A 53736-nucleotide genomic window follows, 5' to 3' on the forward strand; every position below is an offset into this window, starting at 1 on the left:
ATTGTAAAAAAAGCTGAAAAACCACCAGAAAAAAACATTTTTTCAACAGATAATTTTATCAATCAAACAAAATTAAGCATATAAACAAAGGGATACAGAAGTTTTTTTTCTATTTTTGAAAAACTTTCGGATAGTAGTGAAATTGAATATTTAAAATCTTACATCAACCCAGCTCTCTTCAATAAAGCCTCCACTTTCGGTTCCTGACCTCTGAATTTTTTATACAATTCCATTGGTAATTCGGTACCGCCTTTTGAAAGTACGTTGTCTTTGAATTTGGTTGCTACTTCTTTATTGAAAATCCCTTTTTCTTGGAAATACGCAAACGCATCGGCATCTAAAACTTCTGCCCATTTGTAGCTGTAATATCCCGAAGAATAACCGCCTTGGAAAATATGCGAAAATGAAGTACTCATGCAATTTTCTGCTACATCTGGATATAATGATGCAATCTCCATAGCTTGTTTTTCAAAAGCTTTTACATCAGCAATAGTTTGCGATTTGCTATGATAAGCCATGTCTAAAATCCCGAAACTCAATTGACGTAATGTCGCCATTCCTTCTAAGAAACTCGCACTTTCTTTGATTTTTTCTACATAGTCTTGCGGAATAATTTCACCCGTTTCGTAATGTTTAGCAAACAAAGCTAATGCTTCGGGTTCGTAACACCAGTTTTCCATCACTTGACTTGGTAATTCCACAAAATCCCAATACACCGAAGTTCCTGATAAACTTGGATAAGTTGTATTAGCTAACATGCCATGTAACGCGTGCCCAAATTCGTGAAATAAGGTCGTTACTTCATTAAAAGTAAGCAAAGAAGGTTTTGTTTCGGTTGGCGGAGTGAAATTACAAACGATAGAAACATGTGGTCTTTCGTTGATTCCGTCCTTTATATATTGTGGTTTGTATGATGTCATCCATGCGCCGTTTCGTTTTCCTTTTCTTGGAAAGAAATCCGAATAGAAAACAGCGACTAATTGTCCTTCGAAATCCAATACTTCAAAAGTTTGAACGTCTTCGTGGTATTTGTCAATATCAAAAACTTCTTTGAAAGTAATTCCGAATAACTTTTCAGCAATCGTGAAAGCACCATTCAATACATTTTCCAATTTGAAATACGGTTTCAACAATTCATCATCCAAACTGAATAATTTTTGTTTCAATTTTTCCGAATAATACGCGCCATCCCATTTTTCTAATTGGTCAATTCCGTCTAATTCTTTTACGAAAGTGGTTAATTCAGCAAATTCTTTTTGAGCCGCTGGTTTTGCTTTTTCCAATAAATCATTCAAAAACGATTGTACCTTTTCTGGATTTTGCGCCATTCGTTCTTCCAAAACAAAATGCGAATGCGATTGATAACCTAATAAATTAGCACGTTTGTGACGTAATTCAACAATACGTTTTACATTTTCTTGATTGTCGAATTCGTTATTCTGAAATGCTTTTTTCCCAGCAGCGATTGCAATTTCTTTTCGTAGTTCACGATTTTCGACATAAGTGACAAAAGGCAAATAACTTGGAAAATCTAAAGTAAAAACCCAACCTTCTAAATTCTTAGATTTTGCCAAACTAGCCGCCATTTCTTTAGCGCCATCAGGTAAACCTTTTAAATAGGATTCATTAGTAATATGCAATTGATAATTATTCGTTTCTGCCAAAACATTTTCTCCGAAAGTCAACTTTAATTTCGCTAATTCGGTATCAATTTCGCGTAGTTTTAATTTATCTTCTTCTGAAAGTAACGCACCATTTCTAGAAAAACCTTTGAATTTTTTGTCTAATAAAGTCGCTTGTTCAGTTGTTAAATTCAAAGTGTCTTTTTGATCATAAACGGCTTTTACTCGTTTGAATAAGTCTTCATTCAAAGCAATATCATTACTAAATGCTGTAAGTAAAGGCGAAACTTCTTGCGCAATTTTTTGCATTTCATCACAAGTTTCTGCTGAATTCAAATTGAAGAAAATATTTGATAAACGATCTAATTGCTCTCCAGAATAATCCAAAGCTTCAATTGTATTCGAAAAAGTAGGTGCTTCTGTATTATTTACGATGCTATCGATTTCAGTACGAGCGAGTTCGATAGTTTTTTCGAAAGCTTCCTTATAGTCTGAAAGATTAATCTTACTAAAAGGTGCCGTATTGTACTTTGTTGTAAATTTTTTTAAAAAAAGTGTCATAAAAATTTGTTTTTATCGATAAAGTGTATAATTTTGTCGATGAAATGATGTAGGAACATCCTTTTTGCCCCAAACAGAGAGAGAGTAGAATTTTTTTATAGTTGTCACTTAATTGTGAGTAGAAATCCCGAATTAGTAATAACTCGGGGTTTTCTGTTTTTATTTCAATCCTTCCGAAGCTTTTAATACCGCTTGTTTCAAACCTTCTTTGTAGGTGATGATTTTATCCAATACACATTTATCAGAACTTCCGATAATTTGTGCGGCTAAGATTCCAGCATTTTTTGCTCCATTTAATGCTACAGTTGCAACAGGAACTCCTCCTGGCATTTGTAAAATTGATAGAACTGAATCCCACCCATCAATAGAATTGCTCGATTTTACAGGAACTCCAATAACAGGAAGTGGCGACATTGAAGCAACCATTCCAGGTAAATGAGCCGCGCCACCAGCACCAGCAATAATTACCGAAATACCTCTTTCGTGTGCATTTTTACTGAAATCAAATAATTTTTCAGGTGTTCTGTGTGCCGAAACAATATCTACTTCAGTTTCGATATCAAAACCTTTTAATACGTCGATGGCTTCTTGCATTACCGGCATGTCCGAAATGCTTCCCATTATTATTGCTACTTTACTCATTTGTTTTAATTGTTTAACACGAATTCCACTAATTTACACCAATTAAATTAGTGATAATTCGTGAAATTGGTGTTTATTTTACTTCGCTAATAACTCTAATGCTATTCTTTACTTCTTCTGCAATTTTTCTCGCTTCCGTCATATCTTCATTTACGATGGTAACGTGTCCCATTTTTCGGAAAGGTCTTGTTTCTCTTTTTCCGTATATATGTGGAGTTACACCAACGATGGCCATGATTTTTTCTATGTTTTCATAAACTACTTGTCCAGAATATCCTTCTTCACCTACCAAATTAACCATAATTCCGGCAACTTTGCTATCGGTGTTCCCTAAAGGTAAGTTTAAAATCGCACGCAAATGGTTTTCGAATTGCGAAGTATAACTCGCTTCAATTGAATAATGTCCAGAATTATGTGGGCGAGGAGCGACTTCGTTTACCAAAATTTCATCATCAGCAGTTTGGAACATTTCCACTGCTAATAATCCAACATGATGGAAAGCTTCTGAAACTTTTAAAGCAACTTCGGTAGCTTTTTGTGCCACTTTTTTATCAATTCTAGCTGGACAAATTACATATTCTACTTGATTCGCTTCAGGATGAAATTCCATTTCTACTACGGGATACGTTTTCACTTCTCCAGAAACAGAACGTGCTACAATTACCGCCAATTCATTCTTAAACGGAACCATTTCTTCTGCAATGCATTCCACATCAGGAAGTTTTACCAAGTCTAATGCAGATCGACAAATTTTAACGCCATTTCCATCGTATCCAAATTGCGCACATTTCCATACAAATGGAAATTCTAATTCGTCTTTTGCTAACGTATTTCTCAAATCGTTCAAATCAACAAATCGTTGGTGAGGCGAAGTAGGAATATCGTTTGAAACGTAATAATCTTTTTGTTTTCCTTTGTTTTGAATCAAACGTAAGGTTTTTGGCGAAGGGTAAATCGGTAATCCTTCTTCTTCCAATTTATCTAAAGCGTCTAGGTTTACATTTTCAATTTCGATGGTTAACAAATCGACCATTTGACCAAATTGGTAAACGGTGTCAAAATCCATTAAACTGCCTTTGTAAAATCCGTTGCAACTGTATCGTGCTGGAGCTTCTTCACTTGGTTCTAAAACTAAAGATTGGATATCGAATTTTCGAGTTTCGGTCAAAAGCATTTTTCCTAATTGACCTCCTCCTAAAATTCCTAATTTAAAATCAGAAGAAAAATAATTCATCGTGTGTTGTTGTTTGTGTCGCAAAGATAAGAGTAAGAATTTAGAATTCAGAATTTAGAATTCAGAAAATACTACTTGTTGAGTTTTTTTAAAAGATTTCGTGTTGCCGCTTGGTAAGCTGCACTGTGATTGGAATAATCTTGTGAAATAATGGTTTTTAATTCCTCGTGAACCCAATCATATTTCTTGCCCAAGACAAAAAGGGCTTTCATAGCATACACTTTTGCTGCTACTTTTTCGTCTTGAATCAATCGGTCAATTAAGGCTTCAATTAAATTGTGTTCTTGCTCTTGTGTAAGAGAAATTCCGTTTTTTCTGTGATTGCTTTTCACTAAAAAGAAAGCAATTTTAGTCGCTGGTCGTAACGCTGAATCGTCTTTTATTTTGGGAAGAATGGTACAGAAATCTTCAATATAAGGAACAAATTGTTTGAGTTTCTTTTCGCAAACCAAATCCAAACTCCAAAAGGCTTTTACATGTAATTCATGATGGATATCAAAAGCTAATTCAATCATTTCGCTAAGATTTTTTTCATCTTTCATGGCAAAATTACTAACCATTTTCCGGCTGGCAACATGGCAAGTGCTTACTTCGATTTTCTGATACATTTGACTTTTCATTCGGTAAATATATCAAATTTGCAAAAAAGTTGAAATACTTTGGAGCTATTCGGTTGACTTTCTTAAATTTGTTGTTTATTTCTAAAACTAACCAAAAATGATACAACTACACGATAAAAAATTTGAAGTTTTTATTTCGGGAGAAGAGATTAACTTTGCAATTGAGAATATGGCGCGCCAAATTGAAGATGATTTTTGCGATGATGTTCCAGTATTTGTAGGTGTTTTAAACGGTTCTTTTATGGTTGTGGCCGATTTGCTTAAAAAATACAGTCATGACTGTGAAGTTTCGTTTGTAAAAATGGCTTCTTATGAAGGAACTCAAACTACAAATGAGGTAAAACAATTGATTGGTTTGAACCAAAATTTAGAAGGTCGTTCAGTTATTATTGTAGAAGATATTGTAGATACCGGAAATACGATTGAGGAATTAAAAGCTATTATGAAACATCACAATGTGAAACATTTCAAAATTGCTACTTTATTCTTAAAACCAGAAGCCTACACAAAAGATATTAAATTAGATTATGTAGGGATTCGAATTCCAAATAAATTTATAGTAGGATATGGTTTAGACTACGATGGTTTAGGAAGAAATTTAAAAGACGTATATCAATTATCAGAATAACTAACTATTACAACTTAACATAACAAAGCAATGATCAATATCGTATTATTTGGTAAACCAGGAGCAGGAAAAGGAACTCAAGCCGATTTTTTAAAGCACAAATACAATTTAGTACATTTATCTACAGGAGATATTTTTAGATTCAACATTAAAAATGACACGGAATTAGGAAGATTAGCTAAAACTTTCATGGATAAAGGTGATTTGGTTCCAGATGAAGTAACCATTAAAATGTTGCAAAGCGAAGTAGATAAAAACCCGCAAGCAGCTGGATTTTTATTTGATGGTTTTCCAAGAACAATTGCACAAGCTGAAGCTTTAGATAAATTTTTAGAAGGTAAAAATCAAGAAATTACTGCAACTGTAGCTTTGGAAGCGAACGATGAAATCTTAGTTCAACGTTTGTTAGAAAGAGGAAAAACTTCAGGAAGACCTGACGATCAAGACGAAGAAAAAATCAGAAATCGTTACCAAGAATACAACGAGAAAACTGCGCCATTAATGGATTATTATAAAGCGCAACACAAATTTTATGCAGTCGACGGTATTGGAACAATTGAAGAAGTTACCGAAAGATTAAGTTTAGTTTTAGATACATTTCAATAAGAAAATAAGGCCCGAGAGATAAATTTCGGGCTTTCATTTTTTTTTTCGATATTTGCAAACGGAAAAGAGCGATTTCTTAAAACGGAATATTGCTCTTTTTTTGTAATTTTAACTATGGAAATTTTAATTATTCTTTTTCTTATTGTCTTGAATGGCGTTTTTTCAATGTCGGAAATCGCATTGATTTCGGCTAGAAAGAATCGACTAGAAACTGCGGCTAAAAAAGGAAATAAAAATGCTAAAGCCGCTTTAGATTTAGCCAATTCACCAAACGAATTTTTGTCAACCGTTCAAATTGGAATTACCTTAATTGGAATTTTAACGGGTATTTATTCAGGAGATAAAATCACGACTGATGTTCAGAATTTTGTTTCAGGGTTTGAAGCATTAAAACCGTATTCGGAATCAATTGCTGTTGGAATTGTAGTTGTAGTGTTAACCTTTTTCTCTCTAGTTTTAGGAGAATTATTACCAAAAAGAATCGGTTTGAATTATCCTGAAGGAATTGCAAAAGCAGTTGCTGTTCCAATGAAATTGGTTTCAACAGTTACGATGCCTTTTATTTGGTTGCTTACTACATCAACAGAGTTTTTATTGAAAATTTTTCAAATAAAACCAACAGCTGATGGAAAAGTTACGGAAGAAGAAATCAAAGCTATTATTAAAGAAGGGACAGAAGTAGGTGAGGTTCAAGAAATTGAACAAGATATAGTAGAGCGAGTTTTCCATATTGGCGATAGAAAAGTAAATTCGTTAATGACGCATCGAAAATCGATTGTTTATTTGTCATACGAAGATACAATTGAAGAAATCAAAGCAAAAGTTTTAGACGAGTTACACTCGGTTTATCCCGTTTGTGAAGATAATTTAGATGATGTAGAAGGAGTGGTTTCTTTAAAAGATTTGTTTGCTAGTTTTGAGCAAGGCAATTTCGATTTAAAGAAAATTACACAAGAACCTGTTTATTTTATTGAACATACTTCGGCTTACAAAGCATTAGAAAATTTCAAAAAAACGAAAGTGCATTACGCATTAGTTACCGATGAGCACGGAGTTTTTCAGGGAATTATCACTTTGAATGATATTTTAGAAGCTTTAGTAGGAGATGCAGCTGATTTCTATGAAGACGAATTTAAAATTGTAGCAAGAGAAGATGGTTCGTGGTTAGTTGACGGACATTATTCGCTTCACGATTTCTTAACTTATTTTGATATGGATGAGTTAATAGGCGATTACGAAGTAACAACAGTAAGTGGATTAATCATAACAGAATTAGGAGTAATCCCAAAACAAGGACAAAAGTTAATTTGGAACAAATTAGAGTTCGAAGTTATCGATATGGACGGTGTTAAAATTGATAAAGTTTTAATCACCAATTTAAAAGAATAATAATTAAGTATTCAGTGTTCAGTATTTAGTAATCAGTTCTAAATAGTGTACATTGAGAATAACAAATTGTTATCAGAAAAGAGGTTTTGTAGGTTGAAAAATCACTGAAAACTCAACACTGATAACTGAATACTATGAAAAGATGACAGAAGGGAATTTTGTAGACTACGTAAAAATATATGTTTCTTCTGGAAAGGGAGGAAAAGGGTCGTCGCATTTACACAGAGAAAAATTTATTGAAAAAGGTGGGCCTGATGGAGGAGATGGTGGTCGCGGTGGGCACGTATATATTAAAGGAAATAAAAATCTTTGGACCTTATTTCATTTGAAATTTCTAAAACACATGCGTGCAGGCCACGGAGGTGATGGAGGGAGTTCAAGAAGTACAGGTCATGATGGAGAAGATAAATACATCGAAGTACCATTAGGAACGGTTGTAAAAGATCAAGAAACAGGAGATGTTTTGTTCGAAATTACAGAACACGATGAAGTTAAAATCTTAGCAGAAGGAGGAAAAGGTGGTTTAGGAAACTGGCATTTTAGAAGTTCAACCAATCAAACGCCTCGTTATGCTCAGCCAGGTATGCCGGTAAAAGAAGTGGATGTTACTTTAGAATTAAAAGTATTAGCAGATGTAGGTTTAGTAGGTTTCCCAAATGCAGGAAAATCAACTTTGTTGTCAGTTTTAACTTCGGCAAAGCCAAAAATTGCCGATTATCCATTTACAACTTTAAAACCTAATTTAGGAATTGTAGCGTACAGAGATTTTCAGTCGTTTGTAATGGCCGATATTCCAGGAATTATTGAAGGTGCTGCAGAAGGAAAAGGATTAGGACATTACTTCTTACGTCATATTGAGCGTAATTCAACTTTGTTGTTTTTAGTTCCTGCTGATGCGGATGATATTAAGAAAGAGTACGAAATTTTGTTAGACGAATTACGTCGTTACAATCCTGAAATGTTAGATAAAGATCGTTTGATTGTGATTTCAAAATGCGATATGTTAGATGATGAATTAAAAGCAGAATTGAAAAAACAATTGGATAAGGAATTTAAAGGAACACCTTATATGTTTATTTCATCTGTTGCACAACAAGGTTTACAAGAGTTGAAAGACAAATTGTGGCAAATGTTGAATGCTGAAGAAAAATAAAAAAAGTTAAAATAAACGTAAGAAAAAGCATCTTTTATTTGAAGGTGCTTTTTTGTTTTTAATGCAGTTATTATAATAAAAAGTTAAAATTGCTTCAATCTAACTTGATTTTGAAATGATAATTTTATCGAAATCGTATTTTTAAGTATATTCGCCACACAAATCAAAAGAACACAGATTTATTATGAAAAAATTAGTATTATTTGTCGTTTCTGCTATTATGCTTGTGCCAGCTTCGGTAAAAGCAGATGAAGGAATGTGGTTTTTAATGTTCATTGAGCGTTTAAATCACCGCGACATGCAAAAAATGGGCTTACAATTAACAGCCGAAGAAATCTACAGTATCAACAATCACAGTTTAAAAGATGCTATCGTTCAATTTAACGGTGGATGTACTGCTGAATTAATTTCAAAAGACGGATTAGTTTTAACTAATCACCACTGTGGATATGATGCAATTGCAGAATTATCTTCAGCAGAAAAAAACTATTTAAAAAATGGGTATTGGGCAAAAAACAGAGCAGAAGAATTAAAACCATCTAGTTTATATGTACGTTTCTTTGTTCGTATGGACGATTGTACAAAAAGAATCTTATCTGTTGTAAATCCTTCAATGAGCGAAGCTGATAGAGAAAAAGCTATCAATGCGGAAATCGCTAAAATTGAGAAAGAAAACAACGAAGGAGGAAAATTTACTGTTTCTGTTCGTCCGTTTTTTCAAGGAAATGAATATTACTATTTCGTTTACCAAGATTATAAAGACGTTCGTTTAGTAGGGACTCCACCAGAAAGTTTAGGAAAATTTGGTGGAGATACTGACAACTGGGAATGGCCTCGTCATACGGCAGATTTCTCTATGTTTAGAGTGTATGCTGATGCAAACGGAAATCCAGCTGAATATTCTACAAACAATGTTCCTTTAAAACCAAAACATTATTTACCAGTAAATATTGGTGGTGTTAAAGAAAATGACTTCGCTATGATTTTAGGTTATCCAGGTAGAACTAACCGTTGGATGCCAGCAGGTGGAATTGAGCAAAACGTAAAATTTGCTTATCCAGCATGGGTTGAAGGTTCAAAAGTAGGTATGGACAACATGAAAAAATACATGGTTCAGTCGGATGCTTTAAACCTTATCTATGCTTCTAAATTTGCAGGAATAGCCAACTACTGGAAAAACCGTCAAGGAATGATTGATGCATTATCAAAATTTGGTACAGCTAAAACAAAAGCAGCTCAAGAAGCTAAATTCCATAAATGGGCAAATAAACCAGAGAATAAAGCTAAATATGGTAATGTAGTTCCTACAATCAATAAATATTATGCAATGACGAATGAGAAATCGCGTCATGATAATTATATGATGCAATTGTTTAGAACTTCTGCATTCGGTACAGTAAGTAGAGGTTTAGGAAAACAGTTAGAAAACTATGCTAAAGCAGATGCTACAAAAAGAGCGCAAATGGCTCCAGCAATTATAGAAATGGCTGAAGGAATGCATAGTGAATTACATATTCCAGCTGAAAAAGATATTTTAGCAGCTCAATTAAATTTATATGCTAAAAAAGCGGGTTATACTTTAGCTCCAATGGTTGAAAAACTGGCTAAAGAAAACAATGGCGATTTTACTAAATATGTAAACGCAGCATTCGATTTAAGTATTTTTACTTCTGTTGATAGAGTAAAAGCTTTCTTAGATTTACCATCTGAAGAATTACTTAAAAACGATCCGCTTTATGTGTTAACAAATGACTTATTGACTCATTACAGCTTTAGAAGTGAAGAATTAATCAAATCTCAAAATGATTTTGGTGCTTCTTTCCGTTTATTAGTGGAAGGTTTAAGAGAATCTAAAATTGGAGAAATTAAATATCCAGATGCCAATTCAACTTTACGTTTAACTTATGGTAAAGTACGTTCTTTACCAGCAGACAAACGTAATGATGCTAAAATTAATAACTACACTACATTAGCTGGTCAAGTTAAAAAATACAAAAAAGGTGATTTAGAATTTGATTTGCCAGAAAGAGTATTACAAATGAACGCAGCTAAAGATTTCGGTCGTTACGCAGATAAAGATGGTTCATTACATGTAAATTTCTTAACTGATAATGATATTACAGGAGGAAATTCAGGTTCGCCAGTATTAAATGGAAAAGGTGAATTAATCGGTTTAGCATTCGACGGGAACATCGAAGCTATGGCAGGTGACGTAATCTTTGACAAAAAATTACAAAGAACAATCAACGTAGATATTCGTTATGTATTGTGGGTAATTGAGAATTTCTCAGGTGCTAAACACATTGTAGACGAAATGACTATTGTGAAGTAATTTTTAATTACAATATAAATAGAAACGTCCCGATTATTCGGGACGTTTTTTTTATGGTTTACTTTTGAATTTTTAATTTGGTATTGGTTGAGTGACTCGAGAATTCTGGAGCATACATGCTTTGAAAAGTTGCAATACCATCATTAAAAGAACCTGAATTGTTTACACGAACTTCATATTCTAAAACATAGGTTCCGGTTTTAATCTTGTCAAAAAAGAAATGAGTGGCCACATCTTTCGTACTTCTGTAAAAACTGATGCCGTCTTTCCAATCGTACTTAGAAATTACATCTACAGGCTCAAAACAAGATGCTCTTAAGTCTTTTAAATGAACAAACTCTAAATCATTATCCGTTTTAATGATTAGTCGAATGGTAATTAAATCACCAACTTTTACATTTTCATAATTTATATCGATAAGTTTATCTCCTTCTGAAGTTTTTACTTTTTTATAAAGGTTTTTTGTAATTGAAAGTGCTGAGGTGCTATCTGATTTTACAGCATTTAAATCTTCAAAATATTGCCAATATAAACCACCAAATCCAGCTACATCTGATTTGTTTTCAACTGAAATTTGTCCCAATTCTTTTGAAATTTCATCAGAATTCCAATTCATTTTTATATATCCAGTACTTGCATCTTTATTTTTTTCTGATATTTTTTTAGACAATACTTTTTCGTTTCCGATTTTAAATTTGGTATTATCTTTTATACTTGTCCAGTCGGTTCCTTGTAATAAAAGCGCATAAATGGCTTCTGTTGTGGCTTTTGTTGTAGGCCAATGTTTTAATTGTTTTTGTTTTAACAGCCAAACCTTCATTTCATCTACAAACTTTTTGTCTTTTTCAATTTCGGAAAAGGCTTCAATTAATAATGCTTGTGTTTCTATAGCCGATTGGTACCAATAATATCCATTTTTATTTTCAATCCAATACATACCAAAATCATCATCTCGAGCTACTGTTTCTTTTAAATTTGTGATGATTTTCTCTGCGAATTTTTTATCACCAAATCGATTCATCGTTAAAGCTAATAATCCTTTTTGGTATAAAGAATAATTTAACCAATTAGCTTTAAACTCCACTTTTTGAATGTTTACAATGGAATCTATTTTTTTTGAAATAGGATATTCTTCTAAATAAAAACTTCGGGCATATAAATAATGTAAGTTGGAATAAGCGTAATAATTTATTCGGTCATTTTTAAGCGTACTTTGAGTAATATATTTACTATCCAAATAAGGTATTGCTTTTGAAGTTATATTTTTAAATTCCGATTTTTTTTCTGGGAATAATTTGCTTAAATGCCCAAAGCCTGAAAAAATATGTTGGGTAATAAAAATATTTTCTTCTCCACCATCAAACCATGCAAACCCACCAGAGGCTAATTGTTTTTCTTCTATTTTTTTGATGGTAGATTTTTGAGATTCTTTCATGGTATTTAAATCCATTAACAGCGCCAAACGTTTGTTTTTTAGTTCTTCATTTTCGGCATCTAATAACCATGGTGTTTCATTTAAAACAATAGACTTTAATTCTTCGTTTTGTGTAAATTTTGAAACTGCTTTTGGGTTATTTTTCCAAGATTCAAACAAAGAAGCAATTTTTGGATTACTTGAAATAATTTCGGTAGCGATAAAGTTTCCATAATACCTTGAAAAAGTTTGCTCTGCACATTCGTGTTGATATTCCATCAAATAAGGTAATGATTGAAGAGCAAGCCATGTTGGGTTTGAAGTATATTCTAATGTAAATAAATGGTTTTTTAAAGTTTTAGATTCATTGTTAGTAAGGTTATCAAATACATATTCTTTTTTAGAATTTCCTTTTACCCAAATCGGAATGCTTTCGGTTAGTAAGACTTTATTACTCATAACGGGTAAAATATTTTCTTCACCATCAGAAAAATTTCCTGATTTGGCTACAATTTTATATTGTAATCCTTGAACTCCTTCAGGGATTGAAATTGTCCAACTTACAGGAACACTTTCTTTTGATTTGCAATTAAATGCTTTTAAATTAGAATTATTTTTTGCAATTGCATCAATCGGTTGCATAGTGGTTGCATCAAAAAGCAATAACATAGCATTTCCTGATTTGATTTCATTAGTTAGATTTACCACTTTTGCTGTTAAGGTAATTTCGTCTTTTTCACGAACAAAACGAGGCATATTCGTTTGAATCATAACATCTTTTTGTGAAATAATACTCGATTCAAAATAACCCGATTCTAAATTTTTATTGTGACCAAATAGACGTAATTTCCATTTAGTTAAGGATTCGGGTGTAGTAAATAGGAAAGAAAATTTACCATTATTATCCGTTTTAATATGAGGATAAAAGAAAGCCGTTTCATTAAAATTACTTCTTGTTTTAGCTTGAGTTAATTCCTTTAAAGCATTTTTAGTGGTAATTATGATTACTCCGTTTTTGCCTCTAATTCCGTACAAAGCAGATGCTATAGAATCTTTTAAAACCGAAATAGACTCAATATTATCTGGATTAAAAGAAATTGCATTAGAATTTGTGTTGTCATAGTTTGAACTATCATAAACAATTCCATCTATTACATATAAAGTTTGATTTTCTTCTGTGATTGTCGAAGTTCCTCTTAATACAATTCGAGTACTTGATCCAACGCCTCCAGAAGAATTAGTAACTTGAACACCAGTTATTTTACCTGAAAGAGCATTAACTAAGTCAGATTCTTCATGCTCTAAAAATATGTTTGAATTTGTACTTTGAGCTGCATATGTTACAACTTTTTCTTGCTTTTTGATGCCTAAAGCTGTAACAACAACTTCTTTACCATTAATCAAATCATCTGGTAAATTTATTTCCATTTCTAGGTTTTTGTTTTGGTCTACAGATATTGTTATTGTTTTTTTACCTGTATAAGAGATAACTAACACCTCTCCTTTAGCAGCTTCAATAGAAAATTCGCCATCAAAATCGGTTGTAGTACCCCTGTTGGTTCCTTTGATGTATACATTTGCTCCTGCAATTGGTCCCAATTCATCATGTACAACTCCAAAAATTAATTTAGAATTTTTAGGAATTTCAATAGTTTTGTTAATTCTTCTCTGATACTTTTTATAAGTATAGTTGTTTTTTGGGTCATTAAAATCAAAACCAAACCAATATAGTTCAGGTTCTCTTTTAAAAGAAGCAAAATAATTTCTTGGAGTTCTAAAATTGTTTACATAAAGATTAATGGTAGTATCATAATTTATAATATAAGGTATTCTTGGGTAGGAATAATTTTCTTGGAAATGAAAGCTGTTCCAACGATCTTTTGCAAATTGGTCTAAAGAACTATCATACATACTGGCTAAAATTTCGGCTTGTTGTTTTGGATCTGTAATTTTAAAGGACCAATTTTCTGTACTTCCAGGTTCAATTTTATTGCGTAAACTTTCAATTTCAATTAAGAACTTTTCATCTGATTCTTCTCTTTTTATTTGGTGTGTTTTTGTATAACCTTCATTTTCCCATATGGTTGAGAAATGAAATGTTAAATGGTTCAAATATTTTACTTCCTTGTTAAAATTAAATACAGCTTTTCCATTTTTTAATTGAATTGTCTTCACTTCCTGTATTAGATCTTCGTTTGCATAAAAACGAGAAGTTATATATAAATCAGGAATAATCGATTGAATTTCAATAGTATAAAACTTAGTGTTAGGTGTTGTTATGTCTTTGAATGTAAAAAGTTCATCTTCAGAATAAGGATATTCTTTAGATTTTACATTAATTTCTCTTTGTCTTGTTATTAGATTGTTTTTCAAATCATAAGCTTCTGCAACTATTTTGAATTTAGAATTTCTGTAATTTTTTAAAAATTCTAAAGCAATTTCTTTGCTAGTTTTTGTGTCAAAAGGAATAGTTTTTATGAGAATTTCTTCTGTTTTTTCATCGGTGTTATCGTAAGGCTCATGAGGAAATAATTTTTTAAATTCTTCTCGTTTAATTGTTTGTATTTCAGGAATTGAGAAAAGCCTTCTTTTTAAAAATGCGTTACTTTTTATTTCATAAATTTTTACAACACCCTTTGCTTCAATGGGATAATTGTTTAGCGTTTTTGTGGAAATATACAAGATGTTATTTTCTTCAGAAATTAATTCAGGTTTGATGCTTAAATTAATATTTAACATTTCTCTTCCTACTGAAATAGTTTGTGAGGCAGTTCTTGTTTCTCCTTGAATATCAGTAACTTTAAAATCAATTGTAAAATTTATTGTTTCAATTTCATTGTTTGGAACAGTAGGTTCATTAGCCATGAATTGTATTGAAAAATTTCCATTTTCATCAGTTGTAGTTTCTGAAATAATATAATCTTCATCAAACGGAATACTATTAGTTTTACTATGGACACTTTTTGAAATGGAATATTCAATTTTGGCATTGGTAAGATTATTTCCAGCTAATGCTTTTGCATTTCCTTTAATATTTATAGAATCGCCAATAGTGTAATTTTCTGTAATTTCATCAAAAACTATCTCAAATGTTGGGCGCTTGTATTCCTCAACTTTAAAATTAAATTCGGTGTGACTTTCAAAATCAACATTGTCCCAAAATTGATGTTCATCATCTTTTTTGTTATAGTATTTTGAATCTTGTTCGTAGTTGTTTGGTTCATCAATTTCTATAGTAAATTCGCCTGTTAGAACATTTTTAGGAATTTCAAATTCACCCGAAAAACTTCCAAATTCATTAGTTTGAACGTCAAATTCTTTCAAGGTTGTCTGATTAACATCGTAAATACTTACATGTGCAGTTAAAAATGGAACAACACTTTTGTTGTTGTCTTTCTTTTGAATAATCACGCCTTTGTAATATAACTTTTGCCCAGGTCTGTAAATTGCACGATCAAAAAATACTAAAGCTTTAGCTTCCCAGTTGATAAAATCGTCTTCATATTGATTATTCTGTTCGTTTTTATATGAAAAGCCACGATTGTATTTTGTTGTAAGCGAATCATCTTTAAAGGTTACTAAAATTTCATTTTTGTATGTTTTTTCTTTAATTCTATCTCTGTGTTTAAAATATGCATTCCCGTTTTTATTTGTTTTTATTGCTTCATCTTCATTTCTAATAATTACATTTTCTAAAGGTCTTCCAGTTTTTCTATCATACAAATAAAATACATCTTCCTTATCTTCTATTAAATAAAGGTTAGTAACTGAAATTTTATTGTAAGCGAAAGCTTTTGTATTCAGATTGTTATTGGTTTCTACATAAATTAAATACTTTCCAGTATCTAATTTTTCTAGTAAAACTTCTGTATTATACTCAAAATAATCTTTTTTGTTAGGTAAAACAATTGTTTGCTCTTTTAATGGCGTGTTTTTAGCTATTATTAATTTAACAATAGAGTCTGTGTTGATGTTTTTATTTCGGGTATAATCATAGTTATTATCTAAAAGAGCACTAATTTTTTCATTTAGCCTAAAGTAAGAAATGGAAATTGTGTCTACATTTTTGAAGTTTACAAAGGCTCTATTGTTTTGTAATGGGTAAATTATTTTTGGTAATTTAATGTTCAAACTTTTATTCGTAATTTCTATTTTTATTTTTTCAGCTTCAGCTAGTGCATTAACGTTGATTTTTGCATTCAGTATTGTGTCAATTAAAGATAAAGTATTTTTGTAGGAATTGATTTTTCCGTTTTTGTATGTTTTAGATTGATAATATTGAGCTCTGTCAACTCTTAAAAATTGTTTTAAAAATAAACCTTGAGTCGTTTTCTCTAATGAAGAAATTTTTTCCAAATATATTTCCTCATTCCAAAACGTTTCCTTGATGAATTTTAACCTTTCATAATAAGCAAAATCAACTTTGTCGAAATTTTTCTTATCTAAATAATATTTTTCATTTTTCTGAAAAATCGAAATTAACTTTCTTAGATTTTCATCTTCTAGTTTTTTAGAATCAAAATTTACAAAGGAATTAGGATTAGTATAAAATATTTTGATATCATTTTCAAAATCAGTTGATTTTTTTAGTCTCCATGAAACAATTCTTGATTTGTAATAGTTACAACTTTTCTGAGAAAGGAATTCATAGATTGAATAATTTTTATCGTCTACACTTGGTGAAATATCAAAAATATCTTTGAATTTATCAAGATTTACTGATCTTAAATCATTTTCGTTAAGTAACAGTTGGTTGTAATTTTTCTCTATTTGAGCTTTAAAATCATCTTCTGTCCAAGTTAAAAAATCAGTGTTTTTTTGATTTTCTAAGTTAGTTCTTTTTTTTATTGTATAACGATTTCTATTATAATATTCTTCTATAATATTAATGTATATGTAGTGCAGAAGTGCTTTTGAAACAGGGTTTGCTTCATTGATTTCTTTTTGAATATTATGAATAATCGTAGTTTGAGCTTTTTCATCAAAAACTTGTTCAAATTTTGATAAATAGAAAAAACATTTTATAATTTGAACCTCCTCTTTTTTACGTTTTGCTTTTTTGTAAATTTCTTCTACTTCTTCTTGTGCGGATTTGATTTTTCCGTCCAATTCATATTTGTAAACTTCTTTCCATTTGTCATCATATTGTGCAAATGAATTAAGAGTGCTAACGAATAGCAATAAGAATAAAATTTTTTGCATGATTGTCTGTTTCTTATTAATGAGTGGTAAAAGTTTAAAAAGGTTGGGACGAATTAAAAATTAAATTATTTGTAAGTAAAATTAACTAAAATCATTTCACTATTTTTGAAAAATGAAAATTATCCAAATCTTTTTTTTATTGCTTTCGTTTTCTGCCTTTTCACAATCAACGTTTGAAAAGGCCGAGAAATTGTATGCAAAAAAAAAATATAACGAAGCTGAAAAACTATTTTCCGAATATTTGAAATCGCAACCCTATCACGTCAAAACCATTGAATATCTTGGCGATATTGCTGGACATCAAAAAGATTGGGATGCGGCGATTACCAACTATAAGAAACTAAAAAATAGTTATCCTAAAAACGCTAATTATTGGTACAAATATGGTGGCGCATTGGGAATGAAAGCTAAAAATTCTAATAAATTCAAAGCTTTAGGAATGATTGATGAAGTAGAAGAATCATTTTTAACCGCTGCGAAATTAGACTCTAAACATATCGAAACGCGTTGGGCATTGGTAATGTTATACATCGAATTACCAGGAATTATTGGTGGAAGCGAAAAAAAAGCTCAAAAATATGCTGATGAATTAATGGCACTTTCAAAAGTCGATGGTTATTTGGCAAAAGGTTACATCGATGTGTATTTTAGTCGTTATTCAAAAGCAGAAATAAATTATAAAAAAGCACACGAAATTGGCAATTCAAAAACCACTTTCGAAAAATTATATGACTTATATTTGAATAAGCTAAAAGATAAAGCGAAAGCAAATAAGTTAAAAGAACAATTTGAAAAATAGGTTAAAAGGTTTGGGTTTAATAGTTTAAAAGACAATGTGTCCAAACTCATAAACTCATAAACTTTTCAACTCATAAACTATAAAAATGAGAACACATTTCATAGCCATCGGAGGAGCAGCGATGCACAATTTAGCATTAGCCTTACACAACAAAGGATATCATGTATCGGGTAGCGATGACGCTATTTTCGAACCTTCAAAATCTCGTTTGGAGAAAAAAGGATTATTGCCAGCAGAAGAAGGTTGGTTTCCTGATAAAATTACATCAGATATCGAAGCAATTATTTTAGGAATGCACGCTAAAGCCGATAATCCTGAATTATTGAAAGCACAAGAATTAGGGTTGAAAATATATTCGTATCCTGAATTTTTATACGAGCAATCGAAAAACAAAACCCGAGTAGTTATTGGTGGTTCGCACGGAAAAACGACGATTACTTCGATGATTTTACACGTGATGCATTATCACAATATTGAGGTGGATTATATGGTGGGAGCCCAGTTGGAAGGTTTCGATACGATGGTGCATTTAACCGAAGATAACGATTTTATAGTTTTAGAAGGTGATGAATATTTGACTTCTCCAATCGATTTACGACCAAAATTCCATTTGTACCAACCGAATATTGCGTTGTTATCTGGAATTGCTTGGGATCATATCAATGTGTTTCCAACGTTTGATAATTATGTAGAACAATTCAGAATTTTCGTGAACCAAATCACGCGTGGCGGAATTTTAGTCTATAACGAAGAAGACGAAGCAGTAAAAGAAGTAGCTGAAGGAACCGAAAATCCAATCCGAAAAATTGCCTACCAAACACCAAGTTACACAGTAGAAAACGGTACCACTTTATTAGATACACCAGAAGGTCCAATGCCAATTGAAGTTTTCGGTGCCCACAATTTAAGTAATTTAGCTGGAGCGAAATGGATTTGTCAATGCATGGGTGTAGACGAAGCCGAATTTTACGAAGCCATCGCTAGTTTTAAAGGCGCATCCAAACGATTAGAAAAAATTGCTGAAAGTTCGAATAAAGTCGCGTATAAAGATTTTGCGCATTCGCCAAGTAAAGTTTCAGCTACCACAAAAGCAGTAAAAGCTCAATATCCAGATAGAAAAGTAGTCGCTTGTTTAGAATTGCACACCTACAGTAGTTTAAATGCCGAGTTCTTAAAAGAATACCAAGGTGCTTTAGACGCTGCAGATGTTGCAGTAGTTTTCTACTCACCCGATGCAGTAAAAATCAAACGTTTGGAGGAAGTTACTTATGACCAAATTGCACAATCGTTCCAAAGAAAAGATTTAATTATTTACACCAATCCAACTGAGTTCAAAGACTTTTTATTCAGTCAAAATTTAGAAAATTCTGCTTTACTATTAATGAGCTCAGGAAATTACGGCGGATTGAATTTTGATGAGGTGAAAGGGTTGATAAATTAATTTGAGAATTTGAAGATTTGAAAATTTATTTATTTTTCAAATCTTCAAATGAAATATTTTTTTACCTTTAACTTTTTAAACGCCAAAATAAATTCTTATGTACACGCCAATCAATCAATGGGCCGAAGACGATCGCCCACGTGAAAAATTTCTTCTAAAAGGTAAATCCACCTTATCTGACTCCGAATTACTTGCTATTTTAATTGGTTCCGGTTCTCGAAATGAGAGCGCGGTGCAGTTGTGCCAACGCATTTTAGCTTCCTCAGAAAACAATTTGAATACGTTAGGAAAAATGTCGGTTTCCCAACTTATGCAATTTAAAGGAATTGGTGAAGCCAAAGCCATCTCCATAGCCGCTGCATTAGAATTAGGAAGAAGACGCAGAGCAGAAGATGCCATCGAACTCAAAAAAATCACTTCTAGTAAAGCAGTTTTCGATATCATGCAACCCATTATTGGCGAATTGCCTCACGAAGAATTTTGGGTTCTATATCTTAATAATTCCAATAAAGTCATTTACAAAGCTCAGCTTTCAAAAGGAGGAATCACTGGAACTGTTGTAGATATTCGAATAATCTTCAAAATGGCATTTGAACAAAATGCAACGGGATTAATTCTTTCTCATAATCATCCCTCAGGAAAATTAATCGCCAGTGAAGCCGATTTAAAAATCACAAAACGAATCAAAGAAGCTGGTCAAACCTTAGAAATTCAGGTTTTAGATCATCTCATTATCACCGAAAATGGTTATTTGAGTTTTCAGGATGAAGGAATTTTTTGATTTTTTTTAAACACATAGATTTTTGTTGTAAATCAACACAGAATCTATGTGTTTCAAAAATAAACTAAACATATATTCGCATAGTTTTTATTGATTTTTCCATTGCGAACTTTGCGAAAAACTTTTGCGTTCTTTGCGTATAAACCAAGAATTATAGAAATTTTAAGAATTCTTAATTTTTTATCTAATCAATAAGCCGTATTTTTATCAAAAAATAAAATATCATGAAGAACATAAAACTTTTAGTTGCAACACTTTTAGTAACTCTTACTGCTTCGGCGCAGTTTACACAAAAAGCATTACCTTACGCTTATAATGCTTTGGAGCCTTTTGTAGACGCACAAACTATGGAAATTCATTACAGCAAACATCACGCAGCTTATGTTAAAAATCTAAATACTGCTTTAGCTGGAACTGCAGATGAAAAATTAAGCTTAAATGAAATTTTTGCAAAGATTTCTACTATGCCAGCAGCAGTTCGTAATAATGGTGGCGGACATTACAATCACGAGTTGTTTTGGTCGGTTTTAACACCTGAGAAAAACACTAAAATGTCTGCTGAATTAGAAAAAGCAGTAATAGAAACTTTCGGGAGTTTAGACGGATTGAAAGAAAAATTAAATGCTGCTGGAGCAAGTCGTTTTGGTTCAGGTTGGGCTTGGTTAGTTGTGACGAAAGAAGGAAAATTAGTAGTAACTTCAACTTCAAATCAAGACAATCCATTAATGGATATTGCTGAAGTAATAGGAACACCAATCTTTGGAATCGACGTTTGGGAACATGCGTATTACTTAAAATATCAAAACAAAAGAGGCGATTATTTATCTGCTTTATGGAATGTAGTTAACTGGACAGAAGTAAGCAAAAGATACAAAGCAGTGATGCCAAAACCAGATACATTTGCTTCTTGGCCAGAAATCAAAACCTTTCACAAAGTAATGTCGCAAACTTTCCATCCAAGTGAGGAAGGAAATTTACAACCTATCAAAGAAAGAAGTGCTGAAATGGCTGAAAAAGCAAATGCTTTAAAAATGGCAAAAATTCCAGCTCAATTCAATAAGAAAGAAATTGTGGCTGCCGTTAATAAATTAGCTAAAGACAGTAAAGCATTAGATAAATTAGTAAAATCAAAAGCTTCTGACGAGAAAATCACTAAAGCATTAAATGGTTTACACGACACTTTTCATACGATTGTAGGATTGTGTACGCATGATGAAGAATAATATTTAAGATTAAAATATAAATGCCTTGTGATGAAAGTAAATCACAAGGTTTTTTATTAGAAATTATTTAAGAAATTTTTCTATCCAATTTCTTATCTTGCAACACTAAAATTAATGTTCGTTGAACTATGATTAGCACCAAAAACATCACTTTTTCCTACTCAAAAGACCAACTCTTTCACATGCCCGATTTGTATTGTGAAGCAGGAAGCACTTTGTTGATTACAGGTGATTCTGGAAAAGGAAAAACTACCTATTTACATATTTTAGCAGGTTTACTAAAACCAAAATCAGGAACAATCGAAATCGATAAAACCGATATTGTTTCCCTATCTGAAAAAGCAACCGATAAATTTCGTGGAAAACACATTGGAGTGGTTTTTCAAAAATCGCATTTTATTGGTGCTTTGACCGTTTTGGAAAATTTGGAAATGGCAAGTTGGTTAGCAACGGGTAAAAAACATACCAAACGTGCAAAGAAATTATTAGAACAATTGGGAATCGAAAACCAAGCGTCTAAATTACCATCGCAATTAAGTATTGGTCAACAGCAACGTGTTTCAATTGCCCGAGCGTTGATAAATGAACCAAAAGTGTTGTTAGCTGACGAACCTACATCAAGTTTAGATGATAAAAATGCGGAGAAAGTAATCGAATTACTAACTTCTTTATCAAAAGAGTATAAAGCGGCTTTATTAATCGTTACGCACGACAACCGAATTAAAGAAAGATTTATCAATAAAATTACCTTGATATGATAGCAAAATTAGCATGGAAAAATATATGGTTCAAACCATTAAATACCATCTTGAGTGTTATTTTGCTAACCTCAAGTGTCGCGATTATTACGACTTTAGTTTTGGTCGAAAAACAGTTTGAAGAAAAATTTTCAAGCAATATTGATGGAGTTGATTTAGTAATGGGCGCACAAGGAAGTCCATTACAATTGATTTTATCTTCGGTGTACCAAGTAGATTCTCCAACGGGAAATATTAGCTACGATTCGGCAAAAGTTTGGATGCAACATCCGTTTGTTCAAAAAGCGATTCCATTAGCATTTGGAGATAATTACCGAGGTTATAAAATATTAGGAACAACTCCTGATTATTTAGAAAAATATGGAGCAACAATTTCCGAAGGAAAACTTTTTGAGAAGATTTTCGAAGTTGTAATCGGAAGTGATATCGCTCAAAAATTAAGTTTAAAAATTGGTGACGAGTTTTTCGGTTCGCATGGCGATGCAGCTGAAGGAGAAGTTCATGACCATTATGCCTACAAAGTTGTCGGAATTGCAAAACCAACAGGAAAAGTAGTTGATAATTTGATTTTATGTACGATTCCAAGTGTTTGGCAAATGCATGGAAGTCATGGTGAAGAAGTAAATCCCGCTCACGGCGAAGAAGGTCACGTTCATGTTGAAGGTGAAGAGCATCACGAAGAAGTTGATATGACTTTAGATGAACCCGGAATGGAAATCACAGCCGTTTTACTAAAATTCCGCAACAAAATGGGAATTGTAACTTGGCCAAGAATCATCGCACAAAATACCAAAATGCAAGTTGCTTCACCAGCTATAGAAGTAAATCGTTTGTTTTCTTTATTCGGAATTGGAATTTCAGCATTGCAATATTTGGCTTACGGAATTATGTTGATTTCAGGAATTTCGATTTTCATCGCGCTTTACAATACTTTAAAAGAACGCGAAAACGAATTTGCCTTAATGCGTGTCAACGGTGCCAAAAGATTACAACTTTTAAAAGTCGTAATGATTGAAAGTTTGCTTTTATGTGTTGTTGGATTTATTTTTGGTACGATTTTGGGAAGAGTAGGATTAAGTATGTTATCTAACTCAGCCGAAGAAGATTTCAAAATGAGTTTCAATCCATACGAATTTTTATGGGAAAAAGAAGGAACCTTATTTTTACTAACTATATTTGTGGGCTTTTTGGCGGCGGTTATTCCGGCGGTCAAAGCTTATAATTTAAACATTTCAAAAACATTAGCCAATGCGTAATTATATTAAATTAAGTTTAGCTTTCGTAGTGTTCATTTCCTTAATGAGCTTCAGCGATTCTAAAACTACAACTACAAAATCAGTTGTTGAAACTTCAGTTGCAAACGATACCTTGACATGGAAAATGTTAGGTGACATCAAATACACAAGAAAAAAACATGCTACTTACGGCGAAGTAGAATTCCCACAAGTAAACATGAAATTAAAAATGATGCAAAAGAAAACCGTTTTCATTAGCGGATTTATTGTGCCAATTGATAACAAAAATTACGCGCTAAGTAAAAACGTTTTTGCCGCTTGTTTCTTCTGCGGAAAATCAGGACCAGAAACTATTGCGGGTATCAAATTTAAAGGTGGCGCTTTTCCAAAGTTAAAAACCGATACGTATGTAACTTTAAAAGGAACTTTTAGATACAACGAAACCGATGTGGAAGATTGGATTTACCATATCGAAGACGCCGAAATTGTAGCGCAAAGTAAATAATTAGAAGCCCAGTCGTTTGGGCTTTTTTTAATGATTCATCATTCTGAGCTTTGTCGAAGGGCCGCTGTCCACTATGCAAGGTGTCGCACCCACAAGGGCTAAAACAATCTAAGGTTAAAAAATCAGTAGTAAATTAGAAAAATACCGAAATCATAATTGGTGACAATTCGTGAAATTCGTGTTTAAAAATAAAATGAAATCATTCCAACATAAAAAACATCTCTTTTTCGATTTAGATCATACGCTTTGGGATTTTGATAAAAATTCTGGATTTGCTTTTGACACTATTTTCAAACAGCAAGGTTTTAATATTGAATTATCCGATTTTTTGAATATTTACATTCCGAGAAACCAACATTACTGGAAATTGTATCAAGTAAATCAAATTACTCATGACGATTTACGTTATTATCGTTTAAAAGATGTTTTTGATGCTTTAAAATTTGAAGTTTCAGACGAAATGATTCATCATTTATCTGAACAATACATCAAATATTTACCCGAATACAATCATCTTTTTGAAGGCGCTATTGAATTATTGGATTATCTAAAACCAAAATATCAATTGCATATTATTACCAATGGTTTTGCGTCGGTTCAAACCAAAAAAATGAAAAATTCAAATATTGACCATTATTTTGAAACGATAACGAATTCTGAATTAGCAGGAGTTAAAAAACCGCATAAAAACATATTTGATTTTGCCTTATCTTTGGCAAACGCTTCAAAAGAAGAAAGCTTAATGATTGGCGATAGTTACGAAGCTGATATCATTGGTGCGCAAGAAGCGGGTATAGAAGCGGTGTTTTTCAATGAACAAAATATTGAAGTAGAAAGTCCTGTTTTTCAGGTAAAACATTTATTAGAATTAAAAAATATATTATAGTTATGAAGAAATTAGTCTTGTTGTTATTGTTGTTTGGTTTTACATTTTCATTTGCACAAGAGAATTATAAATACATCATTGTGCCAAAAAAGTTTAGTTTCTTTAAAGAAGAAAACAAATATAATTTGAACGATTTGACAAAATCTTTCTTTGAAAAAGAAGGATTTGAGGTGTATTTTGATACTGATGAATTTCCAGAAGATTTGGCCAAAAATAGATGTTTAGCTCTTTTTGTAGATGTTACTGAAAATAATGGAATATTTACAACTAAAGTTAATTTTGAATTCAAAGATTGTTATAATAAAGTTGTTCTCATAAGTGACCAAGGAACAAGTAGAGAAAAAGACTATCAGAAAGCTTATATTGAGGCCTTTCGTGGCGCTTTAAATTCAGTAAAAGGAAGTCTAAAAATTAAAAATGCTACTATTAAATCAACTGAAAAAACAAAAGAAGTAGTTGAGTCTGTTCCGTCAAAAAAATCTAATGGTATAATCAACACAAGTGAACTTAAAGCAGTTGCTACTGATACAGGGTATGATTTAGTTGATTATTCAGGACATACTGTTTTTTATTTATATTCTACTTCATTAGATACTGTTTTTCTTGCAGGTAAAGAAATTTACAAAGGAGTTCTTTTAAAGAAAAATAATGGATGGTTTTTTGAATATGATTTTGATGGAAAAGTCTATTCGGAAAAAGTAGAGGTTAGGTTTTAAAAAACTTCCAACTTCCATTTCCTAATTAATATCCATATTTATCTTTCCAACGATTCTTTAAAAACTGTCGCAATTCTTTTTCGCGAGCATTTTCTCCTGGTTCAAAAAATTTAGTCTCTGAAATTTCGGTAGGTAAAAATTCTTGTTCTGCAAAGTTATTTGGGAAGTCGTGTGAATATTTGTATTCTTCTCCGTAACCCAATTCTTTCATTAATTTGGTTGGTGCATTTCGTAAATGAATAGGAACGGGTAAATCGCCAGTTTGTTTTACCATTTGTTGTGCTTTTCCAATTGCCATATAACTGGCATTGCTTTTGGCTGAAGTTGCCAAATATATCGCACATTGACTCAAAATAATTCTGCTTTCGGGATAGCCAATAGTTGTCACCACTTGAAACGTATTATTCGCCATAATCAAAGCCGTTGGATTTGCATTTCCAATATCTTCACTAGCTAAAATCAACATTCTTCGGGCGATGAATTTTACATCTTCGCCACCTTCAATCATTCTAGCTAACCAATACACAGCACCATTTGGGTCACTTCCACGAATCGATTTGATAAAAGCAGAAACTATATCGTAATGTTGCTCGCCAGTTTTGTCATACAACACTGTGTTTTTTTGCACCAATTGCATAACTCTCTCATTTGTGATCTCAATGGGTGCTGAGCTTGTCGAAGTATCGGTAGCATTGATGACCAATTCAAAAATGTTCAACAATTTTCTACCATCGCCACCCGAAAGTCGCAATAAAGCTTCAGTTTCTTGTAATTGGATATTTTTGTTTTGTAACTGAACATCGGTTTTCATGGCACGATGTAATAAAGCTTCTAAATCGTCTTTGGTAAACGCATTTAAAACATACACCTGACATCTTGACAATAAAGCGGGAATGACTTCAAAACTCGGATTTTCAGTCGTTGCACCAATCAAAGTTACCCAACCTTTTTCCACCGCCGCCAACAATGAATCTTGTTGGGATTTAGAAAAACGATGAATCTCATCAATAAATAAAATCGGATTTTTTGCTGTAAATAAACCGCTGCTTTGTTTCGCTTTTTCGATTACCTCACGAATGTCTTTCACACCTGAATGTATCGCACTTAGCTGGTAAAACGGACGTTTGCTTTCTTGTGCCATGATTTGTGCCAAAGTGGTTTTTCCGGTTCCTGGTGGTCCCCATAAAATCAAACTTGGAATTAATCCTTTGGCAATTTGTTGCGTTAAAGAACCCTCAGGTCCAACTAAATGTAATTGGCTGATGTAATCCGATAATTGTTGCGGGCGAATGCGTTCGGCTAATGGTTGATTCATGTTGTAAAATTACAATTTTATGACAAATGTGCATAGAAATATTTTTGGCTTTATCTTTGAATTCATTCAAATATGGAAAAACAGCACGATAATCCTTTTCAGTTTACAAAAGCGGTCATTTTATTGCCGTTATTTTTTGTATTAACACTATGGTTGGTTTTTTGGTACGAATTACAATTTCAACATAATTTGTCGCATTTTGGAATTTATCCAAGAGAAGTGTATGGATTAAAAGGAATTCTATTTAGTCCATTTTTGCATGGAGATACAGAACATTTGGCAAACAATTCTTTTGCTTTATTAGTGTTGTTGCCAATATTGAGATATTTCTACAAAGAGCAATCGTTCGTGGTTTTGTTTTTAGGAATTCTTTTTTCGGGATTAGGAACTTGGTTGTTAGGAAGACCGAGTTATCATATTGGTGCTAGCGGATTAATTTATGCTTTGGTGAGTTTTATCTTCTTCAAAGGTATTTTTACCAAATATTACCGATTGGTAGCTTTATCTTTCACCATTGTAATTTTATACGGTGGAAGTGTTTGGTATATGTTTCCCAATGTAAAAGAAGGCATTTCGTGGGAAGGCCATTTAGCAGGATTTCTTGTGGGATTAGCCTTAGCTTTAGTTCTAAAAACACCTCAATTTTCAAAACCGATTTTCTACGAATGGGAAAAACCCGATTTCAACCCAGAACTCGATCCTTTTATGAAAAACTTCGACGAAAAAGGTAATTTCAATCCACCACCAAAACCTGAAGAAGTGGTAAAAGAGTATTTTACTTCTTCAATTAGAGTGGTATATGAGTTTTTGGGTGGGAAGAAATGAGTTATTCAGTAACTTCTGATATTTTATTTTTTATAAAATTAATATCAGAGATTGGAGCATCTTTCGAAATAGCAAGAATGAATTTTGATTTTCCAATTATGGTGTCATGATAGATAAACTTATCATTCTTTTTAACTTTTTTATGGTTCAGGAGAATATAGTATTCGTATGAAACGTCATCTGTCTGTGCATAAAAGAGAATGTTATTAAATTCTGGACTTGAATTTTGATTTAACAAATTAAACTCCTTTTTGCTTAAAGCAAATTTAAAATCTCCAAAAGTTAAAGATTGAAAGTTAAGTTCAGAATTATAAACTATGGTTCTGTCTTCTTTGTCTTTCCCGATTTTTGTATTCTTGGAAAAATTTGAAAAGGAAGAACATGATGTTATTAGAATTGAAAACAAAAGTAAAAGTGGTATCTTCATTTTGCTATTTGTTAATTAGATAAAATCATTTTTTAATAACTACATTCTCTGTCTCAAAGCCTCATACAAAAAAGCACCACAAGCCACAGAAACATTTAATGATTCGATAGTTCCAAACATGGGTAATTTTGCTTTTTCATCAACAATTTTCAATACCGAAGGATTTACACCTCTGTCTTCACTACCCATAATAATCGCAACGCCTTCGTTAAAGTTAATGTCGTAAATATGGTTTTCTGTTTTTTCAGTTGCGGCAACGGTTTTGATTCCGCTTCCTTGCAAATAGAAAATGGCATCTTTGATGTGGTCTACTTTACAAATTGGCACATTGAAAACTGCTCCAGCAGAAGTTTTAACCGTATCGCCATTCACGGGAGCCGAACCTTGTTTTTGGATAATGATTCCATCAACACCCGTACATTCAGCAGTTCTAATGATAGCGCCAAAGTTACGTGCGTCTGACAATTGATCTAAAATTAGGAATAAAGGTTTTTTACCACTTTCAATAACACTTTCCACCATAGTTTCTAATGCAACAAAAGAAATAGGAGCAATAGTTGCCACGGCACCTTGGTGATTATTTGGTGTTAATCGGTTTAGTTTTTCAACAGGAACGTAGGAAAAGTTGATGTTATTTCTTTTCATCGTTTTCATCAAATCTAGCATCAAGTCGCCTTGTGCATCTTTTTGAACGAATACTTTATCAATTTCTTTTTTAGCGTTAATTGCTTCAATTATTGCTCTAATCCCGAATATTTGGTTGTCTTTTTCCATGTGGCAAAGATAGGATTTTAGTTTGAATTTCGATTATTATGTTTTAACCACAGATTTGTAGATTTTAAATTATTGTTTTTAAGTTTTTTGACAATCTGCGAATCTGCGGTCGAATTACATCTTAAAAATTCGTTTTAAAACTAATATGCACAATCGAATTCGAAAGTTTTATCGCTTGTTCGCTCGTGCTTCCATTAGCATAAACTAAATTGAACAAACCATTTTTGGTAAATAATCCAAATCCAAAACCTAAGCCTAATAAACGGTCTTCTGTATTGGAAGTTTTGTCTTGAAAATAGCCGAAATCGGTAATAGAATGTAGGTATAAATTAGAAGCTAATAAATAACGATATTCTGCTATGATTCCAGTGAAAGCATTCGCTTGTAAGCTGTTCTCGTTAAAACCTCTAATCGAATTAATACCTCCAAATCGGAACAATTCGTTAATTACATAATCATCACTTTGTAAATAAAAAGTCTGATTTCGAACAAAAATACTGTTTTTGGAATTTAGATTGAAATTGTAATTCATGTCTAATTGTGTAAAAAACTGACTTGTTTTTTGAGATGCAATCGTTCGATTTCCTGTTCCTAATTTCACAAAAACTTTTGCTTTTTCAGGAAAAACAAAACTATCAGTATTCAATTCAAGATGTTCAAAACTCGAAGTCAAAAATGTATTCGTAAAATCATTCAAACTAAATGAATTGGTATTTTGAATATCAACCGAAGTAGTTTTTTGATAACCAATATAAGCTTTGGTGTTATACGAAAAATAGTAACCCAAATTCAAATCGGTCACAGTATTCTGAAAAGTGGAATCTTGTTTGAAAATTCTCAAATTCGCTTTAATTCCAATTGAACTTTTAAATATATACGGCAATTCGGTTCCGATGTTAAACGAAGTTTGTTTGTTGCCGTCGTTTTTCCAGTACAAATTAAATTTTTCACCCGTGTTTAAAATGTTTTGCAATTGCAAATCTAAATAGCCGTTAAAGGTCAACTTGCTTTGGTCGTCGTTTGAAAACCCAATGAAACCATCAAATTTATTTGGTTTCGATTTTTCAACGTAAACGAAAATCTTTGTTGAATCTGTGGTGAATAAAATTTCAGGATATTTGATTTGATTAACAAATTGTAACTTATCAAAAGTATCGTTAATCTGTTTTAAATTGTCTTGATTGAAAGTTGCTTTTTTGGCTTTTTTGGTAATTGCTTTTTTAATTCCAGATGGAAATTTGTCGTATCCAACGATTACTAAATCGGTAATATTTCTTTTCGAGTTTAATTTGAGTTGTAAATCGGAAAGTATATCATTTCCAATTCTTCGTTGATTGACCAATTGTAAATTTGCCAACGAATAGCCTTTCTTTTCTAATAGTGCAATTTTGCTTTTCATGAAATTTTCGACTTCATTCGTGGCAATTACTAAGGTGTCGTTTTCTAATTGTAAAATCGATTTTTCTTCGGCAGAAAGTTTACCTATAAATATACTGTTGTTTTTTATTGGTTTGCCTAAGCTGTATTTGAAGACAAAACTACTATCGTTAATCTTGTTTTGTTTCAATAATTTCCAATCGAAAAATCCTTGATTTGTTAACTTGGTTTCAAAACGCTTCTGTTCTTCTAAAATAGATGCTACTGAAGCGTGTTTGTTTTCGTATTGTAAGCTATCAATGGTTTTGTTTTCGATTTCAGATGCTCCTTCTATCTTTAAATAGTAGTTTTGTCCCAATGATAATTGGAAGTGCAAACACATTATAAAAAGAAAAACATATTTCATTGCTGTAAAGAAACGAAAAAAAGCAAAATAAATTTTATTTAGAGTACTCTGTTATTGTTCTATTTTCATAATGCAATGTAAATCAAATTACTGTTAAAATGAATTGCATTGAAAATTAATAAATTATGATTTGGAAAGTAAAAAATAATTCCTACATTTGCAACCCCGTAAAAAGCGGGAATTTTAAACAGTAAAAATTTTTAGTATTTAATTATGCCAACAATTCAACAATTAGTAAGAACAGGGAGAACCCAAATAACTAAGAAGAGTAAATCGGCTGCTTTAGATTCTTGTCCTCAAAGAAGAGGTGTGTGTACTCGTGTTTACACAACAACTCCTAAAAAACCAAACTCAGCAATGAGAAAGGTAGCTAGGGTTCGTTTAACAAACGGTAACGAGGTGAATGCATACATTCCTGGAGAAGGTCATAATCTACAAGAGCACTCGATAGTATTAGTTAGAGGTGGAAGAGTAAAAGATTTACCAGGTGTACGTTACCACATCGTACGTGGAGCATTAGACACTGCGGGTGTTGCAGGAAGAACACAACGTAGATCTAAGTATGGAGCAAAACGTCCAAAACCAGGACAAGCGCCTGCAGCAGCTGGAAAGAAAAAGTAATTTAAAATCTTTTAAAGAAAAGACATGAGAAAAAGAGCGGCCAAAAAAAGACCACTTTTACCGGATCCGAAATTTAACGATCAGTTAGTAACACGTTTTGTAAACAACTTAATGTGGGATGGTAAAAAATCAACAGCTTTTAAAGTTTTCTATGATGCATTAGAAATCGTAGAAACTAAAAAGCAAGATGCAGAAAAAACTGCTTTAGAGATTTGGAAAGATGCATTAACTAATGTTATGCCTCACGTAGAAGTTCGTTCACGTAGAGTGGGTGGAGCTACATTCCAAATTCCAATGCAAATTCGTCCAGATAGAAAGATTTCTTACGCTATCAAATGGATGATTCTTTATGCAAGAAGAAGAAATGAAAAATCAATGGCAGGTAAATTAGCTTCTGAAATCTTAGCTGCGGCTAAAGAAGAAGGTGCTGCTGTTAAGAAAAGAATGGATACTCACAAAATGGCAGATGCTAATAAAGCATTCTCTCATTTTAGATTTTAATTCGTATACAAATGGCTAGAGATTTAAAATATACAAGAAATATTGGAATTGCTGCTCACATTGATGCTGGTAAAACAACAACAACTGAGCGAATCTTATTTTATACGGGTAAAACACACAAAATTGGAGAGGTTCACGATGGTGCTTCTACAATGGACTGGATGGAGCAAGAGGCAGAAAGAGGTATTACAATTACTTCTGCTGCTACAACTTGTGAGTGGAACTTCCCAACGGTTCAAGGAAAAACTATTCCTGAATCTAAGGCATACCACTTCAATATTATCGATACTCCTGGTCACGTTGACTTTACAGTAGAGGTAAACCGTTCGTTACGTGTATTAGATGGTTTAGTGTTCTTATTTAGTGCGGTTGATGGTGTTGAGCCACAATCTGAAACTAACTGGAGATTAGCTGATCAATATAGAGTTCCTCGTATGGGATTCGTGAACAAAATGGACCGTCAAGGTTCAAATTTTTTGGCGGTTTGTCAGCAAGTTAAAGATATGTTGAAATCAAATGCAGTTGCAATTACTTTGCCAATTGGTGAAGAACAAGATTTCAAAGGAGTAGTTGATTTGGTTAAAAATCAGGCTATTGTATGGCATGACGAAACTCAAGGTGCTACTTTTGATATTATTGATATTCCAGCTGATATGGTTGCTGAAGTAAAAGAGTATCGTTCAATTTTAATTGAAGAGATTGCTACTTACGATGAGAACCTATTAGAAAAGTATATGGAAGATGAAAACTCAATTACTGAGGAAGAAATTAACAATGCTTTACGTGCTGCTACAATTGATATGGCTATCATTCCTATGTTGTGTGGATCTTCATTCAAAAACAAAGGGGTTCAGTTTATGTTAGATGCAGTTTGTAAGTATTTACCATCTCCATTAGATAAAGAAGGTATCGAAGGTATTCACCCTGATGATAAAGATTTATTAGAAGAAGATCAAAGAAAAGTTGTTCGTCGTCCTGATGTAAAAGAGCCGTTTGCTGCTTTAGCATTTAAAATTGCTACTGACCCTTATGTAGGTCGTTTAGCTTTCTTCCGTGCTTATTCAGGTCGTTTAGATGCAGGTTCATACATTTTGAATACGCGTTCTGGAAACAAAGAAAGAATTTCTCGTATCTACCAAATGCATGCTAACAAACAAAATCCAATCGAATTCATTGAGGCTGGAGATATTGGGGCTGCTGTAGGATTTAAAGATATCAAGACTGGAGATACAATGTGTGATGAAAAACACCCAATTATTCTTGAGTCTATGAAATTCCCTGATCCGGTAATTGGTATTGCTATTGAGCCAAAAACTAAAGCTGACGTTGATAAAATGGGTATGGCTTTAGCAAAATTAGCTGAAGAAGATCCAACATTTACAGTTAAGACTGATGAGGCTTCTGGTCAAACGATTATTTCGGGTATGGGTGAGCTTCACTTAGATATCTTGATCGATCGTATGAAACGTGAGTTCAAAGTTGAAGTTAACCAAGGTGAGCCTCAGGTAGAATACAAAGAAGCGTTTACAAAAGCTGCACAACATAGAGAGGTTTACAAAAAACAATCTGGAGGTCGTGGTAAATTTGGTGATATCGTTTTCCGTTTAGAACCTGCTGATTTAGTGGACGGTAAAGCTCCTATGGGATTACAGTTTGTTAATGAAGTTAAAGGTGGTAACGTACCAAAAGAATATATTCCTGCTGTAGAAAAAGGATTTAGAGAAGCTATGAAGCAGGGTCCTTTAGCTGGTTACGCTGTAGACAGTTTAAAAGTTACTTTATTGGATGGTTCATTCCACCCTGTGGATTCTGATGCTCTTTCTTTCGAATTAGCTGCGAAAATGGGATATAAAGAAGTAGCTAAAGCTGCAGGAGCTGTTATTCTTGAGCCAATCATGAAAATTGAAGTTATTACTCCTGAAGAAAACATGGGTGATATCGTAGGTGACTTGAACCGTCGTAGAGGTCAAGTAAATGATATGGGAGATAGAAATGGTGCTAAAACTATCAAAGCTAATGTTCCTTTATCAGAAATGTTTGGTTATGTTACTACATTAAGAACATTATCTTCTGGTAGAGCTACATCTACAATGGAGTTTTCTCACTATGAAGAAACACCTTCTAACATTTCAGAAGCTGTAATCAAAAAAGCAAAAGGTAACGCTTAATTTTTAAAGAGATGAGTCAAAAAATCAGAATAAAATTAAAATCTTACGATCATAATTTAGTAGACAAGTCTGCTGAGAAGATTGTAAAAACTGTAAAAAGTACAGGTGCAGTTGTAACTGGTCCAATTCCATTACCAACTCACAAAAAGATTTTTACTGTATTACGTTCTCCACACGTAAATAAAAAATCAAGAGAGCAATTCGAATTAAGTTCTTATAAGAGATTGTTAGATATCTACAGTTCTTCTTCTAAAACTATCGACGCTTTAATGAAATTAGAATTACCTAGTGGTGTTGAAGTAGAGATCAAAGTGTGATAAACACAATTGCAAAAAAGCAATGATTTAATATAAAAAACCGTCAATGTGATAAACATTACGGTTTTTTTCTTATAATTTTTAGTAGGTAAAATGGCCTTTTTTGAAGGAAATTTTACTTAACTATTTATTTTTGCGATAATTAAAAAATAATTTATATATTTGCACCCTCAAAATGAGTAGTGTGCAAATACTATTTGTATTATAAATAAGAGTTTAATTAATAATTAGTTTAATATGTCTGGGTTAATCGGAAGAAAAATTGGCATGACTAGCATCTTTGATGAGAACGGGAAAAATATTCCTTGTACTGTAATCGAGTGTGGTCCATGCGTTGTTACCCAAGTCAGAACCAATGATGTAGATGGCTATGAAGCTATCCAATTAGGTTTCGATGACAAAACTGAAAAACACTCTATTAAAGCTGAGGTAGGTCACTTTAAGAAAGCGGGAACAGTTGCGAAAAAGAAAGTAGTTGAATTCAAAGGTTTTGAAACGGAGTACAAGTTAGGCGATGTAATCGCTGTTGACTTATTCGCTGAAGGTGAATTTGTTGATGTTGTTGGAGTTTCTAAAGGAAAAGGATTCCAAGGGGTTGTAAAACGTCATGGTTTTGGCGGAGTTGGTCAGTCAACTCACGGTCAACATAACCGTTTAAGAGCACCGGGTTCTGTTGGAGCTTCATCTTACCCGTCAAGAGTATTCAAAGGAATGCGTATGGCAGGTAGAATGGGAGGAGATAATGTAACAGTACAAAACCTTAGAGTTTTAAAAGTAGTTGCTGAAAAGAACTTACTTGTTGTTAAAGGAGCTATTCCTGGGCACAAAAACTCTTATGTAATCGTTCAGAAGTAATGGAAGTAAAAGTTTTAGATATCAACGGAAAAGAAACTGGTAGAAAAGTTCAACTTTCTGATTCAGTTTTCGCAATTGAGCCAAACAAACATGCTGTTTACTTAGATGTAAAACAATATTTGGCTAATCAAAGACAAGGTACTCACAAAGCTAAAGAAAGAGCTGAGGTTGCAGGAAGTACTCGTAAAATCAAAAAACAAAAAGGTACAGGTACTGCTCGTGCAGGATCTGCTAAAAATCCTTTGTTTAAAGGAGGAGGTACAGTTTTTGGACCAAGACCAAGAAGCTACTCATTCAAATTGAACAAAAACTTAAAAAGATTAGCTCGTAAATCAGCTTTGTCTTTAAAAGTAAATGAGTCAAATTTAGTAGTAGTTGAAGATTTTACATTTGAAACACCAAACACTAAAAATTTCATTAACGTATTGAAAGCTTTAGGGTTAGAGAATAAAAAATCTTTATTTGTGTTGGGCGATACAAATAAAAATGTATATTTGTCGTCACGCAATTTAAAAGCGTCTAGCGTTGTAACTACTTCAGAATTAAGTACTTATGCAATTTTAAATGCAAAAAGTTTAGTTCTTTTAGAGGGTGCAGTAGACGGAATTGAAGCTAATTTAAGTAAATAATAAGATTATGAGCATCATAATTAAGCCTATTATAACTGAAAAAATAACTAAAGATGGTGAAGTTTTTAACCGTTTTGGTTTTGTAGTTGCTAAAAATGCAAATAAAATTCAAATCAAAAATGCTGTTGAGGCAGCTTTTGGAGTGAATGTAGTAGCAGTTAATACAATGAACTACAGAGCTGATAGAAGCGTTAAATATACCAAAAGTGGTTTAATCAGTGGTAAAACAAATGCTTACAAAAAAGCAGTTGTTCAAGTACAAGAGGGAGAAACAATAGATTTTTATACTAATATCTAATAGAAAATGTCAGTTAGAAAATTAAAACCTATTACCCCGGGTCAGCGATTTAGAGTTGTTAATAGCTTTGACACTATTACAACTGATAAGCCGGAGCGTTCTTTGATCGCACCGAAAAAAAACTCTGGAGGTAGAAATAGTCAAGGAAAAATGACCATGCGTTATACAGGCGGTGGTCACAAACAAAAGTATCGTATTATTGATTTTAAAAGAGCTAAAGTTGGGATTCCAGCAACAGTTAAAACAATCGAGTATGATCCAAATCGTTCAGCATTTATTTCATTATTGTATTATGCAGATGGAGCTAAAACTTACATCATTGCGCAAAATGGATTACAAGTTGGACAAACTGTAGTTTCAGGTGAAGAAGCGTCTCCAGAAATTGGAAATGCAATGCCTTTAAGTAAAATTCCTCTAGGAACTGTTATTTCGTGTATCGAATTAAGACCAGGTCAAGGAGCTGTAATCGCTCGTTCTGCAGGAACTTTCGCTCAGTTAATGGCAAGAGATGGAAAATATGCAACAATTAAAATGCCTTCTGGAGAAACAAGATTAATCTTGTTAACTTGTATGGCTACAATTGGAGCTGTTTCTAACTCAGACCACCAATTAATCGTATCAGGTAAAGCTGGTAGATCAAGATGGTTAGGTAGAAGACCAAGAACAAGACCAGTAGCAATGAACCCAGTTGATCACCCAATGGGAGGTGGTGAAGGACGTTCATCTGGAGGTCACCCACGTTCAAGAAAAGGTTTACCTGCTAAAGGTTATAGAACTCGTTCTAAAGTTAACCCGAGTAATAAGTATATTGTAGAACGTAGAAAGAAATAATTAGATAGACATGGCACGTTCATTAAAAAAAGGACCATTCGTTCACTTTAAATTAGAGAAGAAAGTTCAAGAAAATATTGCAGGTGGTAATAAAGGTGTTGTTAAGACTTGGTCTAGAGCATCAATGATTACTCCTGATTTCGTTGGGCAGACTATCGCAGTTCACAATGGTCGTCAATTTGTTCCAGTTTATGTAACTGAGAACATGGTAGGACACAAATTAGGAGAGTTTTCACCAACAAGATCTTTTAGAGGTCATGCTGGGGCTAAAAATAAAGGTAAAAAATAAGAAGCAATGGGAGTTCGTAAAAGAGAAGTTGCGGATGCAAGAAAAGAGGCTAACAAGTCTGTTGCATTTGCTAAATTAAATAACTGTCCAACTTCACCTAGAAAAATGCGTTTAGTTGCAGATTTAGTAAGAGGTCAGAAAGTTGAACTAGCTCTTAATATTTTAAGATTTAGTCAAAAAGAAGCTTCAAGAAAATTAGAGAAATTGTTATTATCTGCCATAAATAATTATGTACAGAAAAACGAAGATGCTAATTTAGAAGAAGCAGGCTTATTTGTAAAAACGATTACAGTAGATGGTGGTATGATGTTGAAAAGACTTCGTCCAGCTCCACAAGGTCGTGCACACAGAATTAGAAAACGTTCTAATCACGTAACAATCGTGTTAGGAACAAATAATAACACACAAAGCAATTAATAAACAGTATGGGACAAAAGACAAATCCAATAGGAAATAGACTTGGTATCATCAGAGGATGGGACTCAAACTGGTATGGAGGAAATGATTACGGTGATAAAATCGCTGAAGATGCTAAAATCCGTAAGTACATCCATGCACGTTTATCAAAAGCTAGTGTATCTAAAATAATTATCGAGAGAACTTTAAAACTTGTAACCGTTACTATCACTACTGCTAGACCTGGTATTATTATCGGAAAAGGTGGTCAAGAGGTAGACAAGTTAAAAGAAGAACTTAAGAAAATTACTGACAAAGAAGTTCAAATCAACATCTTTGAAATCAAAAGACCTGAGTTAGATGCTTACTTAGTGGCAACTTCTATCGCTCGTCAAATTGAAAGCAGAATCTCTTACAGAAGAGCTATTAAAATGGCTATCGCGGCTGCAATGAGAATGAACGCAGAAGGTATCAAAGTACAAATTTCTGGTCGTTTGAATGGAGCTGAAATGGCACGTTCTGAAAACTTCAAAGAAGGTAGAATTCCATTGTCAACTTTCAGAGCTGATATTGATTATTCATTAGGTGAAGCGCATACTACTTATGGTAGAATGGGAATCAAAGTATGGATAATGAAAGGTGAGGTTTATGGAAAAAGAGATCTTTCTCCGTTAGTAGGAATGGACAAACAAAAGTCTAAACCTTCAGGATCTTCTGCTCCTAAAAGAGATGGTAAACCAAACGCACGCAAAAGAAAGTAATTATTTAAACTAAAGAAAAATGTTACAGCCTAAAAGAACAAAATACCGTAAGGTACAGAAAGGTAGAATGAAAGGCGTTTCTCAAAGAGGACACGAGCTTTCAAATGGAATGTTTGGTATTAAATCTTTAGATTCTTCATTTATTACTTCTCGTCAAATTGAAGCAGCTCGTATCGCAGCAACACGTTTCATGAAGAGAGAGGGTCAATTATGGATCAAAATATTTCCAGATAAGCCTATTACAAAGAAACCATTAGAAGTACGTATGGGTAAAGGTAAAGGTGCAGTTGAATATTGGGCTGCAGTTGTTAAACCTGGTAAAATTATGTTTGAAGTTGGAGGAGTGCCTCTATCTGTTGCTAAAGAAGCTTTACGCTTAGCAGCTCAAAAACTTCCTGTTAAAACTAAGTTTATCGTTGCTAGAGATTTCGAAGCATAATCAAAATTTATTATGAAACAATCAGAAATTAAAAATCTATCTGCAGCTGAGTTACAAGAACAACTTAGTCAGTTAAAGAAAACGTATACCGACCTAAAAAATGCTCATGCAATATCTCCAATTCAAAATCCTCTTCAGTTAAGAACTTTAAGAAGATCAGTTGCGAGATTACACACAGAGTTAACTAAAAGAGAGTTACAATAATTGTACACTAGCTGAAAGATGGAAAAAAGAAATTTAAGAAAAGAGAGAATTGGTGTGGTGACTTCAAACAAAATGGAGAAATCTATTGTTGTGTCACAAACTACAAAAGTGAAACACCCATTATACGGTAAGTTCGTGTTGAAAACTAAGAAATATGTTGCACACGACGAAACAAACGATTGTAACATTGGAGATACTGTAAGAATTATGGAGACACGTCCATTAAGTAAATCTAAATGTTGGAGATTAGTTGAAATCATTGAAAGAGCGAAGTAATTATGGTACAACAAGAGTCAAGATTAAAAGTAGCAGATAACACAGGAGCGAAAGAAGTTCTTACGATCCGTGTTTTAGGAGGAACGAAACGTCGTTATGCCTCTGTTGGTGACAAAATTGTAGTTTCAATTAAAGATGCAACTCCAAACGGAAACGTTAAAAAAGGAGCGGTATCAACTGCAGTAGTTGTACGTACCAAAAAAGAAGTGAGAAGAGCTGATGGATCTTATATCCGTTTTGACGATAACGCATGTGTATTGTTAAACGCTGCAGGAGAAATGAGAGGAACTCGTGTTTTTGGTCCGGTTGCCAGAGAACTTCGTGAAAAACAATTCATGAAAATTGTATCATTAGCACCTGAAGTGCTTTAATTCTTATACAAATGATAAAGCTAAAAATTAAATCAGGAGATATCGTAAGAGTTATTGCTGGAGACCACAAAGGTTCTGAAGGTAAAGTTCTTAGAGTTCTTCGTGAGAAAAACAAAGCGGTTGTTGAAGGAGTTAACATGGTTTCGAAACATACAAAACCAAGTGCTAAAAACCCTCAAGGAGGAATCGTTAAGAAAGAAGCTCCTATTCATGTGTCTAACTTATCTTTGATTGATCCAAAGTCAAAAGAAGTGACTAAAGTTGGTTTCAAACAAGAAGGAGACAAGAAAGTGAGATTTTCAAAAAAATCTAATCAAGTACTATAGTTATGGCATATATTCCTAGACTAAAAGAAGAATATAAGAGTAGAGTTATTGCTGCTCTTACAGAAGAGTTCGGTTACAAAAATGTAATGCAAGTTCCTAAACTTGAGAAAATTGTTGTAAGCCGTGGAGTTGGTGCAGCTGTATCTGATAAAAAATTAGTAGATTACGCTGTTGAAGAATTAACAAAAATTACTGGGCAAAAAGCAGTTGCTACTATTTCTAAAAAAGACGTTGCGTCTTTCAAATTAAGAAAAGGTATGCCAATTGGTGCTAAAGTAACTTTACGTGGAGAAAGAATGTATGAATTCTTAGATAGATTGATTACTTCATCTTTACCACGTGTAAGAGACTTCAACGGAATCAAATCAACTGGATTTGATGGTAGAGGAAACTACAATTTAGGAGTGTTAGAACAAATCATTTTCCCAGAAATTGATATTGATAAAGTAAATAAAATTGCTGGTTTTGATATTACTTTTGTAACTTCTGCTGAAACAGACAAAGAAGCAAAAGCATTATTAGCGGAATTAGGATTACCTTTTAAAAAGAATTAAGACATGGCTAAAGAATCAATGAAAGCCCGTGAGGTGAAAAGAATTGCATTAGTAGAAAAGTATGCTGAGAAAAGAAAAGCTTTAAAAGAAGCTGGTGATTTCGAAGGTTTACAAAAATTACCAAAAAATTCTTGTCCAGTTAGAGTACACAATCGTTGTAAATTAACAGGTAGACCAAGAGGGTATATGCGTCAGTTTGGTATTTCTCGTGTAACATTCCGTGAAATGGCAAATCAAGGATTAATTCCAGGTGTTAAAAAAGCATCTTGGTAATTCCAAAAAAAGTTATTACTTTTGCAATCCAAAAAATAAGTTTAATTGGTTAAAGGTTCAATCCGCTGAGGGCGGATTGAAAACCATAACCGCAAATCTATACATATGTATACAGATCCAATTGCCGATTATCTAACGCGTGTTAGAAATGCAGTAAGAGCCAACCACAAAGTGGTTGAAATTCCTGCTTCTAATATGAAGAAAGAAATCACAAAGATTTTATTCGATCAAGGATATATCTTAAGTTACAAATTTGACGATTCTACTGTTCAAGGTACAATCAAAATTGCACTTAAATATGATAAAGACACGAAAGAGTCAGTTATCAAAGATATCCAAAGAATTAGTAAACCAGGTTTACGTAAATATGCTGGTTCATCAGACTTGCCAAGAATCTTAAATGGTTTAGGTATTGCTATTGTTTCTACATCAAAAGGATTGATGACAGGAAAACAAGCTAAGCAATTAAATGTTGGTGGAGAGGTAGTTTGTTACGTATATTAATAAAAAGACGAGACAATGTCAAGAATAGGTAAAAATCCAATTGCAATTCCAGCTGGAGTAACTGTAGAAGTTAAAGATGCTGTAGTTACAGTAAAAGGAAAATTAGGCGAGCTTACTCAAGAGTTTTCTGATGTAACCGTTAAAATCGAAGATAACCAAGTTATCGTTGAGCGTTCATCAGATCACAAAGATGAGAGAGCGAAACACGGACTTTATCGTTCATTAATCAACAATATGATTGTTGGTGTTTCTGAAGGTTTTACAAAAGAATTAGAATTAGTTGGGGTTGGATATAGAGCTTCTAATCAAGGTCAAAAACTTGATTTAGCTTTAGGATTCTCTCACAACATCGTTTTAGAAGTTGTAAAAGAAGTTACTGTTGAAACAGTATCAGAAAAAGGTAAAAATCCGATAGTGAAATTATCATCATTCGACAAACAATTATTAGGTCAAGTAGCTGCGAAGATCAGAGGTTTCCGCAAACCTGAGCCATATAAAGGAAAAGGAGTTAAGTTTGTAGGAGAAGAACTAAGAAGAAAAGCAGGTAAATCAGCTTAAAAATTAAGACTATGTCATTAACGAAATCTGAAAGAAGACAAAGAATTAAGTTCAGAATCAGAAAGATTGTAAGCGGAACTGCTGCTCAACCAAGACTTTCTGTATTCAGAAGTAATAAAGAAATCTATGCGCAAATCATAGATGATGTAAACGGTACAACTTTAGTTGCTGCTTCATCGAGAGATAAAGAAGTTGCTCAAGGAACTGCTGTTGAAACTGCAAAAGCAGTTGGTAAATTAGTTGCTGAAAAAGCACTTAAAGCAGGTATTTCAACAATCTCTTTTGATAGAGGTGGGTATTTATACCATGGACGTGTGAAATCATTAGCTGAAGGAGCTAGAGAAGCTGGACTTAAATTCTAAGAAATTATGTATCATAATTATAAAAACGTAGAGATTGTAAAACCAGGAGGTCTTGAATTAAAAGATCGTTTGGTGAGTGTAAATCGTGTTACTAAAGTTACTAAAGGAGGTAGAGCATTTGGTTTCTCTGCTATCGTAGTAGTTGGTGATGAAAACGGAGTAGTGGGTCATGGATTAGGAAAATCTAAAGATGTTTCTGAAGCAATCGCTAAAGCGGTGGAAGATGCTAAGAAAAATTTAGTTAGAATTCCTCTTCAAGGTCAATCTGTTCCTCATGAGCAAAAAGGTAAATTTGGTGGTGCTAGAGTATTCTTAATGCCTGCTTCTCACGGTACTGGAGTTATTGCTGGTGGTGCTGTTCGTGCGGTATTGGAGTCTGTAGGTGTTCACGATGTATTATCTAAATCGCAAGGTTCATCTAACCCTCACAATGTGGTAAAAGCAACTTTTGATGCTTTATTACAAATGAGAAGTGCTGCTACTGTGGCTAAACAAAGAGGAGTATCTTTAGAAAAAGTATTCAAAGGTTAATTAACAGGAAATCATGGCAAAATTAAAAGTAAAACAAGTAAGAAGTAAAATCAATTGTCCTCTTGATCAAAAGAGAACTTTGGAAGCTTTAGGTCTTCGTAAAATGGGACAAGTTGTTGAGCATGATGCAAATCCTGCTATCCTTGGAATGGTAAATAAAGTTAAACACTTAGTTTCTGTTGAAGAAACTAAATAACACTATACAGTTATGAATTTAAGTAACTTACAACCAGCTGAAGGTTCAGTTCACAACCAAAATAAAAGAGTAGGTAGAGGAGAAGGTTCTGGTAAAGGTGGTACTGCTGCACGTGGTCACAAAGGAGCTAAGTCTCGTTCTGGATACTCTAAGAAAATTGGTTTTGAAGGAGGTCAAATGCCACTTCAAAGACGTGTTCCTAAGTTTGGTTTCAAGAACATCAATAGAGTAGAATATCAAGGTATAAATCTTGATTCGTTACAATTATTAGTAGATAACGGTGTAGTAACTGATACAGTAGATTTTACTGTATTTGTAGATACTCGTCTAGCTACAAAAAATAGCTTAGTAAAGATTTTAGGAAGAGGTGAGCTAAAAACAAAACTTAAAGTAAGTGCTCACAAATTTACTGCATCTGCAAAAGCGGCTATTGAGGCTGCTGGTGGGGAAGCTGTAACTTTATAATCCTTTAGTAAAATGAAGAAATTTATAGATTCATTCATCAACGTTTGGAAAATCGAAGAGTTAAAAAATCGTATTTTATTAACTCTTGGATTATTATTAGTGTACCGTTTTGGTGCACAAGTAACCCTTCCGGGGATTGATGCTACTAAATTGACAAATCTTACAAACCAAACTGATGAAGGTATCGGATGGTTAATCAATGTGTTTACAGGAGGTGCGTTTTCGCAAGCTTCTGTATTTGCATTGGGTATTATGCCATATATATCAGCTTCTATCGTAGTTCAATTAATGGGAATTGCGGTGCCATATTTACAAAAATTACAAAAAGACGGTGAAAGTGGTAGAAAGAAAATTAACCAAATTACAAGATGGTTAACAATCTTAATTACTTTAGTTCAAGGTCCTGGTTATATCTACAACTTGTACAGAACTTTACCAGGTGAAGCATTTATGTTAACTGGTCCTACATTCATCTTCTCTTCAGTTCTTATCTTAGTAACTGGAACTATTTTTGCAATGTGGTTAGGAGAAAAAATTACTGATAAAGGTATTGGTAACGGTATCTCTTTATTGATAATGGTAGGTATTATTGCAAGAATGCCACAAGCATTTATTCAAGAGTTTTCATCTAGAACTTCTCAAGCAAATGGAGGTATTATGATGATTGTAATCGAATTAATACTTTGGTTCTTAGTGATAATTGCGTGTATTTTATTAGTAATGGCTGTAAGAAAAATTCCAGTACAGTATGCTAGACGTACCGTTTCTGGGGATTTTGAAGAAGACATGATGGGTGGTAACAGACAGTTTATCCCATTAAAACTAAATGCATCAGGTGTTATGCCGATCATTTTTGCACAAGCTATTATGTTTATTCCTGCTGCTGTTTCTGGTTTAGCTAAAGAATCAGATACTGCACTTTCTATTGCAGGAATGTTCAACGATCCATTCGGTTTAGTATATAATTTTGTTTTTGCTTTGTTAATCGTAATTTTTACGTACTTTTACACCGCAATTACAGTACCAACTAACAAGATGGCTGATGATTTAAAAAGAAGTGGAGGTTTCATTCCAGGTGTTAAACCAGGTGTTGAAACTGGAGATTACCTAGATAAAATTATGTCTTTAATTACTTTTCCAGGTTCGTTATTTCTTGCTTTAGTAGCTGTGTTCCCAGCTGTTGCGGTAAGTTTACTTGGAGTACAAGGTGCTTGGGGTTATTTTTATGGTGGTACTTCTTTACTAATCATGGTTGGAGTTGCAATAGATACTATTCAGCAAATAAATTCTTATTTATTGAATAAACACTATGATGGTTTGATGAAAAGTGGTAAAAATAGAAAAGCAGTAGCTTAATTTTTATGGCAAAGCAATCAGCAATAGAACAAGACGGAACAATTATTGAAGCGTTATCAAATGCTATGTTCCGTGTAGAATTAGAAAACGGACACGTTGTAATTGCTCATATCTCTGGTAAAATGCGTATGCATTACATTAAGTTGTTACCAGGTGACAAGGTTAAACTTGAAATGAGCCCTTACGATTTGTCTAAAGCAAGAATTACTTATAGATACTAAAGCTATTAAAATGAAAGTAAGAGCATCAGTTAAAAAGAGAAGTGCCGAGTGCATTATTGTACGTAGAAAAGGAAGATTATACGTTATTAACAAAAAGAATCCTAGATTTAAACAAAGACAAGGATAATTATGGCAAGAATTGCAGGGGTAGATATACCTAAACAAAAAAGAGGAATCATTGCTTTAACATACATTTTTGGTATTGGTAAAAGCAGAGCTAAAGATATTTTAGCTAAAGCTCAAGTGAGCGAAGACAAGAAAGTTCAAGATTGGAATGATGACGAGATCGGAGCAATTCGTGATGCGGTATCATACTACAAAATTGAAGGAGAATTGCGTTCAGAAGTTCAATTAAACATCAAACGTTTAATGGATATCGGATGTCAAAGAGGAATTCGTCATAGAGCTGGACTTCCATTAAGAGGTCAAAGAACTAAAAACAACTCTAGAACTAGAAAAGGTAAGAGAAAAACTGTTGCTAACAAGAAAAAAGCAACTAAATAATAAGTAATAATATGGCTAAAGCAACTGCAAAAAAACGTAAAGTTATCGTTGAATCTTCGGGAGAAGCACATATTAATGCTACTTTTAACAACATCATCATTTCTTTAACAAATAAGAAAGGTGAAGTAATTTCTTGGTCTTCAGCTGGTAAAATGGGCTTTAGAGGTTCTAAAAAGAATACTCCTTATGCAGCTCAGATGGCAGCAGAAGATTGTAGTAAAGTAGCTCTTGAAGCTGGACTTAAAAAAGTGAAAGTTTATGTGAAAGGTCCAGGAAATGGTAGAGAATCTGCTATTAGATCAATCCATAACTCAGGAGTTGAAGTTACAGAAATCATTGATGTAACTCCAATGCCTCACAACGGATGTCGTCCTCCGAAAAGAAGAAGAGTATAATTTAAGTATAACACGGGTAGGTTTAAAATTATCGAAGGATATAGACCTGAATTCATAATTCCTACCTTTTTTAATTTTTTAAAATGGCAAGATATACTGGTCCAAAAACAAAAATTGCTCGTAAATTTGGCGAAGCAATCTTCGGAGATGATAAAGCCTTCGAAAAAAGAAATTACCCTCCAGGGCAACATGGTTTAGCTAAAAAGAGAGGTAAAAAATCTGAGTATGCTGTTCAGTTAATGGAAAAGCAAAAAGCTAAATATACTTACGGTATTTTAGAAAAACAATTCAGAAACTTATTCCAAAAAGCATCTGCTGCTTCTGGAGTAACAGGTGAAATCTTATTACAATTATGTGAAGCTCGTTTAGATAACGTAGTTTACAGAATGGGTGTAGCTCCTTCTCGTAGAGCAGCTCGTCAAATTGTATCTCACAGACACATCACTGTTAATGGTGAAGTAGTTAATGTACCTTCTTACCACCTAAAACCAGGTGATAAAGTTGCTGTACGTGAAAAATCAAAATCTCTTGAAGCTATTGACCGTTCTTTAGCTGCATCTTCTCAAGTTTATGAGTGGATTACTTGGAATAATGATACTAAAGAAGGTACTTTCGTTTCTGTACCTCAAAGACTTCAAATTCCAGAAAACATTAAAGAACAACTAATCGTTGAGTTGTATAACAAATAATAATTGACATTAGTCGAACATATGGCAATATTTAATTTTCAAAAGCCCGATAAAGTTATCATGATCGATTCTACGGATTTCGAAGGTAAATTTGAATTTAGACCTTTGGAACCTGGTTACGGATTGACTGTTGGTAATGCACTTAGAAGAGTTTTGCTTTCTTCACTTGAAGGATACGCAATTACATCAGTAAGAATTGAAGGTGTAGAACATGAGTTCTCTACAATCGCTGGTGTTGTTGAAGACGTTACAGAAATTATCTTAAATCTTAAACAAGTACGTTTCAAACGTCAAATTGAAGATATTGATAATGAGTCTGTTTCTATCTCTCTTTCAGGTAAAGATAAGATTACTGCAGGTGATTTTCAAAAATTCATCTCTGGTTTTCAAGTTTTAAATCCAGATTTAGTAATCTGTAATTTAGACAGTAAAACATCTATCAACATGGAACTTTCTATCGAAAAAGGTAGAGGATATGTTCCTGCTGAAGAGAACAAAAAATCAAATGCTCCAATAGGAACAATTTTTACAGATTCTATTTACACACCAGTAAAGAATGTAAAATATGCTATTGAGAATTTCCGTGTGGAACAAAAAACGGATTACGAAAAATTAGTTTTTGAAATCATTACAGATGGTTCAATCCATCCTAAAGATGCATTAACTGAAGCTGCTAAGACGTTAATTCACCACTTTATGTTGTTCTCTGATGAAAGAATTACTCTTGAGGCAGATGAAATTGCTCAAACTGAGTCTTATGACGAAGAATCTCTTCACATGAGACAGTTATTGAAAACTAAATTAGTTGATATGGACTTATCTGTTAGAGCATTAAATTGTTTAAAAGCGGCTGAAGTTGATACATTAGGTGATTTAGTATCTTTCAACAAGAACGACTTAATGAAGTTCCGTAATTTTGGTAAAAAATCATTAACTGAATTAGATGAGTTAGTGGCAAATAAAAACCTAACTTTCGGAATGGATTTAACTAAATACAAGTTAGATAAAGAATAATTGCTTCATATTTTGCGCTCCGAAAGGATTGATGCAAGATGAAGATAAATAATAGACGTCATGAGACACGGAAAAAAATTCAATCATTTAAGTAGACAAAAAGGACATAGAGCTGCTATGTTAGCTAACATGGCTTGTTCTTTAATCGAACATAAGCGTATCAACACTACTGTTGCTAAAGCTAAAGCTTTAAAACAATTTGTTGAACCATTAGTTACAAAATCAAAAGAAGATACTACTCACAACCGTCGTATTTGCTTTTCTTACTTAAGAAACAAATATGCTGTTACTGAATTGTTCAGAGAAGTTGCTGCTAAAGTTGGTGACCGTCCAGGAGGATACACTCGTATCATCAAGTTAGGTAACCGTTTAGGAGATAATGCTGATATGGCAATGATCGAGTTAGTAGATTTCAACACATTGTATAATGGTGGTAAAAAAGAAGTTAAGAAAACTACTCGTCGTGGTAGAGTTAAAAAAGCTGAAGGAACTGCTCCTGAAGCTCCAGCTGCTGAAACTTCTGAAAATACTGAAGCTACAGAATAATCATGAAACCATTCATGTAAAAATAAGAAAGGATAAACTTTTTAAAGTTTATCCTTTTTTATAATATTTGATTTGTAATTTTTTTAACTACTAAATATGAAAAGTATATTTTTATCATTTTTATTGTTTTCATTCATTAATTTGTTTTCGCAGAACAATAAGTCTTCTTCTAATCCTGATTATAACACTAGTTTTACAGGGAATACTTCTAAAAATGGAATGTGGATTCCTGGACGGGTAGAGGATAAATCAATAGTTGGTTCTCAATATTTATTTAATTCGTGGAATGGTATGTATTCTATTGTGAATAAAATAGGAGAAAAGTTTAACTTGTTAAATCTAAATTATAACATTCATACAAAAACTTTAGAGTCAAAAGTTTCTAATGATTCTGTTTTTCAATTTGATTTGGATAAAATTGATTATATTATTGCATCTAAAAAAAAATATAAGATTCTAAACAATGAAATGTTTTTAGAGTTATTATGTAACGATAAGATTGATTTTTATAAATCTTTTAAAGTTATTGTTCAGGAGGCTACAAATAATCCACTAACTCAAACAGAATTAACTCCGAGGAGATATGTAGTTAAAAATGAATATAAAGTTTTTTATAATAAAGTTTTAGTCGATATTGGATTAAATAAAAAATCAATTTTTAATTTATTTGCTGACAAGAAAAATTTAATCTCTAAATATGTAAAAGAGAACAAGCTTTCATATTCAAATGAAGAAGATGTTGTTAAAATATTAAATTACATTTCAAATAATTGATTTAGAAAAAGGATAAACTTTAAAAAGTTTATCCTTTTTCTTGTTTTATAGAATTAAAGATTTTCTAAAAACAACTTTTATAACTAAATTTGCACCCACAACAACAACGCAATGAAATACAACAATCGTTCTAAGGCCGTTTTACTTCTTAAAGACGGTACAATTTTTCACGGAAAATCAATCGGAATTGAAGGTGTGACTTTTGGAGAAGTCGCTTTTAATACGGGAACTACAGGTTACCAAGAAATTTTTACTGATCCGTCTTACTTCGGACAAATCATGGTTACAACTAATGCTCATATTGGAAATTATGGTGTAAATGAGAAAGAAGTGGAATCTGATTCAGTAAAAATTTCAGGATTGGTTTGTAAAAACTTCAGCTTTAATTACTCACGCGAAGCTGCTACCGAAAGTTTGTTCGATTATTTAAGCAAACAAAATCTTATTGTAATTTCAGATGTTGATACAAGAGCATTAGTAAGTTATATCAGAGATAACGGTGCCATGAATGCTGTTATTTGTACTGATGGAACTCCAATTGAAGAATTAAAAGAAAGATTAGCTCAAGTTCCTGATATGAATGGTTTGGAATTGGCTTCTAAAGTTTCTACTAAAGAGCCTTATTTCTTTGGTGAAGAAACTGCAAAATATAAAATTTCGGCTTTAGATTTAGGAATTAAAACCAATATTCTTAGAAATCTAGCGAAGAGAGATTGCTACATCAAAGTTTTTCCATATAATGCTTCTTTTGAAGATTTGAAAGCATTTAATCCTGATGGTTATTTCTTATCAAACGGACCTGGTGATCCAGAACCTTTAGAAACTGCTCAAGAAGTAGCACGTCAAATTCTTAATGAGAATAAACCTTTATTTGGTATCTGTTTAGGACATCAAATCATTGGTTTAGCTAATGGAATTTCAACTTATAAAATGTTCAACGGTCACCGTGGAATCAATCATCCAGTAAAAAATGTGATTACTGGAAAAGGGGAAATCACTTCTCAAAATCACGGTTTTGCTATTGTGAGAGAAGAATTAGATAAACACCCTGATTTCGAATTAACACACGAACATTTGAATGACGGAACTGTGGCGGGAATGCGAATGAAATCGAAAAACTGTTTTTCAGTGCAATATCACCCAGAAGCAAGCCCTGGACCACACGATTCCAGTTATTTATTCGATCAATTTATCGAAAATATAAAAACTGCAGCTAACTAAAACGTTATCGTTTATAAGTTTTTTGAGTTTTTCAGTATCATTATAGTTTAAATTATAAATTTGTTATTATTCAATAAATAACAACTTAAAAAAATATAAAATGAGTATAATTATCAAAGTTCACGCTAGACAAATTTTAGATTCGCGTGGAAATCCAACAATCGAAGTTGATGTAGTTACAGATAATGGAATTTTAGGACGTGCAGCTGTTCCAAGTGGTGCTTCTACAGGAGAACATGAAGCAGTTGAATTACGTGATGGTGGAAAATCATACATGGGTAAAGGAGTTTTAAAAGCTGTTGAAAATGTGAATACCAAAATTGCTGAAGCTGTTGTAGGATTGTCTGTTTTTGAGCAAAATTTGATCGACAAAACAATGATTGAATTAGACGGAATAGCAAATAAATCGAACTTAGGAGCAAATGCTATTTTAGGTGTTTCTTTAGCAGTTGCAAAAGCTGCAGCAAATGAATTAGGTATGCCATTATATCGTTACGTTGGTGGCGTTTCTGCTAATACGTTACCAGTTCCAATGATGAACATCATTAATGGTGGTTCTCATTCTGATGCTCCAATCGCATTTCAAGAATTCATGATTATGCCTGTCAAAGCAAAAGATTTTACTCATGCGATGCAAATGGGAACTGAAATTTTCCACAACTTGAAAAAAGTATTACACGATAGAAATTTATCTACTGCAGTAGGTGATGAAGGTGGATTTGCTCCAAATTTAGCTGGAGGTACTGAAGACGCTTTAGATTCTATCAAATTAGCAGTTACCAATGCAGGTTATACTTTTGGTGATGATGTAATGATTGCTTTAGACTGTGCAGCTTCAGAGTTTTATGTAAACGGAAAATACGATTACACTAAATTTGAAGGAGAAACAGGAAAAATCAGAACTTCTGAAGAACAAGCATCTTATTTGGCAGAATTGACAGAAAAATATCCAATCATTTCTATCGAAGACGGAATGTACGAAGACGATTGGGAAGGTTGGAAACTGTTAACTGAGAAAATCGGAGATAAAGTGCAATTAGTTGGAGACGATTTATTCGTAACAAACGTAGAGAGATTATCTCGCGGAATTAGTCAATCAATCGCTAATTCAATTTTGATTAAAGTAAACCAAATTGGAACGTTAACAGAAACGATTGCGGCTGTAAACATGGCTCATAACGCTGGATACACTTCAGTAATGTCGCACCGTTCTGGAGAAACAGAAGATAACACGATTGCAGATTTAGCAGTTGCTTTGAACTGTGGACAAATCAAAACAGGTTCGGCTTCACGTTCAGATCGTATGGCAAAATACAATCAATTATTACGCATTGAAGAAGAATTAGCAGATGTGGCTTATTTTCCAGGTGTTAATGCTTTCAAAGTAAAAAAATAATTACTTTTAAATATCGTTTAAAATCCTGTTGTAGTATTTTACAACAGGATTTTTTATGTATATTATTTAACCATAAATTATAATTATTTTCTTTATTGTTAGCGGATTATTTGTTAAATTCGCAAAATACATAAATATTTATCAAAAAAACACATTATAACAATATGTCAAAAACTGCAATATTAGAGCTTGATGGCAAAAAGTATGAGTTCCCTGTAATCGTAGGGACTGAGAATGAGGTTGCTATCGACATAGACAAGTTGCGTAGTGCATCTGGTGCTATTACAATTGATCCGGGTTATAAAAACTCAGGTTCATGTACAAGTGAGATTACTTTCTTAGATGGTGAAGAGGGAATTTTACGTTACAGAGGATATTCTATTGAAGAGTTAGCCGATAAAGCTGATTTCTTGGAAGTTTCTTATTTGTTAATTTTTGGTGAGTTACCAACAGCTGCTCAATTAACAAAATTTGAAAATGATATCCGTAAATATACATTGGTTAATGAGGAAATGAAAAACATCATTGATGGTTTCCCTAAAACAGCTCATCCAATGGGTGTTTTAGCTTCATTAACAAGTGCATTAACAGCATTTAATCCAAAATCTGTAAATCCTCATAACGAAAAAGAAATGTATGAGGCGGTTTGTAAAACTATGGGTAAATTCTTAGTAATTGCTACATGGACTTACAGAAAAACTATGGGTTATCCATTAAATTATTACGATAATACTAAAGGTTACGTTGAAAATTTCATGCGTTTAATGTTTGAATTACCAACTGGACCTTACAAAGCAGATCCAAAAGTTGTAGCTGCTTTAGATAAATTATTCATCTTACACGCAGATCACGAACAAAACTGTTCTACTTCTACAGTAAGAATCGTTGGTTCTTCTCATGCTGGTTTGTTTGCTTCAATTTCTGCTGGAGTTTCTGCGCTTTGGGGACCACTTCACGGAGGAGCTAACCAAGCGGTATTAGAAATGTTACAAGAAATCCATGACAATGGAGGGGATGTTGCTAAATTCGTTTTAAAAGCAAAAGATAAAGACGATCCATTCCGTTTAATGGGATTCGGTCACCGTGTTTACAAAAACTTTGATCCAAGAGCAACGATCATTAAAAAAGCAGCTGATGATGTATTAAACTCATTAGGAGTTGATGATCCATTATTAGATATCGCAAAACAATTAGAAAAAGTAGCTTTAGAAGACGAATATTTCAAATCAAGAAACTTATATCCAAACGTAGATTTCTATTCAGGAATTATCTACAGAGCTATGGGTATTCCAGTTGAAATGTTTACTGTTTTATTTGCTATTGGTCGTTTACCAGGTTGGATTGCTCAGTGGAAAGAAATGAGAGTTAATAAAGAACCAATTGGTCGTCCAAGACAAGTTTACACAGGTTATACATTACGTCCTTTCAAAGAAGTGAAAGACAGATAATATTCAAAATAAAAATCCACTCATTTGAGTGGATTTTTTTATTCAGTTGGTTTTACTTCTTCGTTTATTTCGATAGGAGGTGTTTCGCTTTTAATAGAGGCTTCAACTTCTGTAGTTGTAGTTTCAACTGCTTCTTTTTTGAGTTCCAAAGATTCTTTTAAGTTGTGTGCTTTTTCTTCAACCCAACCCGCAGCTTCGGCTGTTTTTTCTTTAGCGACATCAACAAATTCGTTTACTTTTTCAGGCACACCCATTTCTTCCAATTTGTCTGAAACTTTTTCGGCTACATTTTCAACTGTTTCTTTTACATCTTCGGCTACATCTGCAGCTTTTTCAGCTACATTTTCTGCAACTTCACTTAAATTTTCTTTAGCTATTTCTGCTTTCTCTTTAGCTTTTCCAAAAAGAGAACTGAAAAAATTTGATAATCCCATGATCACTACTATCCGAAAGTTTTTCAAAAATAGAAAAAAAACTTCTGTATCCCTTTGTTTATATGCTTAATTTTGTTTGATTGATAAAATTATCTGTTGAAAAAATGTTTTTTTCTGGTGGTTTTTCAGCTTTTTTTACAAT

60 protein-coding genes and 1 pseudogene are annotated in these 53736 nt (G+C 32.9%); 51 read left to right on the forward strand and 10 right to left on the reverse strand.

Going from position 1 to position 53736, the window contains the following annotated elements; genetic code table 11:
- Nucleotides 1-158: 158 nt before the first annotated feature.
- The 4 genes from ACE3PD_RS00500 to ACE3PD_RS00515 form a co-directional block, all read right to left on the reverse strand.
- Nucleotides 159-2183, reverse strand: coding sequence for a M3 family metallopeptidase (locus tag ACE3PD_RS00500; RefSeq protein ID WP_374398563.1), 2025 nt, complete (start codon nucleotides 2181-2183; stop codon nucleotides 159-161).
- A gap of 159 nt (nucleotides 2184-2342) precedes the next feature.
- Nucleotides 2343-2825: a 5-(carboxyamino)imidazole ribonucleotide mutase gene (purE, locus tag ACE3PD_RS00505; RefSeq protein WP_374398565.1), complete on the reverse strand. Its 483-nt coding sequence runs from the start codon at nucleotides 2823-2825 to the stop codon at nucleotides 2343-2345.
- A 73-nt stretch (nucleotides 2826-2898) separates the two neighbouring features.
- A complete protein-coding gene (locus tag ACE3PD_RS00510; protein ID WP_374398567.1) occupies nucleotides 2899-4059 on the reverse strand; it encodes a 5-(carboxyamino)imidazole ribonucleotide synthase in 1161 nt (386 codons plus the stop codon).
- Nucleotides 4060-4130: 71 nt separating this feature from the next.
- Nucleotides 4131-4667, reverse strand: a complete 537-nt coding sequence (locus ACE3PD_RS00515) for a hypothetical protein (protein WP_374398569.1) — start codon at nucleotides 4665-4667, stop codon at nucleotides 4131-4133.
- Between the two features lie 109 nt (nucleotides 4668-4776).
- Between ACE3PD_RS00515 and hpt the strand changes: the two genes are divergently transcribed.
- The 5 genes from hpt (at nucleotide 4777) to ACE3PD_RS00540 (ending at nucleotide 10787) form a co-directional block, all read left to right on the forward strand.
- Entirely contained in the window at nucleotides 4777-5307 is a 531-nt protein-coding gene (hpt, locus tag ACE3PD_RS00520; RefSeq protein ID WP_374398571.1) for a hypoxanthine phosphoribosyltransferase, read from the forward strand.
- Nucleotides 5308-5337: 30 nt separating this feature from the next.
- Nucleotides 5338-5913, forward strand: coding sequence for an adenylate kinase (locus ACE3PD_RS00525; protein ID WP_374398572.1), 576 nt, complete (start codon nucleotides 5338-5340; stop codon nucleotides 5911-5913).
- A 165-nt stretch (nucleotides 5914-6078) separates the two neighbouring features.
- Entirely contained in the window at nucleotides 6079-7302 is a 1224-nt protein-coding gene (locus tag ACE3PD_RS00530) for a hemolysin family protein (RefSeq protein WP_374398599.1), read from the forward strand.
- A gap of 142 nt (nucleotides 7303-7444) precedes the next feature.
- Entirely contained in the window at nucleotides 7445-8455 is a 1011-nt protein-coding gene (gene obgE / locus ACE3PD_RS00535) for a GTPase ObgE (RefSeq protein WP_291265111.1), read from the forward strand.
- Nucleotides 8456-8639: 184 nt separating this feature from the next.
- On the forward strand, nucleotides 8640-10787 hold the full coding sequence (locus ACE3PD_RS00540) for a S46 family peptidase (protein ID WP_374398573.1): 2148 nt from the start codon (nucleotides 8640-8642) through the stop codon (nucleotides 10785-10787).
- Nucleotides 10788-10845: 58 nt separating this feature from the next.
- Here ACE3PD_RS00540 and ACE3PD_RS00545 read toward each other — a convergent pair whose 3' ends face one another.
- Nucleotides 10846-17403: an MG2 domain-containing protein gene (locus ACE3PD_RS00545; RefSeq protein ID WP_374398574.1), complete on the reverse strand. Its 6558-nt coding sequence runs from the start codon at nucleotides 17401-17403 to the stop codon at nucleotides 10846-10848.
- Nucleotides 17404-17515: 112 nt separating this feature from the next.
- Here ACE3PD_RS00545 and ACE3PD_RS00550 point away from each other — a divergent pair, with 112 nt between their 5' ends.
- From ACE3PD_RS00550 to ACE3PD_RS00590, 9 genes and pseudogenes are all read left to right on the forward strand, one after another.
- The gene (locus ACE3PD_RS00550; RefSeq protein ID WP_374398575.1) at nucleotides 17516-18202 is read left to right on the forward strand and encodes a tetratricopeptide repeat protein; all 687 of its coding nucleotides are present in this window, start codon (nucleotides 17516-17518) and stop codon (nucleotides 18200-18202) included.
- Nucleotides 18203-18287: 85 nt separating this feature from the next.
- Entirely contained in the window at nucleotides 18288-19643 is a 1356-nt protein-coding gene (murC, locus tag ACE3PD_RS00555; RefSeq protein ID WP_374398576.1) for a UDP-N-acetylmuramate--L-alanine ligase, read from the forward strand.
- 97 nt (nucleotides 19644-19740) lie between these two features.
- Entirely contained in the window at nucleotides 19741-20424 is a 684-nt protein-coding gene (gene radC, locus ACE3PD_RS00560; RefSeq protein ID WP_153207758.1) for a DNA repair protein RadC, read from the forward strand.
- A gap of 224 nt (nucleotides 20425-20648) precedes the next feature.
- A pseudogene (locus tag ACE3PD_RS00565) lies at nucleotides 20649-21308 on the forward strand (superoxide dismutase); the annotation flags it as partial.
- 467 nt (nucleotides 21309-21775) lie between these two features.
- A complete protein-coding gene (locus ACE3PD_RS00570) occupies nucleotides 21776-22405 on the forward strand; it encodes an ABC transporter ATP-binding protein (RefSeq protein WP_374398577.1) in 630 nt (209 codons plus the stop codon).
- Nucleotides 22402-23661, forward strand: a complete 1260-nt coding sequence (locus ACE3PD_RS00575) for an ABC transporter permease (protein WP_374398578.1) — start codon at nucleotides 22402-22404, stop codon at nucleotides 23659-23661. Before ACE3PD_RS00570 ends, ACE3PD_RS00575 begins: the two co-directional genes overlap by 4 nt.
- A complete protein-coding gene (locus tag ACE3PD_RS00580; RefSeq protein WP_374398579.1) occupies nucleotides 23654-24145 on the forward strand; it encodes a hypothetical protein in 492 nt (163 codons plus the stop codon). Before ACE3PD_RS00575 ends, ACE3PD_RS00580 begins: the two co-directional genes overlap by 8 nt.
- A 193-nt stretch (nucleotides 24146-24338) precedes the next feature.
- Nucleotides 24339-25031, forward strand: coding sequence for a YjjG family noncanonical pyrimidine nucleotidase (locus tag ACE3PD_RS00585; protein ID WP_374398580.1), 693 nt, complete (start codon nucleotides 24339-24341; stop codon nucleotides 25029-25031).
- A gap of 2 nt (nucleotides 25032-25033) precedes the next feature.
- A complete protein-coding gene (locus tag ACE3PD_RS00590; RefSeq protein WP_374398581.1) occupies nucleotides 25034-25747 on the forward strand; it encodes a hypothetical protein in 714 nt (237 codons plus the stop codon).
- Between the two features lie 25 nt (nucleotides 25748-25772).
- Here ACE3PD_RS00590 and ACE3PD_RS00595 read toward each other — a convergent pair whose 3' ends face one another.
- Nucleotides 25773-27062, reverse strand: a complete 1290-nt coding sequence (locus tag ACE3PD_RS00595; RefSeq protein WP_374398582.1) for a replication-associated recombination protein A — start codon at nucleotides 27060-27062, stop codon at nucleotides 25773-25775.
- A gap of 72 nt (nucleotides 27063-27134) precedes the next feature.
- Here ACE3PD_RS00595 and ACE3PD_RS00600 point away from each other — a divergent pair, with 72 nt between their 5' ends.
- Nucleotides 27135-27887 (forward strand): rhomboid family intramembrane serine protease, encoded by a 753-nt coding sequence (locus ACE3PD_RS00600; protein WP_374398583.1) that lies wholly within the window; start codon nucleotides 27135-27137, stop codon nucleotides 27885-27887.
- Between the two features lies 1 nt (nucleotide 27888).
- Here the strand turns inward: ACE3PD_RS00600 and ACE3PD_RS00605 are convergent, their stop codons facing one another.
- The 3 genes from ACE3PD_RS00605 to ACE3PD_RS00615 form a co-directional block, all read right to left on the reverse strand.
- The gene (locus tag ACE3PD_RS00605) at nucleotides 27889-28314 is read right to left on the reverse strand and encodes a hypothetical protein (protein ID WP_374398584.1); all 426 of its coding nucleotides are present in this window, start codon (nucleotides 28312-28314) and stop codon (nucleotides 27889-27891) included.
- 39 nt (nucleotides 28315-28353) lie between these two features.
- Nucleotides 28354-29088, reverse strand: a complete 735-nt coding sequence (gene rlmB / locus ACE3PD_RS00610; RefSeq protein ID WP_374398585.1) for a 23S rRNA (guanosine(2251)-2'-O)-methyltransferase RlmB — start codon at nucleotides 29086-29088, stop codon at nucleotides 28354-28356.
- Between the two features lie 121 nt (nucleotides 29089-29209).
- Nucleotides 29210-30847, reverse strand: a complete 1638-nt coding sequence (locus ACE3PD_RS00615) for a hypothetical protein (protein ID WP_374398586.1) — start codon at nucleotides 30845-30847, stop codon at nucleotides 29210-29212.
- A gap of 237 nt (nucleotides 30848-31084) precedes the next feature.
- On the opposite strand from ACE3PD_RS00615, the gene rpsL reads away from it, so the two are divergent.
- The 36 genes from rpsL to ACE3PD_RS00795 all read left to right on the forward strand — a co-directional run bounded on the left by rpsL (nucleotide 31085) and on the right by ACE3PD_RS00795 (nucleotide 53160).
- Entirely contained in the window at nucleotides 31085-31492 is a 408-nt protein-coding gene (rpsL, locus tag ACE3PD_RS00620; protein WP_231836113.1) for a 30S ribosomal protein S12, read from the forward strand.
- 24 nt (nucleotides 31493-31516) lie between these two features.
- Complete coding sequence (gene rpsG, locus ACE3PD_RS00625; RefSeq protein ID WP_026725645.1) at nucleotides 31517-31993, forward strand: 30S ribosomal protein S7; 477 nt, start codon at nucleotides 31517-31519, stop codon at nucleotides 31991-31993.
- An 11-nt stretch (nucleotides 31994-32004) separates the two neighbouring features.
- Nucleotides 32005-34161: an elongation factor G gene (gene fusA, locus ACE3PD_RS00630; protein WP_374398587.1), complete on the forward strand. Its 2157-nt coding sequence runs from the start codon at nucleotides 32005-32007 to the stop codon at nucleotides 34159-34161.
- An 11-nt stretch (nucleotides 34162-34172) separates the two neighbouring features.
- Nucleotides 34173-34478, forward strand: a complete 306-nt coding sequence (rpsJ, locus tag ACE3PD_RS00635) for a 30S ribosomal protein S10 (protein ID WP_009779180.1) — start codon at nucleotides 34173-34175, stop codon at nucleotides 34476-34478.
- A gap of 237 nt (nucleotides 34479-34715) precedes the next feature.
- Nucleotides 34716-35333, forward strand: a complete 618-nt coding sequence (gene rplC / locus ACE3PD_RS00640) for a 50S ribosomal protein L3 (RefSeq protein ID WP_374398588.1) — start codon at nucleotides 34716-34718, stop codon at nucleotides 35331-35333.
- Entirely contained in the window at nucleotides 35333-35962 is a 630-nt protein-coding gene (gene rplD / locus ACE3PD_RS00645; protein WP_026725642.1) for a 50S ribosomal protein L4, read from the forward strand. The genes rplC and rplD overlap by 1 nt, the downstream gene beginning before the upstream one ends.
- 7 nt (nucleotides 35963-35969) lie before the next feature.
- A complete protein-coding gene (rplW, locus tag ACE3PD_RS00650) occupies nucleotides 35970-36260 on the forward strand; it encodes a 50S ribosomal protein L23 (RefSeq protein ID WP_026725641.1) in 291 nt (96 codons plus the stop codon).
- Nucleotides 36261-36266: 6 nt separating this feature from the next.
- Entirely contained in the window at nucleotides 36267-37091 is an 825-nt protein-coding gene (gene rplB, locus ACE3PD_RS00655; protein WP_026725640.1) for a 50S ribosomal protein L2, read from the forward strand.
- Nucleotides 37092-37101: 10 nt separating this feature from the next.
- Nucleotides 37102-37380, forward strand: a complete 279-nt coding sequence (gene rpsS / locus ACE3PD_RS00660; protein WP_008254487.1) for a 30S ribosomal protein S19 — start codon at nucleotides 37102-37104, stop codon at nucleotides 37378-37380.
- A 6-nt stretch (nucleotides 37381-37386) separates the two neighbouring features.
- Nucleotides 37387-37797 carry a 50S ribosomal protein L22 gene (rplV, locus tag ACE3PD_RS00665; RefSeq protein ID WP_026725639.1) on the forward strand — a complete coding sequence of 137 codons (411 nt, stop codon included), beginning with the start codon at nucleotides 37387-37389 and terminating at the stop codon, nucleotides 37795-37797.
- An 8-nt stretch (nucleotides 37798-37805) separates the two neighbouring features.
- Complete coding sequence (gene rpsC, locus ACE3PD_RS00670) at nucleotides 37806-38537, forward strand: 30S ribosomal protein S3 (protein ID WP_073583322.1); 732 nt, start codon at nucleotides 37806-37808, stop codon at nucleotides 38535-38537.
- A gap of 19 nt (nucleotides 38538-38556) precedes the next feature.
- Entirely contained in the window at nucleotides 38557-38976 is a 420-nt protein-coding gene (gene rplP / locus ACE3PD_RS00675; RefSeq protein WP_008254483.1) for a 50S ribosomal protein L16, read from the forward strand.
- 12 nt (nucleotides 38977-38988) lie between these two features.
- Nucleotides 38989-39180 carry a 50S ribosomal protein L29 gene (rpmC, locus tag ACE3PD_RS00680; RefSeq protein WP_073583320.1) on the forward strand — a complete coding sequence of 64 codons (192 nt, stop codon included), beginning with the start codon at nucleotides 38989-38991 and terminating at the stop codon, nucleotides 39178-39180.
- An 18-nt stretch (nucleotides 39181-39198) separates the two neighbouring features.
- Nucleotides 39199-39456 (forward strand): 30S ribosomal protein S17, encoded by a 258-nt coding sequence (rpsQ, locus tag ACE3PD_RS00685; RefSeq protein ID WP_026725636.1) that lies wholly within the window; start codon nucleotides 39199-39201, stop codon nucleotides 39454-39456.
- Between the two features lie 2 nt (nucleotides 39457-39458).
- Nucleotides 39459-39827, forward strand: coding sequence for a 50S ribosomal protein L14 (gene rplN / locus ACE3PD_RS00690; RefSeq protein WP_007803649.1), 369 nt, complete (start codon nucleotides 39459-39461; stop codon nucleotides 39825-39827).
- 11 nt (nucleotides 39828-39838) lie between these two features.
- On the forward strand, nucleotides 39839-40153 hold the full coding sequence (gene rplX / locus ACE3PD_RS00695; protein ID WP_026725635.1) for a 50S ribosomal protein L24: 315 nt from the start codon (nucleotides 39839-39841) through the stop codon (nucleotides 40151-40153).
- 2 nt (nucleotides 40154-40155) lie between these two features.
- Entirely contained in the window at nucleotides 40156-40707 is a 552-nt protein-coding gene (rplE, locus tag ACE3PD_RS00700) for a 50S ribosomal protein L5 (protein ID WP_194095195.1), read from the forward strand.
- Between the two features lie 3 nt (nucleotides 40708-40710).
- On the forward strand, nucleotides 40711-40980 hold the full coding sequence (rpsN, locus tag ACE3PD_RS00705; protein ID WP_014387709.1) for a 30S ribosomal protein S14: 270 nt from the start codon (nucleotides 40711-40713) through the stop codon (nucleotides 40978-40980).
- Nucleotides 40981-41085: 105 nt separating this feature from the next.
- Entirely contained in the window at nucleotides 41086-41484 is a 399-nt protein-coding gene (gene rpsH, locus ACE3PD_RS00710; RefSeq protein ID WP_291284170.1) for a 30S ribosomal protein S8, read from the forward strand.
- Nucleotides 41485-41499: 15 nt separating this feature from the next.
- A complete protein-coding gene (gene rplF / locus ACE3PD_RS00715) occupies nucleotides 41500-42042 on the forward strand; it encodes a 50S ribosomal protein L6 (protein ID WP_026725632.1) in 543 nt (180 codons plus the stop codon).
- Nucleotides 42043-42053: 11 nt separating this feature from the next.
- A complete protein-coding gene (rplR, locus tag ACE3PD_RS00720; RefSeq protein ID WP_026725631.1) occupies nucleotides 42054-42404 on the forward strand; it encodes a 50S ribosomal protein L18 in 351 nt (116 codons plus the stop codon).
- Between the two features lie 6 nt (nucleotides 42405-42410).
- Nucleotides 42411-42935, forward strand: coding sequence for a 30S ribosomal protein S5 (gene rpsE / locus ACE3PD_RS00725; protein ID WP_035693159.1), 525 nt, complete (start codon nucleotides 42411-42413; stop codon nucleotides 42933-42935).
- A gap of 13 nt (nucleotides 42936-42948) precedes the next feature.
- Complete coding sequence (rpmD, locus tag ACE3PD_RS00730; protein WP_111566953.1) at nucleotides 42949-43131, forward strand: 50S ribosomal protein L30; 183 nt, start codon at nucleotides 42949-42951, stop codon at nucleotides 43129-43131.
- A gap of 12 nt (nucleotides 43132-43143) precedes the next feature.
- Nucleotides 43144-43596: a 50S ribosomal protein L15 gene (rplO, locus tag ACE3PD_RS00735; RefSeq protein WP_026725628.1), complete on the forward strand. Its 453-nt coding sequence runs from the start codon at nucleotides 43144-43146 to the stop codon at nucleotides 43594-43596.
- A gap of 12 nt (nucleotides 43597-43608) precedes the next feature.
- The gene (secY, locus tag ACE3PD_RS00740; RefSeq protein ID WP_374398589.1) at nucleotides 43609-44952 is read left to right on the forward strand and encodes a preprotein translocase subunit SecY; all 1344 of its coding nucleotides are present in this window, start codon (nucleotides 43609-43611) and stop codon (nucleotides 44950-44952) included.
- A 5-nt stretch (nucleotides 44953-44957) separates the two neighbouring features.
- Nucleotides 44958-45173: a translation initiation factor IF-1 gene (gene infA, locus ACE3PD_RS00745; RefSeq protein WP_026725626.1), complete on the forward strand. Its 216-nt coding sequence runs from the start codon at nucleotides 44958-44960 to the stop codon at nucleotides 45171-45173.
- A gap of 10 nt (nucleotides 45174-45183) precedes the next feature.
- Complete coding sequence (gene ykgO / locus ACE3PD_RS00750; protein ID WP_002987490.1) at nucleotides 45184-45300, forward strand: type B 50S ribosomal protein L36; 117 nt, start codon at nucleotides 45184-45186, stop codon at nucleotides 45298-45300.
- 2 nt (nucleotides 45301-45302) lie between these two features.
- Nucleotides 45303-45677, forward strand: coding sequence for a 30S ribosomal protein S13 (gene rpsM / locus ACE3PD_RS00755; protein ID WP_073583306.1), 375 nt, complete (start codon nucleotides 45303-45305; stop codon nucleotides 45675-45677).
- Nucleotides 45678-45688: 11 nt separating this feature from the next.
- Nucleotides 45689-46072 carry a 30S ribosomal protein S11 gene (gene rpsK / locus ACE3PD_RS00760; protein WP_008254446.1) on the forward strand — a complete coding sequence of 128 codons (384 nt, stop codon included), beginning with the start codon at nucleotides 45689-45691 and terminating at the stop codon, nucleotides 46070-46072.
- An 83-nt stretch (nucleotides 46073-46155) separates the two neighbouring features.
- Nucleotides 46156-46761, forward strand: coding sequence for a 30S ribosomal protein S4 (rpsD, locus tag ACE3PD_RS00765; RefSeq protein WP_374398590.1), 606 nt, complete (start codon nucleotides 46156-46158; stop codon nucleotides 46759-46761).
- A gap of 21 nt (nucleotides 46762-46782) precedes the next feature.
- Nucleotides 46783-47775, forward strand: a complete 993-nt coding sequence (locus ACE3PD_RS00770) for a DNA-directed RNA polymerase subunit alpha (protein ID WP_231836132.1) — start codon at nucleotides 46783-46785, stop codon at nucleotides 47773-47775.
- Between the two features lie 60 nt (nucleotides 47776-47835).
- The gene (gene rplQ, locus ACE3PD_RS00775; protein ID WP_374398591.1) at nucleotides 47836-48321 is read left to right on the forward strand and encodes a 50S ribosomal protein L17; all 486 of its coding nucleotides are present in this window, start codon (nucleotides 47836-47838) and stop codon (nucleotides 48319-48321) included.
- Nucleotides 48322-48417: 96 nt separating this feature from the next.
- On the forward strand, nucleotides 48418-49095 hold the full coding sequence (locus ACE3PD_RS00780; protein ID WP_374398592.1) for a hypothetical protein: 678 nt from the start codon (nucleotides 48418-48420) through the stop codon (nucleotides 49093-49095).
- A gap of 111 nt (nucleotides 49096-49206) precedes the next feature.
- The gene (carA, locus tag ACE3PD_RS00785) at nucleotides 49207-50316 is read left to right on the forward strand and encodes a glutamine-hydrolyzing carbamoyl-phosphate synthase small subunit (RefSeq protein ID WP_374398593.1); all 1110 of its coding nucleotides are present in this window, start codon (nucleotides 49207-49209) and stop codon (nucleotides 50314-50316) included.
- Between the two features lie 100 nt (nucleotides 50317-50416).
- Nucleotides 50417-51712, forward strand: a complete 1296-nt coding sequence (gene eno / locus ACE3PD_RS00790) for a phosphopyruvate hydratase (protein ID WP_374398594.1) — start codon at nucleotides 50417-50419, stop codon at nucleotides 51710-51712.
- A 164-nt stretch (nucleotides 51713-51876) separates the two neighbouring features.
- Complete coding sequence (locus tag ACE3PD_RS00795; protein WP_374398595.1) at nucleotides 51877-53160, forward strand: citrate synthase; 1284 nt, start codon at nucleotides 51877-51879, stop codon at nucleotides 53158-53160.
- 38 nt (nucleotides 53161-53198) lie between these two features.
- On the opposite strand, the gene ACE3PD_RS00800 is transcribed toward ACE3PD_RS00795, so the two are convergent.
- Nucleotides 53199-53594 carry a hypothetical protein gene (locus ACE3PD_RS00800; protein WP_374398597.1) on the reverse strand — a complete coding sequence of 132 codons (396 nt, stop codon included), beginning with the start codon at nucleotides 53592-53594 and terminating at the stop codon, nucleotides 53199-53201.
- Nucleotides 53595-53736: the final 142 nt, after the last annotated feature.

The organism is Flavobacterium sp. (assembly GCF_041911335.1).
GTDB lineage: Bacteria > Bacteroidota > Bacteroidia > Flavobacteriales > Flavobacteriaceae > Flavobacterium.

What these genes read in the sequence shown, in the direction of transcription:
- ACE3PD_RS00510 (WP_374398567.1), bottom strand. Translation starts at nt 4,059, where the DNA reads ATGAATTATTTTTCTTCTGATTTTAAATTAGGAATTTTAGGAGGAGGT.
- ACE3PD_RS00530 (WP_374398599.1), top strand. Translation starts at nt 6,079, where the DNA reads ATGTCGGAAATCGCATTGATTTCGGCTAGAAAGAATCGACTAGAAACT.
- secY (WP_374398589.1), top strand. Translation starts at nt 43,609, where the DNA reads ATGAAGAAATTTATAGATTCATTCATCAACGTTTGGAAAATCGAAGAG.
- ACE3PD_RS00800 (WP_374398597.1), bottom strand. Translation starts at nt 53,594, where the DNA reads ATGGGATTATCAAATTTTTTCAGTTCTCTTTTTGGAAAAGCTAAAGAG.
- rpsN (WP_014387709.1), top strand. Translation starts at nt 40,711, where the DNA reads ATGGCTAAAGAATCAATGAAAGCCCGTGAGGTGAAAAGAATTGCATTA.
- rplW (WP_026725641.1), top strand. Translation starts at nt 35,970, where the DNA reads ATGAGCATCATAATTAAGCCTATTATAACTGAAAAAATAACTAAAGAT.
- rpsD (WP_374398590.1), top strand. Translation starts at nt 46,156, where the DNA reads ATGGCAAGATATACTGGTCCAAAAACAAAAATTGCTCGTAAATTTGGC.
- rplC (WP_374398588.1), top strand. Translation starts at nt 34,716, where the DNA reads ATGTCTGGGTTAATCGGAAGAAAAATTGGCATGACTAGCATCTTTGAT.
- eno (WP_374398594.1), top strand. Translation starts at nt 50,417, where the DNA reads ATGAGTATAATTATCAAAGTTCACGCTAGACAAATTTTAGATTCGCGT.
- ACE3PD_RS00545 (WP_374398574.1), bottom strand. Translation starts at nt 17,403, where the DNA reads ATGCAAAAAATTTTATTCTTATTGCTATTCGTTAGCACTCTTAATTCA.
- rplO (WP_026725628.1), top strand. Translation starts at nt 43,144, where the DNA reads ATGAATTTAAGTAACTTACAACCAGCTGAAGGTTCAGTTCACAACCAA.
- ACE3PD_RS00525 (WP_374398572.1), top strand. Translation starts at nt 5,338, where the DNA reads ATGATCAATATCGTATTATTTGGTAAACCAGGAGCAGGAAAAGGAACT.
- hpt (WP_374398571.1), top strand. Translation starts at nt 4,777, where the DNA reads ATGATACAACTACACGATAAAAAATTTGAAGTTTTTATTTCGGGAGAA.
- ACE3PD_RS00500 (WP_374398563.1), bottom strand. Translation starts at nt 2,183, where the DNA reads ATGACACTTTTTTTAAAAAAATTTACAACAAAGTACAATACGGCACCT.
- radC (WP_153207758.1), top strand. Translation starts at nt 19,741, where the DNA reads ATGTACACGCCAATCAATCAATGGGCCGAAGACGATCGCCCACGTGAA.
- rpsE (WP_035693159.1), top strand. Translation starts at nt 42,411, where the DNA reads ATGTATCATAATTATAAAAACGTAGAGATTGTAAAACCAGGAGGTCTT.
- rpmC (WP_073583320.1), top strand. Translation starts at nt 38,989, where the DNA reads ATGAAACAATCAGAAATTAAAAATCTATCTGCAGCTGAGTTACAAGAA.
- carA (WP_374398593.1), top strand. Translation starts at nt 49,207, where the DNA reads ATGAAATACAACAATCGTTCTAAGGCCGTTTTACTTCTTAAAGACGGT.
- ACE3PD_RS00580 (WP_374398579.1), top strand. Translation starts at nt 23,654, where the DNA reads ATGCGTAATTATATTAAATTAAGTTTAGCTTTCGTAGTGTTCATTTCC.
- ACE3PD_RS00795 (WP_374398595.1), top strand. Translation starts at nt 51,877, where the DNA reads ATGTCAAAAACTGCAATATTAGAGCTTGATGGCAAAAAGTATGAGTTC.
- rpsQ (WP_026725636.1), top strand. Translation starts at nt 39,199, where the DNA reads ATGGAAAAAAGAAATTTAAGAAAAGAGAGAATTGGTGTGGTGACTTCA.
- rplE (WP_194095195.1), top strand. Translation starts at nt 40,156, where the DNA reads ATGGCATATATTCCTAGACTAAAAGAAGAATATAAGAGTAGAGTTATT.
- ACE3PD_RS00585 (WP_374398580.1), top strand. Translation starts at nt 24,339, where the DNA reads ATGAAATCATTCCAACATAAAAAACATCTCTTTTTCGATTTAGATCAT.
- rplX (WP_026725635.1), top strand. Translation starts at nt 39,839, where the DNA reads ATGATAAAGCTAAAAATTAAATCAGGAGATATCGTAAGAGTTATTGCT.
- ACE3PD_RS00570 (WP_374398577.1), top strand. Translation starts at nt 21,776, where the DNA reads ATGATTAGCACCAAAAACATCACTTTTTCCTACTCAAAAGACCAACTC.
- rpsC (WP_073583322.1), top strand. Translation starts at nt 37,806, where the DNA reads ATGGGACAAAAGACAAATCCAATAGGAAATAGACTTGGTATCATCAGA.
- ACE3PD_RS00590 (WP_374398581.1), top strand. Translation starts at nt 25,034, where the DNA reads ATGAAGAAATTAGTCTTGTTGTTATTGTTGTTTGGTTTTACATTTTCA.
- ykgO (WP_002987490.1), top strand. Translation starts at nt 45,184, where the DNA reads ATGAAAGTAAGAGCATCAGTTAAAAAGAGAAGTGCCGAGTGCATTATT.
- rplR (WP_026725631.1), top strand. Translation starts at nt 42,054, where the DNA reads ATGTCATTAACGAAATCTGAAAGAAGACAAAGAATTAAGTTCAGAATC.
- rplD (WP_026725642.1), top strand. Translation starts at nt 35,333, where the DNA reads ATGGAAGTAAAAGTTTTAGATATCAACGGAAAAGAAACTGGTAGAAAA.
- ACE3PD_RS00595 (WP_374398582.1), bottom strand. Translation starts at nt 27,062, where the DNA reads ATGAATCAACCATTAGCCGAACGCATTCGCCCGCAACAATTATCGGAT.
- obgE (WP_291265111.1), top strand. Translation starts at nt 7,445, where the DNA reads ATGACAGAAGGGAATTTTGTAGACTACGTAAAAATATATGTTTCTTCT.
- rlmB (WP_374398585.1), bottom strand. Translation starts at nt 29,088, where the DNA reads ATGGAAAAAGACAACCAAATATTCGGGATTAGAGCAATAATTGAAGCA.
- ACE3PD_RS00515 (WP_374398569.1), bottom strand. Translation starts at nt 4,667, where the DNA reads ATGTATCAGAAAATCGAAGTAAGCACTTGCCATGTTGCCAGCCGGAAA.
- rpsG (WP_026725645.1), top strand. Translation starts at nt 31,517, where the DNA reads ATGAGAAAAAGAGCGGCCAAAAAAAGACCACTTTTACCGGATCCGAAA.
- rpsH (WP_291284170.1), top strand. Translation starts at nt 41,086, where the DNA reads ATGTATACAGATCCAATTGCCGATTATCTAACGCGTGTTAGAAATGCA.
- infA (WP_026725626.1), top strand. Translation starts at nt 44,958, where the DNA reads ATGGCAAAGCAATCAGCAATAGAACAAGACGGAACAATTATTGAAGCG.
- rpsJ (WP_009779180.1), top strand. Translation starts at nt 34,173, where the DNA reads ATGAGTCAAAAAATCAGAATAAAATTAAAATCTTACGATCATAATTTA.
- rpmD (WP_111566953.1), top strand. Translation starts at nt 42,949, where the DNA reads ATGGCAAAATTAAAAGTAAAACAAGTAAGAAGTAAAATCAATTGTCCT.
- fusA (WP_374398587.1), top strand. Translation starts at nt 32,005, where the DNA reads ATGGCTAGAGATTTAAAATATACAAGAAATATTGGAATTGCTGCTCAC.
- ACE3PD_RS00615 (WP_374398586.1), bottom strand. Translation starts at nt 30,847, where the DNA reads ATGTGTTTGCACTTCCAATTATCATTGGGACAAAACTACTATTTAAAG.
- rpsL (WP_231836113.1), top strand. Translation starts at nt 31,085, where the DNA reads ATGCCAACAATTCAACAATTAGTAAGAACAGGGAGAACCCAAATAACT.
- ACE3PD_RS00600 (WP_374398583.1), top strand. Translation starts at nt 27,135, where the DNA reads ATGGAAAAACAGCACGATAATCCTTTTCAGTTTACAAAAGCGGTCATT.
- ACE3PD_RS00770 (WP_231836132.1), top strand. Translation starts at nt 46,783, where the DNA reads ATGGCAATATTTAATTTTCAAAAGCCCGATAAAGTTATCATGATCGAT.
- ACE3PD_RS00605 (WP_374398584.1), bottom strand. Translation starts at nt 28,314, where the DNA reads ATGAAGATACCACTTTTACTTTTGTTTTCAATTCTAATAACATCATGT.
- rplN (WP_007803649.1), top strand. Translation starts at nt 39,459, where the DNA reads ATGGTACAACAAGAGTCAAGATTAAAAGTAGCAGATAACACAGGAGCG.
- ACE3PD_RS00780 (WP_374398592.1), top strand. Translation starts at nt 48,418, where the DNA reads ATGAAAAGTATATTTTTATCATTTTTATTGTTTTCATTCATTAATTTG.
- rpsS (WP_008254487.1), top strand. Translation starts at nt 37,102, where the DNA reads ATGGCACGTTCATTAAAAAAAGGACCATTCGTTCACTTTAAATTAGAG.
- rplF (WP_026725632.1), top strand. Translation starts at nt 41,500, where the DNA reads ATGTCAAGAATAGGTAAAAATCCAATTGCAATTCCAGCTGGAGTAACT.
- murC (WP_374398576.1), top strand. Translation starts at nt 18,288, where the DNA reads ATGAGAACACATTTCATAGCCATCGGAGGAGCAGCGATGCACAATTTA.
- rplV (WP_026725639.1), top strand. Translation starts at nt 37,387, where the DNA reads ATGGGAGTTCGTAAAAGAGAAGTTGCGGATGCAAGAAAAGAGGCTAAC.
- purE (WP_374398565.1), bottom strand. Translation starts at nt 2,825, where the DNA reads ATGAGTAAAGTAGCAATAATAATGGGAAGCATTTCGGACATGCCGGTA.
- rplQ (WP_374398591.1), top strand. Translation starts at nt 47,836, where the DNA reads ATGAGACACGGAAAAAAATTCAATCATTTAAGTAGACAAAAAGGACAT.
- ACE3PD_RS00550 (WP_374398575.1), top strand. Translation starts at nt 17,516, where the DNA reads ATGAAAATTATCCAAATCTTTTTTTTATTGCTTTCGTTTTCTGCCTTT.
- rplP (WP_008254483.1), top strand. Translation starts at nt 38,557, where the DNA reads ATGTTACAGCCTAAAAGAACAAAATACCGTAAGGTACAGAAAGGTAGA.
- rpsM (WP_073583306.1), top strand. Translation starts at nt 45,303, where the DNA reads ATGGCAAGAATTGCAGGGGTAGATATACCTAAACAAAAAAGAGGAATC.
- rpsK (WP_008254446.1), top strand. Translation starts at nt 45,689, where the DNA reads ATGGCTAAAGCAACTGCAAAAAAACGTAAAGTTATCGTTGAATCTTCG.
- rplB (WP_026725640.1), top strand. Translation starts at nt 36,267, where the DNA reads ATGTCAGTTAGAAAATTAAAACCTATTACCCCGGGTCAGCGATTTAGA.
- ACE3PD_RS00540 (WP_374398573.1), top strand. Translation starts at nt 8,640, where the DNA reads ATGAAAAAATTAGTATTATTTGTCGTTTCTGCTATTATGCTTGTGCCA.
- ACE3PD_RS00575 (WP_374398578.1), top strand. Translation starts at nt 22,402, where the DNA reads ATGATAGCAAAATTAGCATGGAAAAATATATGGTTCAAACCATTAAAT.